The sequence below is a fragment of the Aphanothece sacrum FPU1 genome (assembly GCF_003864295.1).
GTDB lineage: Bacteria > Cyanobacteriota > Cyanobacteriia > Cyanobacteriales > Microcystaceae > Aphanothece_B > Aphanothece_B sacrum.
Map to the genome: position 1 here is coordinate 1 of NZ_BDQK01000014.1, position 57,671 is coordinate 57,671.

52 protein-coding genes, 1 tRNA gene and 1 pseudogene (1 of these 54 running past the window's edge) are annotated in these 57,671 nt (G+C 37.4%); 25 read left to right on the top strand and 29 right to left on the bottom strand.

What is annotated here, in order from left to right; translation table 11 throughout:
* Together AsFPU1_RS16545 and AsFPU1_RS16550 are read left to right on the top strand one after the other, a co-directional pair.
* Nucleotides 1-2,512 (top strand): helicase-related protein (locus AsFPU1_RS16545; protein ID WP_125061141.1); only part of this gene is annotated, 2,512 nt, incomplete at its 5' end.
* A gap of 224 nt (nt 2,513-2,736) precedes the next feature.
* Nucleotides 2,737-3,276 carry a cofactor assembly of complex C subunit B gene (locus AsFPU1_RS16550; protein ID WP_124975630.1) on the top strand — a complete coding sequence of 180 codons (540 nt, stop codon included), beginning with the start codon at nt 2,737-2,739 and terminating at the stop codon, nt 3,274-3,276.
* 56 nt (nt 3,277-3,332) lie between these two features.
* On the opposite strand, the gene AsFPU1_RS16555 is transcribed toward AsFPU1_RS16550, so the two are convergent.
* The 4 genes from AsFPU1_RS16555 to AsFPU1_RS16570 form a co-directional block, all read right to left on the bottom strand.
* Complete coding sequence (locus AsFPU1_RS16555; RefSeq protein WP_124975632.1) at nt 3,333-4,415, bottom strand: tetratricopeptide repeat protein; 1,083 nt, start codon at nt 4,413-4,415, stop codon at nt 3,333-3,335.
* Between the two features lie 12 nt (nt 4,416-4,427).
* Entirely contained in the window at nt 4,428-5,147 is a 720-nt protein-coding gene (locus tag AsFPU1_RS16560) for a 16S rRNA (uracil(1498)-N(3))-methyltransferase (RefSeq protein WP_124975634.1), read from the bottom strand.
* A 104-nt stretch (nt 5,148-5,251) separates the two neighbouring features.
* Complete coding sequence (locus AsFPU1_RS16565) at nt 5,252-5,551, bottom strand: hypothetical protein (RefSeq protein ID WP_124975636.1); 300 nt, start codon at nt 5,549-5,551, stop codon at nt 5,252-5,254.
* 111 nt (nt 5,552-5,662) lie between these two features.
* Complete coding sequence (locus tag AsFPU1_RS16570; protein ID WP_124975638.1) at nt 5,663-7,900, bottom strand: ComEC/Rec2 family competence protein; 2,238 nt, start codon at nt 7,898-7,900, stop codon at nt 5,663-5,665.
* Between the two features lie 745 nt (nt 7,901-8,645).
* Between AsFPU1_RS16570 and AsFPU1_RS16575 the strand changes: the two genes are divergently transcribed.
* The 15 genes from AsFPU1_RS16575 (at nt 8,646) to AsFPU1_RS16640 (ending at nt 27,522) form a co-directional block, all read left to right on the top strand.
* On the top strand, nt 8,646-9,251 hold the full coding sequence (locus AsFPU1_RS16575; RefSeq protein ID WP_124975640.1) for an exopolysaccharide biosynthesis protein: 606 nt from the start codon (nt 8,646-8,648) through the stop codon (nt 9,249-9,251).
* A 161-nt stretch (nt 9,252-9,412) separates the two neighbouring features.
* Nucleotides 9,413-12,214 (top strand): cation-translocating P-type ATPase, encoded by a 2,802-nt coding sequence (locus AsFPU1_RS16580; protein WP_124975642.1) that lies wholly within the window; start codon nt 9,413-9,415, stop codon nt 12,212-12,214.
* Nucleotides 12,215-12,329: 115 nt separating this feature from the next.
* A complete protein-coding gene (locus AsFPU1_RS16585; RefSeq protein WP_124975645.1) occupies nt 12,330-14,120 on the top strand; it encodes an SLC13 family permease in 1,791 nt (596 codons plus the stop codon).
* Nucleotides 14,121-14,430: 310 nt separating this feature from the next.
* Nucleotides 14,431-15,765, top strand: coding sequence for an ArsB/NhaD family transporter (locus AsFPU1_RS16590; protein ID WP_124975647.1), 1,335 nt, complete (start codon nt 14,431-14,433; stop codon nt 15,763-15,765).
* Between the two features lie 39 nt (nt 15,766-15,804).
* Nucleotides 15,805-17,949: a cation:proton antiporter gene (locus AsFPU1_RS16595; protein ID WP_124975649.1), complete on the top strand. Its 2,145-nt coding sequence runs from the start codon at nt 15,805-15,807 to the stop codon at nt 17,947-17,949.
* Between the two features lie 2 nt (nt 17,950-17,951).
* Complete coding sequence (locus AsFPU1_RS16600; RefSeq protein ID WP_124975651.1) at nt 17,952-18,440, top strand: hypothetical protein; 489 nt, start codon at nt 17,952-17,954, stop codon at nt 18,438-18,440.
* Between the two features lie 120 nt (nt 18,441-18,560).
* Nucleotides 18,561-19,973 (top strand): DICT sensory domain-containing protein, encoded by a 1,413-nt coding sequence (locus AsFPU1_RS16605; RefSeq protein WP_124975653.1) that lies wholly within the window; start codon nt 18,561-18,563, stop codon nt 19,971-19,973.
* Nucleotides 19,974-19,995: 22 nt separating this feature from the next.
* Nucleotides 19,996-20,802, top strand: coding sequence for a creatininase family protein (locus AsFPU1_RS16610; RefSeq protein WP_124975655.1), 807 nt, complete (start codon nt 19,996-19,998; stop codon nt 20,800-20,802).
* Between the two features lie 431 nt (nt 20,803-21,233).
* Nucleotides 21,234-22,685: a F0F1 ATP synthase subunit beta gene (gene atpD / locus AsFPU1_RS16615; protein WP_124975657.1), complete on the top strand. Its 1,452-nt coding sequence runs from the start codon at nt 21,234-21,236 to the stop codon at nt 22,683-22,685.
* A gap of 102 nt (nt 22,686-22,787) precedes the next feature.
* Nucleotides 22,788-23,198, top strand: coding sequence for an ATP synthase F1 subunit epsilon (gene atpC, locus AsFPU1_RS16620; RefSeq protein ID WP_124975659.1), 411 nt, complete (start codon nt 22,788-22,790; stop codon nt 23,196-23,198).
* Nucleotides 23,199-24,035: 837 nt separating this feature from the next.
* Nucleotides 24,036-24,287 (top strand): hypothetical protein, encoded by a 252-nt coding sequence (locus AsFPU1_RS16625; RefSeq protein WP_124975661.1) that lies wholly within the window; start codon nt 24,036-24,038, stop codon nt 24,285-24,287.
* Between the two features lie 443 nt (nt 24,288-24,730).
* Nucleotides 24,731-25,498 (top strand): serine O-acetyltransferase, encoded by a 768-nt coding sequence (cysE, locus tag AsFPU1_RS16630; RefSeq protein ID WP_124975663.1) that lies wholly within the window; start codon nt 24,731-24,733, stop codon nt 25,496-25,498.
* Nucleotides 25,499-25,517: 19 nt separating this feature from the next.
* On the top strand, nt 25,518-26,015 hold the full coding sequence (locus AsFPU1_RS23170) for a tetratricopeptide repeat protein (RefSeq protein WP_227873554.1): 498 nt from the start codon (nt 25,518-25,520) through the stop codon (nt 26,013-26,015).
* Nucleotides 26,016-26,019: 4 nt separating this feature from the next.
* Nucleotides 26,020-26,439: a tetratricopeptide repeat protein gene (locus AsFPU1_RS23175; protein ID WP_227873555.1), complete on the top strand. Its 420-nt coding sequence runs from the start codon at nt 26,020-26,022 to the stop codon at nt 26,437-26,439.
* 78 nt (nt 26,440-26,517) lie between these two features.
* Nucleotides 26,518-27,522, top strand: coding sequence for a Vgb family protein (locus AsFPU1_RS16640; RefSeq protein ID WP_124975665.1), 1,005 nt, complete (start codon nt 26,518-26,520; stop codon nt 27,520-27,522).
* Nucleotides 27,523-28,036: 514 nt separating this feature from the next.
* Here AsFPU1_RS16640 and rsgA read toward each other — a convergent pair.
* The 3 genes from rsgA to dnaJ are packed head-to-tail and all read right to left on the bottom strand — an operon-like array spanning nt 28,037 to nt 30,517.
* The gene (gene rsgA, locus AsFPU1_RS16645) at nt 28,037-29,137 is read right to left on the bottom strand and encodes a small ribosomal subunit biogenesis GTPase RsgA (RefSeq protein WP_124975667.1); all 1,101 of its coding nucleotides are present in this window, start codon (nt 29,135-29,137) and stop codon (nt 28,037-28,039) included.
* Between the two features lie 13 nt (nt 29,138-29,150).
* Nucleotides 29,151-29,396 carry a sulfurtransferase TusA family protein gene (locus AsFPU1_RS16650; protein ID WP_124975669.1) on the bottom strand — a complete coding sequence of 82 codons (246 nt, stop codon included), beginning with the start codon at nt 29,394-29,396 and terminating at the stop codon, nt 29,151-29,153.
* On the bottom strand, nt 29,393-30,517 hold the full coding sequence (dnaJ, locus tag AsFPU1_RS16655) for a molecular chaperone DnaJ (protein WP_124975671.1): 1,125 nt from the start codon (nt 30,515-30,517) through the stop codon (nt 29,393-29,395). The genes AsFPU1_RS16650 and dnaJ overlap by 4 nt, the downstream gene beginning before the upstream one ends.
* Nucleotides 30,518-30,629: 112 nt before the next feature.
* On the opposite strand from dnaJ, the gene AsFPU1_RS16660 reads away from it, so the two are divergent.
* Nucleotides 30,630-30,716 (top strand) — tRNA-Ser (locus AsFPU1_RS16660).
* 25 nt (nt 30,717-30,741) lie between these two features.
* Here the strand turns inward: AsFPU1_RS16660 and AsFPU1_RS16665 are convergent.
* On the bottom strand, nt 30,742-32,214 hold the full coding sequence (locus tag AsFPU1_RS16665; RefSeq protein ID WP_124975673.1) for a M16 family metallopeptidase: 1,473 nt from the start codon (nt 32,212-32,214) through the stop codon (nt 30,742-30,744).
* A gap of 479 nt (nt 32,215-32,693) precedes the next feature.
* On the opposite strand from AsFPU1_RS16665, the gene mnmE reads away from it, so the two are divergent.
* Both mnmE and dps read left to right on the top strand, forming a co-directional pair.
* Nucleotides 32,694-34,073 carry a tRNA uridine-5-carboxymethylaminomethyl(34) synthesis GTPase MnmE gene (gene mnmE / locus AsFPU1_RS16670; RefSeq protein WP_124975675.1) on the top strand — a complete coding sequence of 460 codons (1,380 nt, stop codon included), beginning with the start codon at nt 32,694-32,696 and terminating at the stop codon, nt 34,071-34,073.
* A gap of 222 nt (nt 34,074-34,295) precedes the next feature.
* Nucleotides 34,296-34,829 (top strand): DNA starvation/stationary phase protection protein Dps, encoded by a 534-nt coding sequence (dps, locus tag AsFPU1_RS16675; protein ID WP_124975677.1) that lies wholly within the window; start codon nt 34,296-34,298, stop codon nt 34,827-34,829.
* Nucleotides 34,830-34,898: 69 nt separating this feature from the next.
* Here dps and cutA read toward each other — a convergent pair whose 3' ends face one another.
* Entirely contained in the window at nt 34,899-35,237 is a 339-nt protein-coding gene (cutA, locus tag AsFPU1_RS16680) for a divalent-cation tolerance protein CutA (protein WP_227873556.1), read from the bottom strand.
* A gap of 385 nt (nt 35,238-35,622) precedes the next feature.
* On the opposite strand from cutA, the gene AsFPU1_RS16685 reads away from it, so the two are divergent.
* On the top strand, nt 35,623-36,438 hold the full coding sequence (locus AsFPU1_RS16685; protein WP_438357522.1) for an ABC transporter permease: 816 nt from the start codon (nt 35,623-35,625) through the stop codon (nt 36,436-36,438).
* A gap of 367 nt (nt 36,439-36,805) precedes the next feature.
* On the opposite strand, the gene AsFPU1_RS16695 is transcribed toward AsFPU1_RS16685, so the two are convergent.
* The 5 genes from AsFPU1_RS16695 to AsFPU1_RS16715 all read right to left on the bottom strand — a co-directional run bounded on the left by AsFPU1_RS16695 (nt 36,806) and on the right by AsFPU1_RS16715 (nt 41,029).
* Nucleotides 36,806-37,795, bottom strand: a complete 990-nt coding sequence (locus AsFPU1_RS16695; protein ID WP_124975682.1) for an adenosine kinase — start codon at nt 37,793-37,795, stop codon at nt 36,806-36,808.
* A gap of 72 nt (nt 37,796-37,867) precedes the next feature.
* Nucleotides 37,868-38,146 (bottom strand): YiaA/YiaB family inner membrane protein, encoded by a 279-nt coding sequence (locus AsFPU1_RS16700; protein WP_124975684.1) that lies wholly within the window; start codon nt 38,144-38,146, stop codon nt 37,868-37,870.
* A gap of 113 nt (nt 38,147-38,259) precedes the next feature.
* Complete coding sequence (locus AsFPU1_RS16705; protein WP_124975686.1) at nt 38,260-39,591, bottom strand: aromatic ring-hydroxylating dioxygenase subunit alpha; 1,332 nt, start codon at nt 39,589-39,591, stop codon at nt 38,260-38,262.
* A 143-nt stretch (nt 39,592-39,734) separates the two neighbouring features.
* Nucleotides 39,735-40,403 (bottom strand): DUF4335 domain-containing protein, encoded by a 669-nt coding sequence (locus AsFPU1_RS16710; RefSeq protein ID WP_124975688.1) that lies wholly within the window; start codon nt 40,401-40,403, stop codon nt 39,735-39,737.
* Entirely contained in the window at nt 40,400-41,029 is a 630-nt protein-coding gene (locus AsFPU1_RS16715; protein WP_124975690.1) for a DUF3038 domain-containing protein, read from the bottom strand. The genes AsFPU1_RS16710 and AsFPU1_RS16715 overlap by 4 nt, the downstream gene beginning before the upstream one ends.
* A gap of 296 nt (nt 41,030-41,325) precedes the next feature.
* Between AsFPU1_RS16715 and AsFPU1_RS16720 the strand changes: the two genes are divergently transcribed.
* The 3 genes from AsFPU1_RS16720 (at nt 41,326) to AsFPU1_RS16730 (ending at nt 43,292) form a co-directional block, all read left to right on the top strand.
* A complete protein-coding gene (locus AsFPU1_RS16720) occupies nt 41,326-41,844 on the top strand; it encodes an adenine phosphoribosyltransferase (RefSeq protein ID WP_124975692.1) in 519 nt (172 codons plus the stop codon).
* 99 nt (nt 41,845-41,943) lie between these two features.
* Nucleotides 41,944-42,993: an ABC transporter permease gene (locus tag AsFPU1_RS16725; protein WP_124975694.1), complete on the top strand. Its 1,050-nt coding sequence runs from the start codon at nt 41,944-41,946 to the stop codon at nt 42,991-42,993.
* An 8-nt stretch (nt 42,994-43,001) separates the two neighbouring features.
* Complete coding sequence (locus AsFPU1_RS16730) at nt 43,002-43,292, top strand: hypothetical protein (protein ID WP_124975697.1); 291 nt, start codon at nt 43,002-43,004, stop codon at nt 43,290-43,292.
* Nucleotides 43,293-43,481: 189 nt separating this feature from the next.
* On the opposite strand, the gene AsFPU1_RS16735 is transcribed toward AsFPU1_RS16730, so the two are convergent.
* The 15 genes and pseudogenes from AsFPU1_RS16735 to AsFPU1_RS16805 form a co-directional block, all read right to left on the bottom strand.
* Nucleotides 43,482-44,138: an IS630 family transposase gene (locus tag AsFPU1_RS16735; protein ID WP_124975699.1), complete on the bottom strand. Its 657-nt coding sequence runs from the start codon at nt 44,136-44,138 to the stop codon at nt 43,482-43,484.
* A gap of 30 nt (nt 44,139-44,168) precedes the next feature.
* Entirely contained in the window at nt 44,169-44,399 is a 231-nt protein-coding gene (locus AsFPU1_RS16740; RefSeq protein ID WP_124975701.1) for a type II toxin-antitoxin system HicB family antitoxin, read from the bottom strand.
* A gap of 7 nt (nt 44,400-44,406) precedes the next feature.
* Nucleotides 44,407-44,640: a type II toxin-antitoxin system HicA family toxin gene (locus tag AsFPU1_RS16745; RefSeq protein ID WP_124975703.1), complete on the bottom strand. Its 234-nt coding sequence runs from the start codon at nt 44,638-44,640 to the stop codon at nt 44,407-44,409.
* An 898-nt stretch (nt 44,641-45,538) separates the two neighbouring features.
* The gene (ftsY, locus tag AsFPU1_RS16750) at nt 45,539-46,891 is read right to left on the bottom strand and encodes a signal recognition particle-docking protein FtsY (RefSeq protein WP_125061142.1); all 1,353 of its coding nucleotides are present in this window, start codon (nt 46,889-46,891) and stop codon (nt 45,539-45,541) included.
* Between the two features lie 28 nt (nt 46,892-46,919).
* Complete coding sequence (locus AsFPU1_RS16755; protein ID WP_227875727.1) at nt 46,920-47,414, bottom strand: HAMP domain-containing protein; 495 nt, start codon at nt 47,412-47,414, stop codon at nt 46,920-46,922.
* An 11-nt stretch (nt 47,415-47,425) separates the two neighbouring features.
* Entirely contained in the window at nt 47,426-47,770 is a 345-nt protein-coding gene (locus AsFPU1_RS16760; protein WP_124971269.1) for a slr1659 superfamily regulator, read from the bottom strand.
* 63 nt (nt 47,771-47,833) lie between these two features.
* On the bottom strand, nt 47,834-48,433 hold the full coding sequence (locus tag AsFPU1_RS16765; RefSeq protein WP_227873356.1) for a slr1658 family protein: 600 nt from the start codon (nt 48,431-48,433) through the stop codon (nt 47,834-47,836).
* Between the two features lie 5 nt (nt 48,434-48,438).
* Nucleotides 48,439-49,491, bottom strand: a complete 1,053-nt coding sequence (locus tag AsFPU1_RS16770) for a chemotaxis response regulator protein-glutamate methylesterase (protein ID WP_124971272.1) — start codon at nt 49,489-49,491, stop codon at nt 48,439-48,441.
* Nucleotides 49,488-50,675, bottom strand: a complete 1,188-nt coding sequence (locus tag AsFPU1_RS16775) for a PP2C family protein-serine/threonine phosphatase (protein ID WP_124971275.1) — start codon at nt 50,673-50,675, stop codon at nt 49,488-49,490. Before AsFPU1_RS16775 ends, AsFPU1_RS16770 begins: the two co-directional genes overlap by 4 nt.
* Before the next feature lie 325 nt (nt 50,676-51,000).
* On the bottom strand, nt 51,001-52,359 hold the full coding sequence (locus AsFPU1_RS16780) for a mechanosensitive ion channel family protein (protein WP_124971278.1): 1,359 nt from the start codon (nt 52,357-52,359) through the stop codon (nt 51,001-51,003).
* Nucleotides 52,360-52,368: 9 nt separating this feature from the next.
* On the bottom strand, nt 52,369-53,631 hold the full coding sequence (locus tag AsFPU1_RS16785) for a sugar ABC transporter substrate-binding protein (protein ID WP_124971281.1): 1,263 nt from the start codon (nt 53,629-53,631) through the stop codon (nt 52,369-52,371).
* A gap of 194 nt (nt 53,632-53,825) precedes the next feature.
* Nucleotides 53,826-54,383 (bottom strand): annotated as a pseudogene (locus tag AsFPU1_RS16790) (YqeG family HAD IIIA-type phosphatase); the annotation flags it as partial.
* Between the two features lie 34 nt (nt 54,384-54,417).
* Nucleotides 54,418-55,041 carry a class I SAM-dependent methyltransferase gene (locus AsFPU1_RS16795; RefSeq protein ID WP_124971287.1) on the bottom strand — a complete coding sequence of 208 codons (624 nt, stop codon included), beginning with the start codon at nt 55,039-55,041 and terminating at the stop codon, nt 54,418-54,420.
* 34 nt (nt 55,042-55,075) lie between these two features.
* Nucleotides 55,076-55,990, bottom strand: coding sequence for a hypothetical protein (locus tag AsFPU1_RS16800; RefSeq protein WP_124971290.1), 915 nt, complete (start codon nt 55,988-55,990; stop codon nt 55,076-55,078).
* Between the two features lie 185 nt (nt 55,991-56,175).
* Nucleotides 56,176-57,441 carry a glycosyltransferase family protein gene (locus tag AsFPU1_RS16805; RefSeq protein WP_124971293.1) on the bottom strand — a complete coding sequence of 422 codons (1,266 nt, stop codon included), beginning with the start codon at nt 57,439-57,441 and terminating at the stop codon, nt 56,176-56,178.
* Between the two features lie 90 nt (nt 57,442-57,531).
* Between AsFPU1_RS16805 and radC the strand changes: the two genes are divergently transcribed.
* Nucleotides 57,532-57,671, top strand: the beginning of a protein-coding gene (radC, locus tag AsFPU1_RS16810) for a RadC family protein (RefSeq protein ID WP_124971297.1). It continues 592 nt past the right edge of the window; 140 of the gene's 732 nt are visible here — the first part of the coding sequence; it begins with the start codon at nt 57,532-57,534; the stop codon falls past the right edge of the window.

Genomic DNA, 57,671 nt, shown 5'->3' on the forward strand with positions numbered 1-57,671 from the left:
TAATTTAGATCTAAGGAATGCACATCAAGAACTGATTAAAAGAGAATTAGAATCTGAGAAAACCTATCTTTTTTTAACGGGAAATCCTGGAATTGGTAAAACAACTGCTATAACTGAATTTTTGAAACAAGAAAAAATTTTAAAGGAAGGATTTTTATTCATTTATGTGAGTCCAAGAATACAAGTTAATTTAGATATTCTGGAGAAATTTACCAATAAAACTACTAATCAACTTTGTGATGACCAAATTTTTACCATTACGACAAATTCTAATCTCATTAAACGTAACGGAGGGAAAATTACAGTTAATTATTGTTCCAATGAATATACAAAAGATAGATTTATTAATCAAAATGTTCATTTTATTAACCAAAGATCTGAAGAATTAGACTTTGAATATTCCAACTCTTCAAGAATATTCCGTCAAACTGAAGATACTGTAATAGATACAGGACAAAGAAATAAAGGGGTTTTACTTAGTCTTTCTCAAGCAATCAATACTATTATAAGTCAAGAAATTTCTAATAATATTGTTGCGACTGTAGCAATGCAATCCTATAAAAAGACGAAAAAATGTGATACTTTATCCCATTTAGAGAATATATTTTCTAGTGCGTATAATTCGAGTACGGAAAAGGTTATTGATAATGAGATGAAAAAGATATCCCAAAGAATTAAACATATATTTTTTATGCTGGATGAAATCACAGGAGATGAAAGTGGGGTTCATTTTCTTGATAGAATAAATAAGATTTTTAAAAAATTTAATTTAATCAATAACTCTTATGGATTTAACGCCAAAATAATTATTGCTGATGCTTCTATTGTTAATCCAGAAGTGATTAATCAGCATCTTTCTGATATTTCTCCTGAACCCAATAAAATATTTTTTAGAAAAGTAAATTCAAATGCTTTACCGTTATCATTACAGGAGTTTGAATTTAAAAATAAACAAGCAACTATCATTAATACTAATTCCTATCCTGCCACAAGTTTAAATATTACCTATAAAGTTCTTATTGAATCCATAAAATTTGATGAACAAGTTCATTTTCATAAGGAAAATAAACTAAAAGAAAAAGCCCAAAATCAAATTATAGATGATATTCAAAGACTGTTAAAAGAACATCCTGATGAACAGATCATTGTTTATATACAAGATAAAGCGCGATTACAAAAATTAATTAACAACATAAAAGAGTTGCAAAAATTTGATTATCAACACCATTATTTAGAAATTCATGCAAATCTTTCTGATACAGATAAAAAAGAAATTTATCAACATCTCAATAAACCCACACTTAAAGTAATATTTATGACTGCTTCTGCAAGTCGCGGTTTATCTTTTCCTAAAGTTAAACATATTTTAGTTGAAATTCCCAGATTTGAAGTTGAAAAAAACTTAATGGAAGTGATTCAAGTTATATATAGAGGAAGAGGAGATAATGATATTGATCAACAAGATAAACAATTAATTTTTTATCTTGCAGAACAAGCAATTTATGATGCAGAAGAAGATAAAAAAAATCGTCAATTAGCAATTCAAGAAAGTGTTCTATCATTAATTAATTTGTTGCTAATTTTGAAAACCTCAATTATGACTCGAATTATGGGGTCAGGTAAAATTGGTAAATATGATTTTATGATGATTCCTATTGGTGGTAAATCGGTTTCTGCTGCGGGTGAGACTTTTAGTAGTAAAATGAATAATTTAATTAAACAACTGAAGAAAGAATATAGAAAACAGTCTAATTATAAACAATTAGAAAAGGTTTATAATTATCTCGAATATCTTTTAAAAGAATGTGATATCACTTTAAACAATTTAATTAAATCTCAAGAGAAAGCAGGAGTATCTTATCTAGATATAAGATCAGACTCATCTGATACATTTTTAGAATTGATTGAAAGAAGTTTTGACAACTTATTGAATTACCTACCCCTTGAAAAAAGCCATATTAGTGGTAGTTTATTAGTTGTTCCTATTATCGGTAAAACTCTTGAAGAAAGATATAGAATACAACCAGACAAAAACTCATCAAAGTTAAGTTATGAACAATTAATCGAAAGTTTACAAAACCTTCTAGATGCGAAAACTCTACCAGAAAATATAAAATCAGGAATTGGAGATGCTATTGACTTTATTAATATTATTTTTGATAAAGCTGATAGAACTCAAAACTTTGAACAAGATAGTCAGGATGAAGATCAATATTATGCTATTCCCTTATTTGCTTTTATTAGTGCTGAAATTATGGAACAATATTTTGCTAATAATGAGGAAGAATCAGCAGAATATACATTTCGAGATATTCTCAATACTTATATACGTTCTCTTTACCCAGTTACTAATATGTTACCCATTGGTAATCAATATCAAGAATTTCCTTTCATTGTCTTTAGGAGTTATGGTTTAAATGAAATCAGAAGTAAATTATTTACTGATAAATATTTTTTGAATTCTAATGAAATTAATATTTTAACTTTAATTCTTTCAGCAAAAAATGACTAAAAAATGTGTTATTATTTAAAATTTAATTAATTAAAGATATCAATTTATTTTATTTTTCTACGCCTTTTCCTTGTCTAAGTTATTCTTAAAAACAACAAGAATAAATTAGTGGTTTTGGTTTAATAAAACTTATGTTAAAAGCCAGGTGAACCAAATTAAACTTATAATCAGAAGAAACAGAGTTTTTTTGTGATATAATGTTGCAGTTATTATCTAAAATTATTGTGAATAATCCAGTTCTAATCTCAACTTTTTTCCTGACCCTTCTACTCATGGTTGGCCTATTCTTTTTCCTTCGGGCCTCCGTTAAAGATAGGACTGAGCAAATGCAATTCAGCGCAGACATTGCCCCTATAAACTTATTAAGTCAATTACAAACTTATTTTACCCAAAAAGCCTATAAAATTACTGCAGTTGATCCCCAAAAACAACAGATAACCTTCGATGGTTTTGTGCGTCCTAGTTGGTTTTTGGCGATTTTTTTGAGTTTTTTAGCGGCTGTGGGTTTATTTTGCTTAGGGTTAGTTCTATCCTTTCTCTATCCTACTCTAACCCCTATATTCCTGGGTTTAAGCCTATTATCTCCCCTAACTGGAGTCTTTTACTGGAAACAAGCTGGACGAATTGAGCAATTGTATCTATCAGTTGCTCCCCAAGAGTCCGCTTCACAAACTTATACTGTAGTGACAGTAACTGCTCACCGAGATGAATTAATTCAACTACAAGAAACATTACCTATTTTACGAAAAATATCAGTTAATTAAGCATTGTAGTAGGGGCGGGTTTTAAATTAAAAAAGTAATTATCAATTATTGAAAGCCTATTTTTCTTTAACAAAAGCCAACCCACTATAAAGTTGAAAAGCTGCATCCCAAGGGGTATCTTCCCGACGCAATAAATTAATATGAGGGTTAATTAATTTGAGTAATTCCTGAAAATCAATGGCAGATTCTCCAAAAGGCGTAAACTCTGACCAAACTTTCCTATCTGGTAACTTCTGCCCCAAAAATTGCAGTAAATGACTCCAACTATTTTGAACTGTTCCTCGTCCATCGGTCGCTTTTTGGCTGTCACAAAAGCTAATACCGTCTAAAAAATGATAATTTTGATCGCATAGACGAATAATACTATTTTGTTGGGATAAATGGAGATCACATACTTTAGCATAGTCTAGGGTTTTGGTTTTCCGTTGTACTTTCCCTCGTAACCCAATATCCACACATTCCTCAAATAACGGGAGTAACCCTTCTACCCGTTGACTTATTTCTGACCACTCAAATGTCAAAATATCTCGCTGTCCCTTTTTGGGTTCATAAACAACGGTTACTTTATTCTCCACTGACTCAAAATACAAAACCTGATAAACCCTTAACAAGCTAATATCCCGCGTCAACGCCGTAAAACAAGGAATTTGCGACTGATTAAGTTTTTCAGAATAAAAACGGAGTTTACCAATAGCTCCTGTGCGATATAATCGCCAAGAACGGTTAGGTAATTGTAAGCGGGCAGTATAAGGGTCAATTTCCATGATTTCGCCGAATTTTTGCGCCGCTTTTTGTTTTAATTCGTTTGCTATCCCCTCTAATACCAGCATTCCCATTTCTAGACTACTCTTTTCCTCCATCGCTTGGGCTAACCCTTCTTTTCGTTTATTATCTTCAATTTCGGTGATTCTTTGAATTCCTTGACGAATTTGGGTAATTAACTTAGGATTTGAGATCTTAGGTAATAATTGTCCATAAATTGCCCTAGCGGGGCTTAAATTTCCTTGAACTTCCTCTAAACGCCCTTTATAAAAATCAATCCAAGGGTTATCTGGTTCTAGTTGGGTAAACTCCTCCAGTAGTTGATGTGCTATTGGATAGTTTTGGGTATTGATAGCGTCGATAATTTGCTCAAGCATGGAAGAAAGGAATTAAGTTGCACAATTATACTCAATAGCAGAAGATATTAGGGATAAAGCAACAATGGGCGCAGTTACCGCACGGAGAATACGGGGGCCAAGAGTGACGGGTTGAAATCCAACCGCGATCGCATCAGAGACTTCTTCATCTGTCCAACCTCCCTCACATCCTGTCGCTATAATAAGCGGAACAGTCTGGGGTGTAGACAAATAAGTCAATAAATGATTGGTTTTTTGCCGAGTAATACAAATATAGCAATTAATGTCATTGTCTGCTACATTTTTTAAAGATTGGGCCAAAGAAACTGGTTCAAGAATGATCGGCACAATTTGACGTTCTGACTGTTCTGCCGCTTCGATCGCAATTTTACGCCAGCGTTCTACTTTCTGAAGACTTGGTTTGAGTATTGTTCGCTGACTGATGACTGGAATCAGGGTATTTACACCTAATTCCGTACAACAACGTACAATGTCTTCAAAGCCATTGCCTTTAGGAAGGGCTACTATTAATGTTACAGGAATCGGTAATTCAGTCGATTCTTTTAACGGTTTGATAATCTGTGCGGATTCATTGATAAATTGTGCTAGATAAACTTTTCCTTGTCCGTCCATCCCGACAAAATTATCACCATCTTTTAGCCGTAATACTCGCTTTAGATAATGTTTTTGTTGGTCGGTTAAAACAATAAAATCGTCTGGATTTTGTAAAGTTTCAAGGACTAATCTATACACAAGGTGAACTGCTCCATTGTCAATTTTCGTGGCATATTAACTTCATGATTTTAAGAAAAAGTTAAGACAACCACTAAATTTTAGACCCTAATCTTTATCTATTTCTATTCTAATCGAGGGATAGCTTTCCAGCCAATTGATTTTTGTCCAATGCGAAAAATGATAGAATTTGCTAAGCCTAATTCTTGGATAGCATTAATTAATAAAGGTTCTTGTTCTTGGATAACATTGAGCAAATGAGGACATTGAGCAAAATCTAAACAAATCACCGTCGAACAATCCCACGGTTCCCGAAAAATTCGACACTGAGAAGGTAATAAGCTAACTAACGTGCGTAGTCGTTTAATAGCTTCTTTTTCTAACTCAACACTCGTACAATTAAAGGGTAAATGTGGATTGTTCATAAAATCACTGAGTAACTCTTTATACAAGGTAACACTATTGAGGGGATATCATTGTGATTGTTTTAACTAATTTTTCTATTTGTTAAGATTAAATAACTTGAGGGTTTCTGCTTAGAGAGTGAGTTCCTGATTGACTAACCGAGTCTGAAAGCCTTTTTTGGGTGTCCATTCTATAGCCCCTTCTTGTTGTATCGGATACATTTTAATTTTATTTCGCTGTAATTGTCGTTTCAGTTTGTTGGGAATAAAAGGGGTGTTAAGGATCACTGCTTTCACTTGTATTTGTCTTAACCAACTCATCGGAATACTTTTTTGAGATCCTAACAATATTTTGGGAGAATTGTCTAGATATTTTTGGGGTATTTTTCCGTTTGTGTCCTGACTGTTTATCCATAACCATGATTGATTCTCAATTTGCCACCATAAGATCAAGGGTTCATTTGCTAATAATTTTATTTGAGTTGACCCGATTCGGATATTTTCTCCGATTAACATTGATTGAGTATTCTTCTTTGGAGTTCCTGAAGGAGACAAAAATTTATCAACTGTGGGAATAGCATTAATATTTAGCCAGTCCTTAATATTTTCCTCATTGAAAGCGATCGCCAGAGGAATATTGTTAATTCCTTGTTGAGATAAAAAAGGTACAAGAGTATATTTAATTGTTTGTTGATCGCCTAAATTAATTATAGCAATTTTTCCTCGGTTTTGAATGACGACAATTGGATCGGGTTTAGCGGTTAAAATTGTTACTTTGACTAGGGTTAAATTTTGGAAAATAAGAGGAAATGTAATTAAAGAGATAATCAATAATCCCACTAATGGCCAACGCGATCGCCAATATTGATTTAACCAGACTAAACCTAACAATACATAAATAATTATTAGAACTATCAAAGAAATTTTACCAACTACTAAGATACTTAAAGATAAGTTAGCAAAGAAGTGAACTATATTTAATAATAAATCAAGGGGATAATAAAAAATTTGGGCTAAATAAGACCCCAATAAAGGAGATATCAAAGCCACAATAGCATTAATCATACCGCCTAAACTAATCAACATAATTAAGGGAGTGGTAATAATATTGCAAATAATAGTATAAAAACTCAAGGTATAAAAAAAATACATAATCAGAGGAGATGTCCCAATAGTTACTGCTACAGGGACAGCAATTATAGAAGCGATGTTAATGGGCAACCAATCTAATTTTTTTTCTATGGCAGGACTGAGAACAATTAAGCTAAAAGTAGCAATAAAACTTAATTGAAAACTTAAACTCCAGATCCATAAAGGGTTGTAAAGTAATAATAAAAATCCGGCTAATAACAAGGATCTTAAAGTATCAGTCTTTTGTTCAAATTTCATTCCTATTAAGACAAATACTCCCATTAAAGTTGCTCTAAAAATTGAAGGTTCTAACCCTGTTATACCAGTATATAATAATAAAATAATGCTGCCAAATATTAATTGTTTATTAGGCGAAAAAATTTTAGTTAACCAAAGGATTAAACCTAATAATAAAGCCACTTGAAATCCAGAAGCAGCCAAGACATGAGATAATCCTGCTCGCATAAATGAATCCCGAATATCCGGCGATAAATCAACAGCTTGTCTCCCTAATACTATAGAACTTAATAATGATCCTTTTTCCTCACCTAATCCCTTAATAAAAGTATTAGTAATACGGTTTCTTACTTTTGTCCATCCGAAAATAGGTAGTTGTCCTTTAAACTTAATTTCATTGCCTTTTAAACCGACAAATGCTCCTTCTTTAGCCAGATAATTTGAAAAATCAAATGCCCCTGGATTCTGAGGCGATCGCGGTTTATATAAAACTCCATTAATTGTTATTCTCTGTCCAGGTTCAAGATCATTATCTTGGTCAATAGGAATCGTAACATATATTTTTCCTGTGACATCTTTTTTATTAAGAATATCTTGATTTATTTGAACAGATTTAGCCTGTAACCAAAAGCGTTTCCGTTGATTTGAAGTAAGTCTTGGTTCAGATAAAACTTTACCTGAAATATTCACTAATTGAGGGGGGTATTTATCTTTAAAAAATAGACTAATATCATCATAATTAGGCTGAGGTATACGAAACTGAAAATAGACAGATCCCAAGATAGCAAATATACAAATAATTAGCCAAAATTTTCCTTGAGGACATCTACGCCATCGCCTTTTAAGAAAGAGAAAAGTGAAGAATGTGAATAAACTTAATCCAACAATAACCATAGCCCATTGTTGCCATGAAGGGTTAGGATTGGGAAAGCCAAAAATACCTGTTGATAATAATCCTATTCCATAGGCTAAACTAACAATTGTCCAACGTTCTCGGTTCATCCCAGGCCTGTCTCATAACCCTACATAGTTCAGACTAACTTAAAAATAAATACATATCCACTATTATTACAATATTTTAATAAATAATTACTATAATTAAGCGTAGGGTGGGCAGTGCATTGGCCTACTGGTTACAATAGCAAAATTTTGAGAAAACCCCCTTGACAAAGGTGATAGAATAGGATATCAAAAATAAAATACATAAAGTAAGTCAGCCTAATTGCTCAGTGTAATTATTAGACATCGACCGAACTTAACCTCAAACCCTTGTAGCATCGGGGTCAAATCTGGGATTTTGGAGATGTCTATTAAGTGATGAGAAAGCGGTCTTAAATTTGAGATAATCTCCCAGCATGTTGGGGTAAAATGTAAGCTATGTTACAAAATCTTGGAAAGTGGGTTACGGCGCGGACAGGAAAACTAGATTAGAATTCACAAATTATGACCCGCGCCTAACCCAGCCTACGATATATAAGATTTTGTTATCACCACAGGTACGGGAGACCAAAGTTAAAAAAGAGTCAATTTTAAGGATTTTAATGACTAGAGAGAGATTTGAGTATCTTTGGGAAGGAATAGACGAATCTCTATATTTTCTTAATAATATTGGTAATAAAGAGGATAAAACTGATAGAATTAGCTAGAAATGATCTAGATTAGAGTATCATAGTTGATTAGTTTTCCTATCTCAAGGATAACTGATTAATGATTTAAAATAACTTAGTTAATTTGGGTTTATTAACAGATGCACTTACGATTTTCTCAAGATATTGAAAGTTTACTTCATCGATTAATGGCTCATCCTCTAACCTTAAGAGAAATTTTAGCAGAAACCTCAGAACGGGGATTTTGCCTGACCATTACTTTATTAATTTTACCCTTTCTTTTTCCCCTGCCCCCTGGATTTTCAACCATTTTAGGAGGAGGATGTTTATTATTGTCCGTGCAAATGGCCCTGGGAAGACGAACCCCCTGGTTGCCCAAACAAGTCGCTCAATTTCAGTTTCCCAAGGCTTTTACGGAACAATTGCTCAAAAATGTGAAAAGAGTGACCAAATTGATCGAAAAATTTTGTCGTCCTCGTATGTTAAGGGTAGCTAAACATCCCTTTGTCTGGCAAGGAAATGGACTCTGTATGGCATGGTTAGCCATTTTACTCATGTTACCCATCCCCTTAACTAATCCCATTCCCACTGTTGCTATTTTAGTCTTAGCCGTGGCCACATTAGAAGCTGATGGACTGCTGATGTGTATTGGGTACTTATTTACTATTATAAATACCCTAATTTTTGGTTTAATTGGTTATTTATTGTGGCAAGCCCCCCAATATTTACCCCAAATTCTCAGATAATTTAACTATAACGATTGCTCAATTTCTGCCCCTATGACCAAAAAAATAGGTTTTAAGCCTCATATCAGCAAGGGGATAGAAATAAAAATATTCGTTGTTTCAAGCTACCGACTTGTTGGCGGTAGTAACTGATAACTGATAACTGATAACTGATAACTGAAATGACCTTTCCCACCACTTCTACTCAAGTTTCCACCTCTTTTCCTGACATTACCTCTCCTTGGCACTCCTTTTCTGCCGAAGAGTCCCTAGACAAATTTCAAAGTGACCCAGAACAAGGGTTAACCCAAGAACAGATCAACCAAAGACAGCAATATTTTGGTCCCAACGAACTCAAAGATACGGGGGGACGTTCCCCTTTGACCATTTTATGGGAACAATTTACCAATATCATGTTGGTAATGTTGATGGCTGTGGCGGTTATCTCTGGTATCTTAGATTTACGTCAAGGGACATTTCCCAAAGATGCAGTGGCCATTTCTGCGATTGTCATTTTGAACGGATTATTAGGCTATTTACAGGAAAGTAAGGCAGAAAAAGCCCTTGCTGCCCTAAAAAACCTTTCTTCCCCTAAAGTGCGGGTGATTCGTCAGGGAATCGTTCAAGAGATCTCTGCCAAGGAATTAGTACCAGGGGATATCATGCTACTCGAAGCAGGGGTACAACTGGCGGCCGATGGTCGCTTACTCGAAGCCCAAAACCTACAGATCCGAGAATCTGCCTTAACCGGAGAAGCAGAGACGGTTAATAAGCAAGCAGATATGATTTTAGGGGAAGATGCATCCTTGGGCGACCGCTTAAATTTAGTCTTTCAAGCGACAGAAGTAGTACAAGGACGAGGCAAAGTCTTAGTCACTAAAACGGCGATGGAGACAGAAATAGGCCATATTGCTGCCATGATTCAAGGGGTAGAAACGGAGGACACCCCCTTACAACAGAGAATGTCCCAACTAGGGAACGTTTTAGTAAGTAGTTCTTTGGCTTTAGTGGTATTAGTGGTCATTGTGGGGGTATTAAGGTCAGGATGGCAGCATTTTGAGGCATTATTAGAGGTTTCCCTCAGTATGGCGGTGGCGGTAGTTCCTGAAGGGTTGCCGGCCGTTGTGACTGTTACCTTGGCCATTGGCACACAGCGAATGGTACGTCGTCACGCCTTAATTCGTAAATTACCGGCCGTAGAAACCTTGGGGTCAGTGACTACCATTTGTTCCGATAAAACCGGAACCTTGACCCAAAATAAAATGGTCGTGCAGAAGGTTCAAACAGATAGTTATTGTTATGACGTGACTGGAGAAGGATACATACCAAAAGGAGATATAATCGCTCAAGATAGCGATGAATACGAGATTAGCGGCTCAATTAAACAACTTTTAACCGCTTGTATTTTGTGTAATGATGCCTTATTGCAGAAAAAAGATGATAATTGGGAAATTCTCGGAGATCCCACAGAAGGGGCCTTATTAACCCTAGCAGGTAAAGGAGGACTGTATCGGGAAGATTTTGTCTTAGAAATGCCCCGTGTTGCCGAAATTCCCTTTTCCTCCGACCGAAAACGAATGTCAGTCATCGTCAAAATAGGAGAAGTGGAGGATGTGAACCTTCACGCCTATGAGATGTTTACTAAAGGGTCGCCAGAGATTGTTTTAGAACGCTGTACAGCCTTACAAGAAGGAGAAGGATATATACCCCTCAACGATGCACAAAGAAAACGTATTTTAGCTCAAAATGACCAATGGGCGGCTCAAGGATTACGAGTATTAGGATTTGCCTATAACTCTATGGCTGAGATTCCCGATGAAGCACTAGAAGAAAATGCGGAAACAGGCTTAATTTGGCTAGGATTGGTAGGAATGCTCGATGCTCCCCGAAAAGAGGTCAAAGGCGCGGTATTACTCTGTCGACAAGCCGGAATTCGCCCCATTATGATTACAGGGGATCATCAATTAACTGCTAAGGCGATCGCCACAGATTTAGGCATTGCCCAAGCTAATGACACCATTCTCACTGGACGAGATTTACAGCAGATGACTCCGGCAGAATTAGAGCAAATTGTCGGTAGTGTGAGTGTTTATGCCCGTGTTTCCCCAGAACATAAGCTTCGCATTGTCCAAGCTTTACAAAACCGAGGAGAGTTTGTCGCTATGACGGGGGATGGGGTCAATGATGCGCCGGCCCTGAAACAAGCAGATATAGGTATTGCGATGGGTATCACCGGAACTGATGTTAGTAAAGAAGCGAGTGATGCCATTCTCTTAGATGATAATTTTGCCACTATTGTCGCAGCAACAGAAGAAGGACGGGTCGTTTATGACAATATTCGTCGCTTTATCAAATACATTTTAGGTAGTAATATTGGAGAAGTTCTGGTTATTGCGGCTGCCCCCCTGATTGGTTTAGGAGGCGTTCCCTTGTCCCCCTTACAAATTCTTTGGATGAACCTTGTTACTGATGGTTTACCTGCCTTAGCTTTGGCTATGGAACCGGCAGAACCCAATGTGATGCAACGTCCCCCCTATAGCCCCCGTGAGAGTATTTTCTCAAGAGGTTTGGGCTTATATATGGTAAGAATTGGCATTATTTTTGCTATTTTAACCATTATCTTAATGATATTCGCTTATGATTACGTCAAAACACCTGGTTTAACTGGTGATCCCGAACGTTGGAAAACGATGGTATTTACTACTCTTTGTTTAGCACAGATGGGTCATGCTTTAGCGGTGCGGTCTGATAGTCAATTAACTATAGAACTCAATCCTTTTTCTAATCCCTATGTTTTGGCCGCAGTAAGTTTTACCACTTTACTACAGTTTTTATTAATTTATGTTCCACCTTTACAGGTATTTTTTGGAACTCATCCTTTAAGTTTGAATGAACTTTTAATTTGTTTAGGGTTTAGTGCTTTGATGTTTGTTTGGATTGAATTAGAAAAGTTAGTGCATCGCTGGTTTCTATCCAAAAAATGATTGAATCATAACCGTTAATCATTGAGGTTTGTAGTTATTAAGGTTTATTAAAGAACCCGAAGCCCTTACTACAAACCGATTTTACTAAAAAAAAACTGTTCTCATCTGCAAATTTATGCCAACACCAATCCTGTTAACTCTAACTGTCATTATTGTTGCTTTAGTTGCCTTTATCTTTGAATGGTTGCCCGCCGATTTAACCTCAATTTCAGTAGCTGTTGTTCTGATTGTCTTAGGATTAGTAAAACCCGATGAAGGTATTTCAGGATTTGGTAATTCGGCCACTATCACTGTCATGGCCATGTTTATCCTAAGTGCTGGAATTACCCGAACAGGGGTAATTCAATTTGTACGGGATTTCTTAATAAGATGGGGAGGAAAAAACGCCAATCAGCAAATTTTAGTGATGGGATTAATTGTCGGACCTATTACTGCTTTTATTAATAATACTGCCGTTGTTGCGATATTTTTACCCATTGTAGAAGCTTGGTGTAAACAACAGAAAATCTCAGTTTCTAAAATGCTCATTCCTCTCTCTTATGCAACAGTTTTAGGGGGAATGATTACGGTGATTGGAACCTCAACAAACATTTTAGCTAGTGGTATTTCTAAACAATTAGGTTATGGGGAATTTGGTTTATTTCAGTTTACGGGTTTAGGGATTATTACCTTTATCTTAGGATTGATTTACCTAACTATTGCTGCCCCGAAATTATTACCCGAAAGGATTCCGGCTCAAGATAATTTAACAAGTAGAAACTATGACTTAAAAGATTATGTAACAGAAGTAATTATTTTACCTAGTTCCAGTTTAGTTAACCAAACACTTAGGCAGAGTGCTATTCAAAGAAAGTTTGATATTGATATTCTAGAATTAATTCGCAATGATACTCATTTTTCTCAACCCCTTGCAGATAAAGTTTTAGCCGTTGGCGATGTTCTTTTAGTACGAGGAAGTCGGGATAATTTACTACAAATTAAAGATGAAAGAGGCATAGAAATATTAGCTGATGTTAAATTTGGTAAATTAGAAGAAGAAATGACTCAAGATGAAGAAAAAATAGCTGAAGTCTTGGTATTATCTAACTCTCGGTTAATTGGTTCTACCCTCAAAGATTTGAGATTTAGACAACGTTATAATGCAACGGTTTTAGCCATTCGTCGAGGGGAAGAATTAGTCAGAGAAAGGCTGGGAAAAGTATCCATACGTTTTGGAGATTTATTATTAATACAAGCCCCCAAAGAAAGTTTTATTGGATTACAAACTACTAGAGAACTTTTAGTCTTAGAAGAGAAGGAATTAGAAGGCTTAAGAACGGATAAAGCTTGGATGGCTCTAGTCATTATTTTAGGGGTTATTATAACAGCAGCATTCGATATAATGCCGATTTTAGTCAGTAGCTTAATCGGGGTTATTTTGATGGTAATAACAGGTTGTTTGAAACCCGGTGAAGTGTATGGTTCAGTTCGTTGGGATATCATTTTTCTCTTAGCAGGTTTAATTCCTTTAGGAATAGCCATGGAAAATTCAGGAACAACTGTATGGTTGGCTAAATATTTAGTAGTCGTTGGAGAGAATTTATCGGGTTATTGGATATTAATGTTTTTCTATTTAATTACCTCTTTTCTAACAGAACTTCTGTCTAATAATGCCACAGTTGTGTTAATGATTCCGGTAGCTGTAGAAGTAGCAAAAACTCTACAATACAATCCTCTGGCTTTTATGTTTGTCGTCACTTTTGCTGCTTCTAATAGTTATTTAACTCCGATTGGATACCAAACAAATACGATGGTTTATGCACCCGGAGGTTATAAGTTTTGGGACTTTACCATCATCGGTTTGCCCTTGAACCTAATGTTAACAATTGTTACTCCAGCCCTCATTATCTGGCTGTATGGAATTTAATCTTAAGTATTTATCATCGTTTTTGTATAATAAGTATCCAAATTAACATAAATTTAGGATGCTCAATTCCAGGATTTTAGCTATACTTTAACTGATGACAAGTTATTGGAGATTAGTATAGCTAAAATTATCTTTGTTAAATAAAGCTTAAATCTTTGTAGAGTCGGTGAGATAAATCTTAAATTGAGAGACTCAAGCAAAAATCAAATATCAGCCATAACCAACTATTAATAATAGTTTTGTCTTTTTTAAGATTAATTTGATAAACTATTTCCAAGACTTTACCAAACAAAGGAGAATAATAACATTAATGAATTTACCCGCACTTATTTCTATATCAAGCTTTATCGGTGTCATGTTTTTTATTATGACCGAAAGGCTGCACTTAACGACAGCAGCTTTTTTAGGGGCATTAATTTTAGTATTTACCCATGTAATGACTTTGCAAGAGGCAGTTGATTATATCAGCAAAAGTCATGGAACTTTAGCCCTATTTTTTGGAGTAATGATCTTAGTTAGGGCTTTTGAACCTACAAAGGTTTTTGAATATTTAGCTACTCAAATGGTGTTACTTGCTAAAGGCAGTGGTAAGCTTTTAGTATTAGGAGTGATAGCCATTACAACCCCAATTTGTGCGGTTTTACCTAATGCTACGACGGTCATGCTTTTAGCACCGTTAATTCCTCCAATTGCGCAAGAAATAGGAGTAGATTTTGTTCCTTTACTCATTCTCATGGTATTTGTTGCTAACAGTGCAGGATTGTTAACTATAGTTGGTGATCCTGCTACTTTTATTGTAGGAGATTCTATTAATTTAAGTTTTATTGAATATTTATCCAGATTAAGTTTAGGAGGAGTTCTTGCTGTAGTTACAATTTTAGCCATGTCTCCCTTCCTATTTTCTAAAATATGGAACACAAAATTTACCCATTTAGATGAGTTACCTCGAACCAAAATTAATCATCCTAAAGTGTTAATGGTCGGAGGAGTAATCATTGCTTTTGTCTTGTTATTTTTTGTCATCGGTGAGTCTTTACCTGTTCCCATTTCTCCGGCATCTGTAGCTTTATTAGGAGCAGTACTAGCTTTAATATTAGCTAACCAAAGTAAAATTGACACGGTGAATAATATCCTTAAAGATTTAGACTGGAGTACCTTGGTATTTTTCATGTCCATCTTTGTCATAATTGGAGGTCTAGAAAAAACAGGAGTAACTAGCTATTTATCAGGTGTTCTCGCTGTAGTTATTGGCAAAAATATAATCTTAGGTTCCTTGATTTTATTATTTTCTGTTGGTATCCTATCCAGTGTTGTTCCTAATATTCCTCTAGTCGTAGCCATGGTTCCTTTATTAAAGGAATATATCGTTAATATTGGTATGGCAAGTCCTGATATCTTAAGTCCTGATTTTTCTGGAAGTTTTCCTCCCGAAGTTTTACCATTATTTTATGCCATGATGTTTGGGGCAACATTAGGAGGAAATGGAACCTTAATAGGGGCATCTTCTAATATTGTTGCTGCGGGAGTTTCTGAACAGCATGGTAGACCTATTTCTTTTCAAACATTTTTGAAATATGGACTTCCCGTGATGGCAATGCAATTGATAGTTTCTGCTTTATATGTTGTGATTTTCTTCCTCATATAGCAATCCTACTAAATCATTCAATTCAATCAGTTTACGCTTATGCACATTGTCGTTTTAGTATTAGTTCAAATCTTGGTAGTAATTATCCTTTCCCGTATTATGGGACTAGGATGCCGCGCTATTAAGCAACCTTTAGTTATCGGTGAAATTGTCGCTGGTATCATGTTAGGTCCTTCTTTATTAGGCTTAATTGCACCGGATTTGATGACAACTTTGTTTCCGGCTGAAACCTTACCAGTTTTAAACGTTTTATCTCAAATTGGTTTAATATTTTTCATGTTTTTGATAGGGTTAGAGCTAAACCCTTCCTATTTAAAAGGGCAACTTGATACTGCCATTTTAACCTCTCATGTCAGTATTTTAGTCCCGTTTTCTTTAGGTAGTTTACTCGCTCTTTTACTCTATCCATTAGTGTCTAATGATGGGGTTTCATTTACAGCTTTTGCCTTGTTTTTAGGCTCAGCAATGTCTATCACAGCCTTTCCTGTTTTAGCCAGAATTATCACTGAAAATAACCTGCAAAAAAGCCGTTTAGGAACCCTTGCTTTAACCTGTGCTGCGGTTGATGATGTTACAGCTTGGTGTTTATTAGCTGTAGCAATAACGGTTATCAGGACTAATAGTTTTATTGGTGCTATTCCCACAATTATCGAGTCAATTATTTACATCATTTTCATGTTAACGGCTGTGCGTTGGTTGTTAGAAAAACTGGCCATTCATTATCAACGCACCCGCAAGTTAACTCAATTAGTTTTAGCCTGTATTTACATTGGGGTTGTTATTTCCGCTTTAATCACTGAATTCATCGGTATTCACTTAATTTTTGGTGCTTTCTTATTAGGGGCAGCCATGCCAAAAGACCCTGATTTAGTGAGAGAAATAGCCGAAAAAACAGAAGATTTTATTTTAATTTTTTTGCTTCCTATCTTTTTTGCTTATAGTGGGTTACGCACTCAAATAGGTTTATTAAATCGTCCCGAATTATGGCTTTTATGTGCCGCAGTTGTAACAGTTGCTATTAGTGGAAAATATATCGGAACTTATTTTGCAGCCAGATTTTGTGGAGTCAACAAAAGAGAGGCTTCGGCCTTAGGTTGGTTGATGAATACTCGCGGACTGACTGAATTAATTGTCTTAAATATTGGGTTGAGTTTTGGTGTTATTTCTCCCCTATTATTTACCATGTTAGTTATCATGGCATTGGTAACAACATTTATGACTTCACCTCTGTTAGAATGGACATTCCCTAAAGAGAAGATTCGCTTAGATGCTTTAGCAGAAGAAACCCCTGAAATAGCTACCCCTAATTATCGAATTTTAGTGCCTGTTGCTAACCCCAATACTCAACAAGGTTTGTTACAAATAGCAATGATCATTGCCGGAAATTCTTTAGCAGTAGTTCATCCTTTAAGTTTAATTCAATTAGACGAAGACTATCTTTTTCAAAGTACACCAGAAGAAGCAAATCGTCTTATAAAACAACAAGAGGAAAAACTCAATGAGTTAATTCAAACTTTAGAACCCGTAGAATTAAAGCACATTATTCATCCTCTAGTTCGTATTTCTAATGATGTGCCGAGAGAAACAGCGAAAATTGCCTCAACTGAACAAATAAACTTAATTATTGTGGGTTGGCATCGTCCCGCTTTTAGTGATAATCGTTTAGGGGGACGAGTGGGACAAATTCTTAATACTTCTCACGTTGATGCGGCAGTATTAGTAGATAAAAATATGCCACAAATCAAATCAATTTTAGTCGCCTATGCAGAAAATATTCATGATGACTTAGCTTTATCTTTAGCCTTAAGAATGTTAGGAAATGATCCTTCAATTACCCTAAAAGTATTTCGTTTTGCTCCAGAATCAACGCAAGAAAATGCCCTCAGTTATGAGTTTATGAATATGCTTGATATCTGTCCACAAGAAGTAAGATCTCGTGTTGAGGTCATTTATTTAGAAGATTCAGATCCCATGAATACAGTGATTGAAGCTTCCAAAGAAGTAGATTTAACCATTGCCGGAACCAGTAGAACTTGGGGAATTGAACGTCAAACTTTAGGCCTTTATACAGATAAATTAGCTAAAGAATGTCATTCATCTTTATTGATCGCTCGTCGTTATTCTCCCATGATGAGTCATATCAGTTCTTTATTTAATTCTAGTAATTTACAAACCACAAAATAATTATGAGTCATTTCAGTCCCAAATCTTTAATGTTTTACGGAACCATGATCGGATCAGTTTTAATATTTTTTAACGTCGTCAGTAACTATGGAGAAAAGAATCTAAAAGCCCCCTCATTGTTAGGGGGCAGTTACCCAATTGAATCGAATAATTTACCTCAATGTTTTGCTAAAAATCAAGTTAAATTAACCATTGATCAATCAGGACTTTATTTATTTGGAAAATTAACTGGATACTCTCAAATAGGGGACAAAAAAAAAGAAATAGTCATTCCTTTAGATGGGATGCTAAATCAAGATCATTTTTCTTTAACCGGAAAATTTAAGGGTCAACAAGATTGTTCAGAATTAGCTAACAAAACCTTGAAGATAGAAGCAGAGAAAAAAGACAAGACAATTTTTGGTTCATTGAGTTGGGATAATTCTCAATCTAAATTAACGTTTATGGCCACATTAGAACCAAAGAAAACTGAGGCAGGGATTAATCATTAACCCAAATTCCTGTAATCAGGTTTTCAGAGAATTTTGACATATTGTTAACAAATTATTCAAAACCCACAATTACGTGAGAATCTAGGTTAGTCTAGAATAAAAAATGGCGATCGCAAGCGGATGAACATTTCCAGCACCCCAGAACTCTCGCTGTATCAACTGGCCCAATCCCCTGATACTTCCCTAGCAGCTTTAAGCGTCAGGGCAACCACTTTCAGGATGTTAGTGGAAACAATAACTCAACTCCTCCTTGAACAGCAAATTTCAGCAACCCTGTGGGTAAAATTGCCCCCTAACCCCCGATGGTGGACTACCCTAGAAGCTTATCAGCAAGAAGGACTAGCGCAACAGATTTATCGATGTAACATTAATCGCGACAATGGCACACCCTTAACCCGTTCAACATCCTCAACCAACGCTTACACTCCCAAAAATGGTATCACTCCCATTGTTCTCGAAGCCAGTTCCCAACTCAAACGAGAATACTTTTGTTTGATCCTATCCCCTCAATTATGCAGTCTTATTCTGGCCCAAGAACAAATCCCATCAGGAGAAGAACCCTCATCAGAACAAATAGAACCATCCTTATTAAAGCTGATTTACAGTTTTGAACCGTCCATCATCCAACGAGTTTTGACAGGTATTAGACGAGTCATTACCATTACGGATACTACCCCGCCAGAACTCCTAGCAGACTCGGTTGTAGCCTTTCCCCTACCTCAATCTATAGAGACAAAAGTATTAAACAAACTACTATATCAACATCTTAAAACCTTTGAGTCTCAAGCTGTATCTTCTCCCTCTGATAAGGACAATACCGCAGAATTATCTCTAAAAATTAACTCTTTTGGTCTAAAAGACGATTTTATCAATGCTTTGACCAGGGAATTGAGTATTCCTTTAACCAACATGAAAACCGCCTTAAGCTTGTTGGACTCCATGCAACACAAGCGAGAACCCCGTAAACGTTATCTAAACTTACTCCAAGAAGAATGCGATCGCCAAAATTCTCTAATTACGGGTTTACAAGAATTAGCCCAACTCAATCAACCTTTAGACGAAAGAGAACTATCCGTCAAACTTGAGGATGTAGTACCAGGAATTGTCAGTATTTATCAACCCATCGCCGAAGAAAAAGGCATCATCTTAGGGTATACCATTCCAGCAGGATTTCCCCCAGTCGCCTGTCCTCATATTTGGCTCAAGCAAATTTTACGGAATCTCTTAAACAATAGCCTAAAATTTACCCATTCTAGCGGTCGCGTTAATGTCCAAGCCATCCTCAAATCTGAAGCAGTAGAACTGGTGGTCAGTGATACAGGAATTGGCATTGAGAATAGTGATCTCCCCAAAGTTTTCGAGAGTTTTTACCGAGGACGTAACGCCAGCACAGAAGATACAACAGGGCCAGGACTAGGACTAGCCATTGTGCATCATCTGGTTGAACGCTGTGGGGGTACAATCAATGTTAACAGTTACATCGGCAAAGGCACAGTTTTTAAGATTACCTTACCTATCGCCATGTCTGCCTAAATTTTCCTGGTAAATTCCTCTGATGATGCATGGTTTTATTCCACCTCAACGATTTTTTCCTTATCTAACTTGGACGGAAATTGATACCATGTCTAACAAGGAAAATGTGGTCATTGTGCAACCTGTTGGGGCAATTGAACAACATGGCCCACACTTACCCCTAATTGTCGATTCTGCGATTGGTATGGGAGTGTTAGGGCAAGCTTTAACTAAACTTGAACAATCCATTCCCGCTTATGCTTTACCCTGTTTATACTACGGTAAATCTAACGAACACTGTCATTTTCCAGGCACAATTACCCTAAGTGCAACTACCCTATTATCGGTTTTGATGGAAGTTGCCGATAGTATCTATCAGGCCGGATTTCGTAAATTAGTTTTAATGAACTCCCATGGGGGACAACCCCAAATTATGGAAATTGCGGCCAGAGATATTCATCAAAAGTATCAAGATTTTTTAGTTTTCCCCCTTTTTACTTGGCGAGTTCCTCATATTGCCAAAGAATTATTGACTCCACAAGAATTAGAATACGGTATTCACGCAGGAGATGCAGAAACCAGTATTTTACTGTCTTTATTACCTGATCAAGTCAAAATGGAGCAAGCAGTTCAAGAGTATCCTCAAGGATTACCAGAAAATAGTTTACTTACTCTTGAAGGCAAATTACCCTTTGCTTGGTTAACAAATGAACTGACTCGCAGTGGTGTAATCGGCGATGCAACTACCGCCACCAAAGAAAAAGGCGATCGCCTATTAGAGTCAGTTTCTCAAGGTTGGGTACAAGTAATTCGAGATATTTATCAATTTTCTCAACCAACCCTTAGCTAAGCTGTCACGCATCTAAATTAGCTTATAATTCGTAGGGTGGTTTAGATGCGGCTATCATTTTGATGAAAAACTCATAACTTTGAAGGCGCGTCGTAACCCACCATTTTAAGTATTGTAGCTGACTTCATTAACCCTTATCTTAGGCCTTGGTTATCTCAGACAAAGAAAAAGTCTCCCTTAAACTCGAATAGCAGATTCCCTCTGTTCCCCATAAGTGGTAATGTATAGAGTGGCAAATTAACATGATACGTTCTTCTTTAGCCAAACTATTACCGCCAGGCAGACGGAATTTTAAGCCTGTGGAGAGGGAGTAAGACTCGCTGGTACTTGTATTAGAAAGTATCCCTCGTTGAATCAGGAATCTCTCGCTACACCGCCCAAGTGGTTAGCGGTGAGAGTGTCAAAAGCTAACCCCCAAACAGACAATAAACATGGTAGCTACATCAGAACAAACAAACGTTGGTAAAATTACCCAAGTCATTGGCCCAGTCGTTGATGCTGAATTTCCCAGTGGCAAATTACCTCGGATTTACAATGCACTCAGAGTTGAAGGCACAAATTCTGCGGGTGCAACAGTTTCCGTTACCTGTGAAGTACAGCAATTACTCGGTGATAACCAAGTGCGTGCCGTTTCTATGAGTACCACCGATGGCTTGGTACGGGGTATGAACGTGATAGACACGGGGGACTCCATCCGCGTTCCCGTCGGTAAAGCGACTCTTGGTCGGATTTTTAATGTTTTGGGAGACCCTGTGGATGAAAAAGGTCCCGTTGATCGTAGCCAAACTTCCTCCATTCACCGTCCGGCTCCTCTGTTCACTGATTTAGAAACCAAACCCAAAGTTTTTGAAACTGGCATCAAAGTTATTGATCTACTCACTCCCTATCGTCAAGGCGGTAAAATTGGCCTGTTTGGTGGGGCTGGTGTGGGTAAAACCGTCATCATGATGGAATTGATTAATAACATCGCTATTCAACACGGGGGCGTTTCCGTATTTGGTGGTGTAGGGGAACGTACCCGTGAGGGAAATGACCTCTACAACGAAATGATCGAATCTAAGGTTATTAATGCTGATAACCCCGAAGAATCGAAAATTGCTCTAGTTTACGGTCAGATGAATGAACCCCCTGGAGCTAGAATGCGGGTTGGTTTATCTGCTCTGACTATGGCTGAATATTTCCGTGATGTCAATAAACAAGACGTATTGTTGTTTATTGATAATATTTTCCGCTTCATTCAAGCAGGTTCTGAAGTATCCGCACTCTTAGGACGGATGCCTTCTGCAGTAGGATATCAGCCTACTTTAGGAACGGATGTGGGAGATTTACAAGAACGTATTACCTCCACCAAAGAAGGATCAATTACTTCTATTCAAGCAGTTTACGTTCCTGCGGATGACTTAACTGACCCCGCTCCTGCAGCTACCTTTGCTCACTTAGACGGAACCACTGTATTATCCCGTGGACTTGCTTCTAAAGGGATTTATCCTGCAGTAGATCCTCTAGATTCTACCAGCACCATGTTACAGCCTGGTATCGTGGGAGAAGAACACTACAATACGGCTCGTGCTGTTCAATCTACCCTACAGCGTTATAAAGAATTACAAGATATTATCGCTATTCTAGGGTTAGATGAACTCGGTGAAGAAGATCGTCGCACCGTTGATCGCGCCCGTAAGATTGAGCGTTTCTTATCTCAACCCTTCTTTGTGGCTGAGGTATTTACTGGTTCTCCTGGTAAATATGTCACTCTAGCAGATACTATTAAAGGCTTCCAGATGATTCTCAATGGGGAATTAGATGATCTGCCTGAACAATCTTTTTATCTGGTGGGTGACATCGAAGAAGCTAAGGCTAAAGGGCAAAAACTCAAACAAGGCTAATCTTGTTGGAAATCTCCTCAGTCAGCAGTTAAATTGCGTTATTTCACCGATTAGCTGTTGACTGATTGCCTCATTTTTCATAACTAATCTTTAATCAGTAATATGTCCTTAACAGTTCGTGTAATTACCCCAGACAAGGTGGTTTGGGATGGCAGTGTCGAAGAAGTGATCTTACCTAGCACTTCAGGACAACTGGGAATTCTCAAGGGACACGCTCCTCTTTTAACGGCCCTTGATATCGGTGTGATGCGGGTTCGTCTGGAAAAAGACTGGAAAAGTCTCGTGGTTATGGGCGGTTTTGCTGAAGTGGAAAATGACGAACTCAAAGTTTTAGTCAATACGGCAGAAATTGGTGACGCGATCGATAAAGAATCCGCTAAAACAGAGTTTTCTCAAGCTCAATCTCGTTTAGATGAAGCTACTAAAGGAGGAGAACGTCGAGATCAAATTCAAGCAACAACCGCCTATAAACGAGCTAGAGCGCGTTTTCAAGCTGCTGGTGGTTTAGTGTAATTTGAGGAAGTTATCCTCATTTTTTTGATGTTTCTAGACAATTCTTTCTTATTATAAGGGTAGGGAATTACCTCTCTACCCTTAATTTATGTTTGTTCTAGTAGGAGTCAACGGCCGTTGACCCCCACATCATCCCCATCTGTAGTCAGATTTTGAAGCATTGGATTAATTCATAAATAAGCTGTTACGCATCTAAATTAGTCCTATTCGAGTGGTGGGGTGATGGGGTGATGGGGTGGTGGGGTGATGGTTTGATAGTTTGTTTCCTAATCTGCCAATATACAGTTTAAATGCGTCTTAGCTTAATTCATAATTCATAATTCATAATTCATAATTCATAATTCATAATTCATAATTCATAATTCATAATTCATAATTTTACCATGCTTTCTTCTACATTAAAAAATAGACTATCTACTCCTTTAAATATTCGCAATTAACATTAAGAGTAAATTTGTCGGTGTCGAGTCATCAATTAAGTTAACTATTGTTAACTTGATCAAAACTTAAGCACCAGCAATAACAGTAGGGTCAATTCATGAATTGACCCTGCTAAAGCTCTCAATTAGAACGATAGGATCTTCGAGCGTGAGTAATTATAACTACCTATTCCTAAAAATACCCAGATTTTATTTTATTACTAAATTTAATTTTCCGTAATTTCCAGTAGGACTCTTGAAGTGAATAATGACCGTATTATTACTAGGGTGAAACCCCCAATGATTACTAAAGAACAGTTTTGGGCAATGGCGGATGAGACTCGGTTAGAAACGCAATATTCCGTCGACGAAAAAGTAAAATCTTTGTCAAATTTCTCTGACTGCTGTCTATGAAAACTTGCTGAAAAGTCCTTATATTCAAGCTAATAAAGAAAAGATTGATTGGGAATTCTGGGATATTCATGTCGGAGAAGCAGATATCCTTCATCGTCAATTGGTCAAACAAGCGATTAATGAAATAGTTGAAGCAGATCCAAGTACAGTACAAGAATTAGCAGAAGGCTATCAAAATGCCAAACATCTGTGGGAAACCTTCTGGGGTAATATGTATTCTGCTGCTCGTACCCCTGAATTAGTGGGAGTCGTTTAAACTCAGAGCTTGCACTAAGCTGTCACGCATTTAATTGACCTGTTGTGACTGCATGGGAGCAGGGAGCTTCGGAGCAGGGAGAGGGGGTTTTAACGTCTGTACCAAAGTTCAAAATAAGCGGTTTAAATGCACAACAGCTTATCACTAAAAAGTGCCAAAAACCCGATTTTTATTGACAACAAACCGATTGAATTCGTTCATCTAAATTAGTCCTATTCGACTGATGGGGCGATGGAATAAGGGTTTTACTGTTTGTTTCCTAATCTGCCAATATACATTTTAAATGGGTCTTAGCTTAACAATCGGGTTTTCAACATCAGGTGCAAGATCACCAGTTAAATATTAGCCTTCCTCTACTCTTGACTCCCCTAAGCAATCAGTAATTATCAACATAGTCCAATTCTTACTAACTCCACCCAAGCATAGGAATAGCTTGAAAAGCGATGAATACCTTTAAACAATTTACAAATGAAGAAACTAGCGTCTGGGATAAGCCTCAAGAGCCTAGCTTGTCGAGAAATCTACTAAATACTATTAAAGCAGATTTTGAGGCAATTTTTGCCAAAGATCCCTCTGCCCGTTCCTGGTTTGAAGTTCTCACCTGTTATCCTGGTTTTCAAGCCTTGCTTGTCTATCGTATTGCCCATATCTTCCATCAGTGCCAATTTTATTGGTTAGCCCGTTTTATCTCCTATCTAGCCAGATGGTTAACTTGTATTGAAATTCACCCAGGGGCGAAATTGGGACGGGGTATCTTTATTGATCATGGTATGGGAGTAGTTATTGGAGAAACGGCGATCATCGGGGATGATGTGCTGATTTATCAGGGAGTCACTCTAGGAGGAACTGGCAAACAACAAGGTAAACGTCATCCTACCCTGGGAAACAATGTAATTGTCGGAGCAGGGGCTAAGGTTCTTGGAGACATTTTCATTGGAGATAATACCCGTATTGGCGCAGGTTCTGTTACCCTTTGTTCAGTGGATAATGATTGTACAGTGGTGGGAATACCTGGCCGTATCGTGCGACGTAGTGGACAGAAAGTTGATCCTCTTGCTCATAGTCAAATTCCCGATCCGGTTGCCGATCAGATTGAGTCTTTAATACAACGTATTGAACAGCTAGAAAAACCCCAACAAATATCAGATTTACAGTGGACTCCTTTCTCTGTTAATTCATCACAACTAGCTCAATTTAGAGAAAAAGCCTGAAAACAATCACCGAAATCTTATGCTGATTCTTTACCGAAAAAAACTGATTACCCTTTGCTTTTGTCTTTCTTTGTGTTTTTGTCTACTGCTTAACCTCGTCATCTCAGGAGGAGTCAAAGCTTTAACTCCTAACCCTATCAGTCACAAAACCTCTCTATCTAAAGATTTGGGAAATTACCATCATCCTGTGACTACTAAATCTCCTGAAGCACAAGGTTATTTTGATCAAGGTTTAACTTTGATTTATGGATTTAATCATGGGGAAGCCGGAGACTCTTTTCAAGAAGCGACTAAACTTGATCCTAATTGTGCCATGTGTTATTGGGGAATAGCCCTGGCATTAGGCCCCCATATTAACTCCCCAATGAATGATAAGGATGTCTCTCAAGCCTATCAAGCTTTAGCAAAAGCTCAACAATTAGCAAACCAAGTAAGTCCATCTGAACAAGCTTATATTAAAGCTTTATCACACCGTTATGGACAAAAACCCCAAAAGGATCGTTCTTCCCTATGCTAATGCTATGCGTGATCTTTCGAAAAACTATCCCGATGATCTCGACGCGGCGACCCTATTTGCTGAATCTTTAATGGACTTGATACCTTGGAGTTATTGGACACCAGAGGGCCAACCAAAACCGGAGACAGTAGAGGTTATTGCTGCCTTAGAAGAAGATGGACTACCATATATGGAGCCTCCCTATTGGTATCAGCCCGTAAGAGAATTGTTAGGTACTAGTTTCTTAAAGCTTAACCAACCCGGTGAAGCTGAAGCTGTTTATAAAGAAGATTTACAAAAGTATCCGGGTAATGGCTGGTCTTTATACGGGTTAGCTGAAAGTCTACGGATGCAAGGCAAGACGGAAGCTGCACAAAAGGTACAACAACAGTTTGATCAAGCTTGGTCAAAGGCTGATATTAGCATGACCCCTTTTAAGTCCTAATTTTTGTGGAATCTTTTCGTAAATCTACCAAGAAAATTATACGAGCGATAATTTATACGCAATTGAAGGTTGATCATCATGAAATTGACATTTTCTAGCATTGGTTTAGCATTGACAACAGTTGCAGCGATCGCGTTGAATATCCCAAAAGCTGAGGCGGCTTTCTTAGTTTCGAGTTTTGCTAGTAACAGCGTTTTGGAATACGATGAAACCACAGGGGCTTTTATCAAGGAATTCATTACTGCTGGTAGTGGTGGGCTATCTGGACCTATTGTTCCAATCTTCGGCCCTGACAAGAACCTTTACATTACCAGTAATAATAACAATAGCGTTCTCAAGTATGACGGAAAGACAGGGGCTTTTTTGCAAGAATTTGTGTCTAATGGGTCAGGTGGTTTAATTTCACCCCTTGATCTTATTTTCGGTCCCGACAATAACCTCTATGTCAATAGCCAAGGCAACGATAGCGTTCTTAAATATGATGGAACCACCGGAGCCTTTCTCCAAATCTTCGTTAGTTCTGGCAGTGGTGGCTTGAGTAATCTTCAAAGCTTAAAATTCGGGGCTGATGGCAACCTTTATGTGAGTTCCAATGCCAACAATAGTGTTCTTAAATATGATGGAACTACCGGAGCATTCATCGAAGCATTCGTTCCTTCTGGTGGTGGCGGCTTAAATGATCCTCATTTCATAACTTTTGGTCCTGATGGTAATTTATACGTCGACAGTGCTGGGAACAATAGCATTCTCAGATACGATCCAACTACCGGAGCTTTCCTCGGAGAATTCATTTCTTCTGGTAGTGGCGGCTTAAATGATCCACGAGGTTTTGCTTTCGGTCCTGATGGCAATTTCTATATCAGTAACTTTGGCGAGAATAGTATTCTCCAATTTAACGGAACGACGGGAGCCTTTTTGAAAGAAATTGTTTCTCCAGGTCAGAATGGATTATCTGTACCCATAGGAATTGCTTTTACTCCGAGTGTCTCTGTCTCAGTTCCTGAATCTTCTTCTCTCTTACCAATATTAGCTTTGGGTATCTTCGGCTTAAGTTTTTTGGTAAAAAAAACCAATCAGTCATAGCGAAATACCCCGATCTCTCTATGGGGATTATTTTATTTTTGTCCTAGTAGGAGTCAACGGCCGTTGACTCCTACTTCATCCCCATCTGTAGTCAGATTTTGAAGCATTGGATTAATTCATAAATAAGCTGTTACGCATCTAACCTGCATTATTCATGAAGAAAAAAACAACACACAAAAAATCAGAAATTAACATTCAGAGGAATTTTCAAGGAAATGGATTTCTAAAAAGTCAGTGATTTGGCGGATTAATTCATCAAAAACTAGCCTAAAAAGCTTAAAAAAGACACAATTAAGGTTATTTAGATACACCTATTTTATCAAAATAGATGTTAGAAAAAAACTAATTGTTGGCAAGAAGATAATCGTTGCACCATTAAGACGTAAGTAATTAGTGTAATCAGTATTTTTGTATTTTGGTGCTATTTGATAGATTCTTTACTTTATTTCTTTATTTATTATAGAATAAAATAGATTTTTTGACCATATTTTTTTCTTATTTTAAAAGAACCTAATTAATCTTCTTCCTTCTCGAAATCTTCTAAAGTTTGATGAGGATATAATTCTCGTAAATTTTGATGTTTTCCTCGACGGGAAGGACGACGATACTTTTTACTTTCTAATTTTGGTTCATAAGATTCTTGACCAGATGCTTTAACTTTTAACTTCATAGTAGATTCTTGTTCCCCTATTTGTTGTTGGGTTTCTTGTTGAATTATTGCTTCTTCAAGTAAAGTTAAATAATGTTCGTAACGTTCCCAATTATCACCGACTAAACAATTAGGTTCTCCTCGATGTAAACAATCATTAAACTGACAATATCCCTTTTCTAATTGTTCTCTAGCTTCAGGAAAATAGTAAGCTAACTCATTAGGAGAACAAGAAAGATCCGGTTGATTAAACCCTGGAGTATCAGCAATAAATCCCCCTTGAGGCAATTCAAATAGTTCAACATGGCGTGTCGTATGACGACCTTTTTTTAGTTTACCCGACACTTTTGCTACTCGCTGCTGAACTTGAGGAATTAACATATTAATTAAACTTGATTTACCTACCCCTGACGGCCCCGCAAAGATGGTGATTTTGCCCCGTAGACAGTCGGTTAACCCCTCTAACCCCTCATTAGTCATTACACTAATAAACGAGGGGTTGTAGCCCCATTTTCCCAAGCGTTCTTGCCACTCTTGACGTTCTGTAGGGGAGATCAAATCTAACTTATTAAAACATAATCCAATTTCCAGGGTCGTTGATTCAGCTTTGACCAAAAAACGACTTAATTGCCAGGGTTCTAAGGGAGGAGAAGCTAAAGCAAAGACTAACAAAATTTGATCTGCATTCGCTACCGGAGGACGAGATAATTCAGTCTTGCGGGGCAAAACTTGAGCGATCGCCCCTCGTCCATCTTGATAGTCCGGTTCCTCAACAATTACGCGATCACCAACCATCACCTTTTGGCCAATTTTCTTGAGAAGAGCGCGTCGGGTACATAATAGATATGTATTTAGACTATGATCCAACCGCACCTGATAAAAATTAGCTTGTACTGCCACTACAGTCCCCAAAAGGTCGGAAAGACTCGACACAGTAGAGACATTAGGGTTACTTAAGTCGCTCACAAAACTAACATACCTAGTTTCCACGACGACAGACCTTCAGGGAGAAAAATTCCTGACGATCTTCGATAGTGTCTATGTGATAACCTTCCATTGTCAAACTGTCGGGAACTTGTTCAATAGGTTCTCCAGGATCTAGCCAAACTTCCAACCAGGAACCGGGGGACATTTGCTCTAATTTTAGTTTAGTGCGAACAAAATTAATAGGACAAGGAGTCCCCCGTAAATCTAATAAAATTACATCAGGGGTTGGAGAGATCATTTATGAAATAATCCTCCTAAAAAGCCCTCAATACCTCCTTTTCCGTGACTTTGCCCCTTAATATGAGCTAATTTTTCTAACAGTTCTTTCTCCTCATTATTGAGTTTTGTGGGAATAGACACATGAACGGTAATCAAATGATCGCCCCGCATAGCAGTATTTCCTAACTTGGGAACCCCTCTATCTTCGAGAGTTAGAACTGTATCTGGTTGAGTTCCGGCCGGAATGGGTAATACTTGAGGGCCATCCACCGTATTGACTTCCAAATGACAGCCTAAAATTGCTTGTAGATAGCTAATGGTAATTTCCGAGAGGACATTCATCCCTTCACGGGTAAATTCTTTGTCAACTTCTACAAACAAGTAAACATAGAGATCTCCGGGGGCCCCTCCTCGTACGCCTGCATCCCCTTCTCTGGATACTCTTAAACGGGTTCCATTGTCTACCCCGGCCGGAATCGTAATTTTAAGTTTTTTCGTTTCTTGTCTACGGCCGGCCCCTCCACAGACTTCACATTTTTCTTCAATGACTTCTCCGGCCCCGTTACAAGTAGGACAGGTAGAAACTTGAGCAAAACTGCCAAAGGGAGTGCGAGTAGCGCGACGAACTTGGCCTGCACCACTGCAAGTAGAACAAGTACGGGCCCCACTTCCTGGTTTAGCCCCGCTTCCACTACAGGTCTGACAACTTTCGAGATGAGGGATACGAATTTCTTTTTCACCCCCAAAAACGGCTTCCCGAAAGTCTAATTTTAGGTCAAGTCGCAGATCATCACCCCTAGAAGGGCCACTGCGTCGTCTTGTGGTTCCGGTTGCACCACCCCCGAAACCACTAAAAATGGTTTCAAAGATGTCAGCAAAACCTGCCCCCATATCCCCATACTCAAAGCCACCGGCCCCACCACTAACTCCAGCTTCCCCAAATTGGTCGTAACGGGCGCGGGTTTCTGGTTCTGAAAGGACTTCGTAAGCGCGGTTAATTTCTTTAAATGTGTCTTCGGCTCCTGGTTCTTTGTTAACATCAGGATGATATTTACGAGCTAAACGACGATAGGCGCGTTTTAGGTCGTCTTTACTGGCATTACGGGCAACACCGAGGGTTTCGTAGTAGTCACCAGGCATAGGGCATCGATTCGGTTAGTTGTGTTAGTAGTCGAGTGATCAGCTTAGTTGTTACTGTAGCAAACTATCGCCCATAAAGCACTATAATTAGCAGAGATACCCTAAACCTTTTGGAGAGGTGGCAGAGTGGTTGAATGCGGCAGTCTCGAAAACTGCTAAAGATTTACGTCTTTCGTGGGTTCAAATCCCACCCTCTCCGTTGAAATCAACAATTAAAATTAATGTTAACTTTTGTTGGGTTTAGGAATAGTAACATCAACGGTTGTGACATTTTTTCCTAAGTCACTTAAGGGAGGTTTAATTTCTTCCCCATTCCCCACAACTAAAGTGACAACACCCTCAAGATTAAGATATTTTTTGGCTACTCTTTGAATATCTTCAACCGTAGTATTTTTTACCCCTTGCTGATATTTAAAGATAAAATCTTGAGGGTAATCATAATATTCATACGTCATTAAACGAGATAAGGTTTGACTAGGATTCTCAAACTTGAAAACAAAAGAATTGAGAATGGTTTCTTTAGCATCATCGAGTTCTTTTGAGGTGATAGGTGTGCTGCGTAAACGATCAATTTCTTTCATTAAAGATTCAACAAAAGCAACAGTAGTTTCCGTACGAGTTTGTCCCCCCGCAACAAACATTCCTGGGTAGTCATAACCCGCATTCCAAGACCCATAAACCGAATAAGCTAACCCTTGACGCGATCGCAACTCATTAAATAAACGACCACCAAACCCATTTAAAACACCATTTAAAACAGTTAAAGCAGGATAGTCAGGACTATTTAATTCTCCTCCTAAATGGCCCATTAAAACGTTACTTTGGGTTAATTGAGATTGATTGACTAAAAATAGCCCTTTATCATATTTTTGTTCCGCCGTAGGAATCTTAATATCCGGGTTAGGAGTGGTAGGTTTCCAGTCGCCAAAAGTCTTATTAATCAGTGCTTTCATCGTTTTGAGTTCAAAATCCCCCACAATGCCTAAAATCATCCGATCTGGACGTACATATTTTTGATGAAACCTGATGACATCCTCACGGGAAATATTATTAAGGGTACTATACTCTTGTGTGCGAGCATAGGGACTGTTATCCCCATAAATGAGTTTACGTAATTCTCGACCAGCAATATCACCTGGATCATCGTTACGACGGGCAATTTCTCCTTTATTCTGACTTTTCGCTAATTCAAATTGCTGGGGATCAAAAGCAGGATCACGAATGACTTGACCAAATAAGTCAAATACAGTGTCAATATCTTCGCTGAGGGCGTTAAAACCCGCACTTGCTGTCCCAGTTCCTATACTGGTTTCTACTTCTGCGGCCCTTTGTTCTAATAGTTCGTTTAATTGTGCAGGAGGGTATTTTTTCGTTCCTCCGCTTCGCATTACCGTTCCTGTAATATCGGCTAAACCAACTTTATCGGCTGGTTCTAGACGGGAACCTGTACGGATCATCGCACTTCCTTTGATTAGAGGTAATTGGCGATCTTCCATCAAATAGACAATCATTCCATTGTCTAAAGTGTATCGTTCATATTTGGGAATCTGAATTTCTGGTAAGGTGGGAAACTGTAAGTCTGTGTAATGCCGTGGGGTTTGAGCGATCGCTGGTGCGCGGAATGTACATATTAACAGAATAGTCAGTACAATTAAGCTGAGCCAGCGAAAGCGTTTTAAATGTTTATCTTGGGTCATGGACAGTTTGGATAACTATTTGCATTAATCACTTTCATTGTGATATATCCCGCCCCCTATTGGCCGCCATGAACATCATCACAAACCCAATTCATACTTTATCCATTTTGTCAAGACTTTGAGGTTAACCCCAATTTAACCTCTTAAGGGTAGATTAAAAGGCAAAAGAAAGGGTCAGGAACAATGAGAAAATGGACGTTACTATAGTAATCCAAGCAATTTCAATATCAATCGGTTTCATGATAATTTTAATTAAACACTTCAAACAACACCTTAACCGTGATCATAACTCATACTGATTTAAAGTACATGGGGGAAAATACGACTTTTGAGTAGGAACTTCTTGTCCGTATTTTTTCTAATCATGATTGAGTTCTATTCAGCACATTTAAGCTAACATTTTTAGGAGCAAAAGTCAACCCTTAGACAATAATTTATCATAAGTATTTAGTTTAATCAATTCTTAATTTATTCAATTTATGTTTAAAGTTACGCCTGGAGATACCATTGCTGCCATCGCTACTGCCATTGTTCCCCAAGAGGGCAGTATCGGCATTGTGCGTCTGTCGGGTAACAATTCTTTATCTATTGCTCGTACTATATTTAATACACCTGGTCAACAAATTTGGGAAAGTCATCGCATTCTTTACGGTTATATTCGTCATCCTCTGACACAACAAATCATCGATGAAGCCCTATTACTTTTAATGTTAGCTCCTCGTTCTTATACCCGTGAAGATGTGATTGAATTTCATTGTCATGGGGGCATTATTCCTGTCCAACAGGTATTACAATTATGTCTTGAACAAGGGGCCAGATTAGCTCAACCTGGGGAATTTACTTTAAGGGCGTTTCTCAATGGTAGAATCGATTTAACTCAGGCAGAAAGCATTGCTGACTTGGTGGGAGCGCGATCGCCTCAAGCGTCTCAATTAGCTTTAGGGGGATTACAAGGTAAACTTGCTGCTCCTATTCGTCAATTACGTCATGATTGCTTAGATATATTAGCTGAAATTGAGGCTAGAATCGATTTTGAGGAAGACTTACCTCCTTTAGATGAAAGTCTTGTTTCTCAGGGATTACAGGACGTTTTAAGGCAAGTTGAGGGCATTTTACAGACGGCCGATCAAGGGGAATTACTCCGTAGTGGGTTAAAAGTGGCTATTGTCGGTCGTCCTAATGTGGGAAAATCGAGTTTATTAAATGCCTGGAGTCGTAGCGATCGCGCGATTGTGACGGATTTACCGGGAACGACAAGGGATGTGGTAGAATCTCATTTAGTTGTGGGCGGAATTCCCATTCAAGTGTTAGATACTGCTGGAATTCGAGACACTTTAGATCAGGTAGAAAAAATTGGGGTTGAGCGATCGCGTCAAGCTGCCCGTTATGCTGATTTAATATTATTAACTATTGATGCTCAAACGGGATGGACTAACCAAGATGAAGTGATCTATCAAGAAGTTAAGCACCGTCCCTTAATTTTAGTTATTAATAAGACAGATTTAGCTGAGGCAGATTTAATTAAATTTCCTGCACAAATTCAACAAATTGTCAAGACAGTAGCCGCTAAAAATCAAGGAATTGACCAATTAGAAAACGCTATTTTAACTTCAGTTTATGGAGAGAATATTAAGGCTAGTAATTTGGACTTAGCTATTAATCAAAGACAAGCGGCAGCCTTAACCCGTGCTAAAATAGCCTTAGAACAGGTACAAGAAACAATTATAAATCAACTGCCTTTAGATTTTTGGACAATTGATTTACGGGCCACCATTCAAGCATTAGGAGAAATTACAGGAGAAGAAATAACAGAATCTGTATTAGATAGAATTTTTAGTCGGTTTTGTATTGGCAAATAAAGTGTTTTCTCTGTGGGATAAATACATGACAACAGCGAAAAGTCAAGAGATAACGTCTATGAAACCCTAAATGAACAGTTTTTACCTTAAATCTTGATCAGTATTAATAACTAACCTGACTAGGTGAATCTAGTTTTTTGCTTGACAACTCATAATCATTACGAATACACTTTATTAATAAACTCATAATGAGTTTAAGATAGATTTAAAGTAAAGATAACTATGGCAAGCGCACAAGTCACACAAGTGAAACCCAAAGCTGTTTTCTATCCCACCCGTATTGATATCCCTGTGGATGTTCGTCAAAAAATTGTTCCCATTCTCAGCCAAACTTTAGCCACCAGTTTAGATCTCAAAACCCAAGTTAAACAAGCGCATTGGAATGTGAAAGGACTGAATTTTTATCAGTTGCATGAACTATTTGATGCGATGGCAAAAGAATTAGAAGGATATGTAGACATGGTAGCCGAAAGAATTACCACCCTTGGGGGAACCGCCCTGGGAACCGCCAGAATAGCTGCTTCTGATTCTTTAATTTCTGAATATCCTTATGATATTGCAGATGGTGTTGAACATATTACCGCATTAGCTCAACGGTATGCTATTTATGCTGCTCATCTACGTTCAGGAATTGAGAAAACGAACACATTAGGAGATGCGGATACAGCAGATTTATACACAGAAATTTCTCGTGACATTGATAAGAGTTTATGGTTCTTAGAAGCCCATCTTACCCAGAAAATGAATCTCAGCTAATCAATGCAGTATTATCCTAACCATAGCCCGCAGATGCGGGCTTTTTCCCTTTGGGGATGTACAAAAAATTTAAAATAAAGATGGATTAACAAGTTGATTTCCTAACCATTTTAAATAATTATTACTCTCGGAAACAATGGGTAAAGCAATAATTTCAGGAACTTCATAAGGATGTATTTCTATTATAGTTTTTTCTAGTAAATCATAAACACTTTGATGACTTTTAATCAAACATAACCATTCTTGATCACAATTAATTTTATCTTGCCACCAATAATAACTAGAAATTGAATCAATAATTTGTATACAAGCAGCTAATCTTTTTTCTAATAAATGTCTTGTTATTTTTTCAGCATCTTCTTTGTTGGAAGTTGTTGTTATAACCATAATATATTGATCTGACATCATTATGATCTCCTTTGTAAATTTTTATATTTAGGTTTGATTAAGGTAAAAAAACGGTTCTACCGGACTTACTATGTTAAACTAATAATTAATAAAAGGCCAAAGCCTTATCCTATAGAAACAAAGTCCGACGAGCGCGGACAGCCATTCTAGGTTGGGTAGGCAACCTTTGTTTGGTAGGAGTCAACGGCCGTTTACCCCTACGATGAACGAGTTAAAACCTATTATTTGTGATAATTTAGGCTTGCTATAAGACAAATTATAATTTATAATTCATAATTCATAATTCATAATTTATAATTTATAATTCATAATTCATAATTCAGCTATGGCCCATTCTAAACTAACTTTACCTAGTGTTTCCCGTCTAAATTTATCACAACGACTGATGATCATAGGCATAGGAATCACAATTTTTTGGATTTTAATCGCATTTTTGGCCCCCATTCTACAAACCATAGGATTAATTCAAGATCCCACAGAATTATTAAGTAATAATCCCATAGAACCCCCTAGTATTTCCCATTGGTTCGGCACAAATTTAAGAGGTTATGATGTTTTTTCCCGGACTCTTTTGGGTTCCCAAGCAGCCTTAAAAGTTGTCTTTTTATCCACCATATTATCAATGATTATCGGGGTTCCTTTAGGGTTAATTAGTGGTTATTTAGGAGGTAAAGTAGACCGAATTTTATTATTTTTAATGGATACAATATATACCATACCAGGATTATTACTGTCAATCACTTTAGCATTTGTCTTAGGTCGTGGTATTTTAAATGTAGCCATTGCTGTTAGTATTTCTTATATTCCCCAATATTATCGAATTGTTCGCAATCATACTACCAGTGTTAAAAATGAATTATTTATTGAAGCAGCTAAAGCAATGGGAGCAACTTCTACCCATGTTTTATCTCGATATTTATTCTTTAATGTGATTCAAAGTGTCCCCGTTTTATTTACATTAAATGCGGCTGATGCTATCTTGGTATTAGGCGGATTAGGCTTTTTAGGATTAGGATTACCCGAAGAAGTACCCGAATGGGGACATGATCTCAAAGAAGCTTTAAGCGATTTATCCACAGGGGTTTGGTGGACAACCCTTTTTCCGGGACTAGGAATGACTTTGATGGTAGTTGGGTTATCATTTATTGGAGAAGGCATTAGTGAGATGTTTAACCCCACATTACGTAATCAAAGAAAATAGTAGAAGTTAATGATTATGGTTCTATCGGACAAACTATGCTAAATTAATAATTAATGACATACTCAAGTCTGATCCTATAAAGACTAAGTCCGCCTGCGCGGACAGCCATTCTAGGTTGCGTAGGCAAACTTTGTTTGTATAGCTTAACTATGAACGAGCTAAGGTCTATCTATTATTATCGACTAAAAACTTCACATTAATTAACCACTAAAGGACGAACTTCTTCATTAGTTAAAAAAGCAGCATATTGGAGAGATTGACAAATATCCTCTGGTTCTAAATCGGGAGTAACTCCGACATATATTTTCTAGCAATATCTTGGGAGAGCATCTCTAAAAATCCCCTTTTTAAGGGGGATTTAGGGGTATCAATTAGTTAATAAATCCCTGAGGGTTTGTGTCTCTAAACGAGGGCCATAAGTGGTTACAATACGAGAAGAAGCACGGGAGGCTAAATCACCTGCTTGTCCATAGGTCATGCCGTGGGTGATACCATATAAAAAGGCTCCAGCATACATATCTCCTGCACCTACTGTATCAATCGCTTGCACCGGATAGGGCCTAATTTCGAGCATTTCCTGACCATCAAAGATCACTGAACCCTTGGCCCCACGAGTAATCGCAAACCCTTTAGTTAAGGCTTTAAAATAGGCGATCGCTTGCGAAAAATCCTCTGTTTGGCTAATTTTCAAGGCTTCTGATTCATTGGCAAAGATAAAATCTAAACCAGATCCAATCATTTGTAATAACCCATCGTGAAAAAATTGGGCCATATTGGGATCAGATAAAGATAAAGTGGTTTTAACCCCTGAATTTTCGGCAATTTCCCTAGCTTTAATAGCAGCAGTTTTAGCGGTGTCAGATGTTACCAAATAACCTTCAAGATAAAGATATTCCGAGTCTGCGATCGCGTCTGAAACTAATTCATTTTCGGAGAGACTTGCTGAAATACCTAAAAAGGTATTCATGGTACGATCAGCATCAGGAGTGACCATTACGAGGCATTTTCCTGTAGTTCCTACTGTTTCTTCATCATTATGGACATTGGTGTCTAAACCACAACTGTTTAAGTCTTGTAAATAAAAGATTCCTGCTTCATCTTTAGCTACTTTACAGGAATAAAAACCATTTCCCCCTAATTGACTAATTGCTACCATTGTATTAGCAGCAGAACCTCCACCACTTTTTTTACAGAGGTTTCCGTTTAATTTTTCAACAATTTCTCCTTGACGCATTTCATCAACTAAGGTCATTACTCCTTTGTCAATATTAAGTTCTTGGAGTAGAGAAGATGTGACGGAAAATTCCATATCAACCAACGCATTACCCACACCATAAACATGATACTTTTTACCCATAAATACTCCTTAAGGTTATAGGAGAATTAATATCATGTTTGGGGTATATTTGGCAACAACATAGAAAGGTTTTCAGTGGAGATCATGTCCGCTTAGTAATTTTTCGACTTTTGCTTCTTCGACACGGGAAATAAGTTTTTTGCTTTCATGTAAATCTCGTTGAGTTTTTACTAAACTAATAGTTGAACCTACGGTAAATGTTAATCCCATTCCCATATAACCCTTGACCCAGTTATCAACGGGTAAAAATAAAATTCCGATAGAGGTTGCGCAGATCGATAAAATAAAAGATAACCAAGTCTGAATCACCCATGCAGAACTATGATCTTGGGATAAATTTGGCTTATTCATCTCTTTTTCTCTTGTGATACTAAGGAGTAAATGTCTCTAAATTTTCTTCCAGTATAATTAATTAATTTAGAAACAATTAAACATTGTGACACTTATTTAACTGGATAAGTTATCTATTTTTTATCTGCATGAACATAATCAATAAAATAAAACTGGGGTTCTAACCACCATTTGAGCCAACTATAAACCCCTAATCCTAAGATAGCAAACCCAACCAAAAATAAGCCCAAATTTTTACGAAGTTCATCGGGCATAACTACAACAATAAGCACAGTTAAAACAAAATAAGTTAATAAGAAAAATTGTAATCTCTGAATCTGTTTTAAAGTATTACGACAACTGATACAATGTTGTGTATGTTGTTGATAACGATCTAAAACTTCTCGACGGTTATTATTAAGAGTTAATGAGGTATTATTAATGCCAACTTTATCCCAAGGTAATTTTCCTTGACAATACATATCGAACCAACGACGAAACTCAATAACCATTCTATCTGCATCTGTGGGCATTTTATAAGCTGTTTTCCAACTTTCATGAGCTTGTCTTTGTTGTAATACATATTCTTGTTGATTTAAGAGAATCATATCTCCTTCTAAAACGGGATTACGAATCATTAAATGAGTCCACCAACGAGGAGTTAAACTATGAATTATCTTGGCAAAGTTACGGGGAAATTGAGCCACAATTCTTGATTTTCCGGGGGATACAGGAAGACAATAAACTACTAATCCTATTTGTTTATCTTGCTCAATATTACTAATAGAATATTCTAAACGACATGGTGGTTCAAAGGTAATGATTGTACTGCGATCGCCGTCAATTTCAACTTTAATTATTGTCGAGCTTGATTCTACAATTTTAAGAGGAATAGGTTTCCCTAGATTGCGGTTTCCTTGAATGCCATGATGAGCAAAAGGAACATGACTGGGATCAGCTACATTTTCAACTAAAGTTTGCGAATCATAAGCCATATCTCGTACATAAGAAGACCAAACAAAGCCTTTACTTTTATCAATATTAGGAGACAAAGAAAGAGGAGTTTTTTCGGCTAATTCTTGACTATTGGCATCAGGCCAAACCCATAATAAATCATTTTGTTCCCGACAAGGAAATACAGTACAAGCAAAATTGGCTTGATTTTTTGTTACTAAATCGGGATTTTCTGCTTGGGGAATTCGTTGGCAAATTCCTGTTTTATCAAATTCCCATCCATGATAACTACACATTAAATAACCGCTTTTTTCATCAATTCTGCCCTCACTTAAAGGGGCTAAACGATGAGGACATTGATCTAAAAATACTTGATAAGTTGGGGATGATTTAGGTTTCCAGATTACTAAATTTAACCCTAATAACATTATCTTCGTTGGTCGTTGTGGATCAAGATCTTCGACGGGAGAAAGAGGATACCATTGTTGAAAAAAATTGAATTGAGAGATCATATCAAATACAGTTTAGTTAGGCTATTTATGTAGAGACAATTTATCAATTGCCTCTACGGGGTTTCATTAACTATATCACTAGGATTTTAGTTTTTTGTACTGATAAAAGGTGACTTCTGCTATACTCTTGAAAAGCTTATAGACTAGGGATTTGAGGGAGTTGAACCCGTATTAGGGGAGGGAGAAGGAGTGGTATTAGGGAGTGGTTGAGTGGGAGTTGGTTGGGTTTTAGGTTCAGGTTCCCTAACTTGAGGAATAGGAAGCAAGAACAGAACAAAAGCTGCCACCACTAAACTAGCCATACCTAAACTAGCAGGAATAACCCGTTGAGCTAAAGGTTCATCAGGGGGACGATAGCGACGGGAAACAGGCTGTAATTTTAGGGTTAAATCAGGTAAAGTGCGACTATCGGCAAAAAACTGGTCAATTCCTTCCACAAGATCAAATAATTGTACCGTAGTTAAAATCAGTTCAACAGGTGAATTATTGACTGAAATTGAAGGATACCAAGTTAACCGATGAAGATGATCACCCGGAATTGTTTCTAAATCAATCTTATCTTCTGATGATTGATGATTTTGAGGATGAGGAATACCACTGAGGTATTCTTGAGCGTAAGCACTGACAGATTTAACCAAATTTTCCAGAAAAGTTCGGCCTCCTTGTAGTTTTTGGGGAATGCCGACAAAATAACATTCCGCATTAACTAAAATCGTCAGCAGTTCATCTTGAGCATTGCTACTACTAATATCACTGAAGCCTTCGAGAATCAACGTACAATTAGGTAAAATGTATTGACGACGGACGTTCATGCCACCTCTCCATCAAATAAACTAATCCAAAACCGTTGCATTCCGGTAGTTCCCGTACAAAATAAGAGTTGTTTGAGCAGGGACAAAGCCAGTTCATTTAATTCTGCCTCAGAAGCTAGATAAATGGAGACTTTCGCGCGACGGGGGTTCATTCGACTAGAGAAATGAGAGCGAAATTGATCGAGATATTCAGCCAGCAGAAAGTGACAATTAACAGGTAATCCCTTTTCTCTCATTTGTTGTTCAGCGAGTAATAATTGTCGAATCTGAACTGTTAAAGTTTTGGCCCGGTAACTAGCAATAATCACCAAAGCTTTAGCTTGCTCAAGATTTAGGGTATCACGAGCATAGGAACGTCGCCAAGGGTTAGTAGAACGTAGTCGCCACAGAACAATGCGATTTTTGACAATTTCTTGTAGATTTAACTGTTGAATTGTCTGTAACATATATTCAGAAGCCCCTAATTCTAGGGCTTCAATAGCCAGCAACCATAAATCAATTTGTTGCTGAATTCGCATAGCACATCCTGGGCCAGAAATAGGAAAATCAGGCAGGATATCTAGAATAACTGGTTTAGATTCAGTAGCCAAACTCGAATCAGACATTATACTTATAAAAGGACTCATTCTAGAATAGCTTAGTAGCAAAGTGGTCTAGTAGTAGCATAAATTATGAATTATAAATTATAAATTGGGATTTTTGAAATCTAGACCTCACAGCTTCTCGCCCCGGAAAGCTAAGTTCAATTCTTATTAATTCATAATTCAATGTACGACGCGGATAAAAACTTATGCCTCTCCCGTACCTGTTGTGATAAGTAAAGCTTATAATTCGTAGGGTGGGTTAGACGCGGTTTTAAGGTTCACAAATAATTTAGGATAAGGATATAACTAACTATAATGGTTAATTTAAACAGAAATTTATGGATCTTAAAGCTCTAATTCGTGATATCCCTGACTTTCCCAAACCGGGCATTATGTTTCGGGATATTACCACCTTACTTAATCATGCTGAGGGACTTCGTTATACGATTGATACCCTCACTCAAAAGTGCCAAGCGGCTAATTTATTGCCTGATTATGTGGTCGGTATTGAGTCCCGTGGCTTTTTGTTCGGTGTACCTTTAGCATATCAACTTCAGGCCGGTTTTGTTCCCGTGCGTAAACCGGGTAAACTTCCGGCGGCAGTACATCAGATAGAATATGAGTTGGAATATGGTACAGATCGTCTAGAAATTCATCAAGATGCGTTAGAAAATCATCATCGTGTTTTAATTGTTGATGATTTGATGGCTACTGGTGGAACGGCTAAAGCAACGGCAGATTTGTTAGGAAAAATTGGTTGTGAGGTGTTAGCCTTCGCTTTTATTATTGAATTACAAGCTTTAGGTGGTCGTCAAAAATTGCCTAATGTTCCTATTATTTCTTTGGTTGAATATTAAAGGAGACAAGAGGAAAAAACTTTTTCTAAAGTAAGTCTTTTTGCTTCACTCGAAGATATAATCATGGCTGATAATTCATATATATAGGGTTAATAAATTATGACTTCGACTCGTTCTACTCAAGTAAATAAACAATTAACCCGACTGCAAAATCTGTTAACCAATGACACTGTATTTTATGTTTTCAAACGAACTCTACAGGGTTTTTTAACCTTACTTTTAGCTTCTTTTTTGAGTTTTGTTATCATTCAACTTGCTCCAGGAAACTTTCTTGATACTTTACGCCAAAATCCGGCAATTTCTCCTGAAACTTTAGAACAATATAATATAATATTGGGGTTAGATCAACCTTGGTATATTCAATATTGGAAGTGGTTAGTTCAAGTAGTGACTCAATTTAATTTTGGCTATAGTTTTGTTTATAAACGTTCGGTGAGTTCTTTATTAGTAGAACGAGTAAATGCTACTTTATTATTAGCCATTTCTTCAATTATTTTAACTTGGTTAATTGCCTTACCGTTAGGAATTTTAAGTGCGGTTAAACAAAGTAGTTTAATTGACAAGGTGTTACGAGTGGTTAGTTATTTAGGGCAAGGGTTTCCTAGTTTTATTACCGCTTTATTCTTATTAATTGTTGCTCAAAATGTTTCCCCTATTTTACCTGTTGGGGATATGACCAGTCTGAATTTTTCTGAGTTATCACCCCTGGGTCAAATCTTAGACATTGGTTGGCATATGATTTTACCAACTATTGCTTTAAGTATTACCAGTTTTGCCGGTTTAATGCGGTTAATGAGGGGACAAATGCTCGATGTTATGCGACAAGATTATATTCAAACAGCCAGAGCAAAAGGATTACCTGAAGATAAAGTTATCTATGTTCACGCATTAAGAAATGCCATTAACCCCTTAATTACCTTATTAGGATTTGAATTTGCTAGTTTATTAAGTGGGGCATTTATTGCCGAATTTTTCTTTAATTGGCCAGGGTTAGGACGGTTAATTTTACAAGCAGTAATAGCTCAAGATTTATACTTAGTAATGGGAAGTTTAATGATGGGGGCAGCTATGTTAATTATAGGGAATTTATTAGCTGATTTATTACTTAAATTTGTTGATCCTCGTATTAAATTAGAAGACCTCAAGTAATTAGAATTATGTTATCACAAACCCACTATTTAGTTCGTTCTAGAAGCGATGGCAAATATTTAGTTGCTCGTATAAATCAAGAAGGAAATGAAACTCCTTTGAGTTATTTATTATTGTTTCAAGAACATTTTGATGCCTTAAGTTATCTGAATACTCACGGTTCTAATGTTAGCGATCGCTTTTCAGTAGAATCAATTCCCGGAACTCAATTAAAAGGCATTTTACAACGATGGGGATTTGATGGAGTAGGATTAGTTAGAGATCCTTTAATTCCTCGTGTTGAATTTTTATCACTTTAGAAAACTTATAATTATTGTTTTACACAGACAAGTTATGCTAAATTGTTATAAATAATAGGCTTTAACTCTAAAGAGTTAAGCTATAGAAACAAAGGTTGCCTACGCAACCTAGCATTTAGTCCGCGCTCGTCGGACTTAGTTTTTATAGAATCAGACTTTAGTCTGTTATTATAGCAACCGCCAAGGCGGTTAGGACACTGTGCGAAGCACATCTTCCATGGCATCCCGGAGACAGTCAAACTGACTAATTTTTTTACGAATTCGACTCTTTAACCATGACCAGCATCGCTCAATTTTATTAAGGTCAGGTGAATAAGGTGGCAAGTATTTTAACTGGCAACCAGCAGCTTCAATTAATTCTTTAATACCTCCACCTTTATGAAAGGTAGCATTATCGGCAATCACTATTTGACCCGGTTTTAGTGATGGGATCAAACAAGTTTCTAGCCACGTTTCAAAAACGATTCTATTACAAGCTCCTTCAACAGTAAACGGAGCGAACAGCTCTCGATTACACAAGGCAGCAATCATATTAACTCGTCCTTCCCTCCTCCCACTTTTGAGTGCATAAAAACGTTTTCCTCTTTCATTATAACCATAGCCATAATCTTCTCTATTATCCATGCCCGCCTCATCTATATAAACTCTTTGCTCAGGTTTATATCTAGCTATTTCTTCAGAGAATTTCTGTCTAGCGAAGTCTCCTGTTTCTTTAAGACGCTTCAGCCATAAATCTATGGTATTACGACTAATGTTGAATAGTTCGCTTGCTTCACTCTTTTTGAGTCCATCAAGCTCGGTGCTTTCGCACTCGCGCAGCGAGAAGGTTTTTAAAAACCCCTGCAAGGTCTTAAACTCAGAATAAAGTATTAAAGATTAAGCAGGCAGAGGAATAGAATCTTGATATTGAATAGCAGTTTTTAGCCATTGTTGCTTTGCGTCTAGAATATTATCCATTGCTTCTTGGAGAGTTTCTCCTGTAGAAATACAACCGGGTAAATCTTGAATGATAACTGTATAACCTCCTTCTTCTTCAGGATAAAAAGTAATTGGATAGTTAACATTTAGATAATCTTCTAAGGTTTTGAGAGTAGGAATAGTCTTCATGGTTCTATTACTCTAATTCTAGGAGTTTTACGATTTGTTTTAGGTAAGTTCTTTTTACGGTTTGACCTCCTTTTTTGGGTATAGTAATTTTTAGCTTGTTTTCAGAACGAAAAGTGTGATGACTCCCTTGGTTAGAAATCTCTTGAAAGCCAAAGTTCGTAAGAATATAATACACTTCATCATAGCTTAATTCCGGTGGATCTCTCAAGAGTTTTTGAATCAGTTTTTCTAGTTTACTCATTAAGAATTAGTAGAGGGATTTATCTTAAATCAGAATAAAAATAGAGGTCAACCACGCCGCAAGATGCCTGTGCCACATTGACCCCTGCTCAATTAAGGGTCTATATGCAGACATAAATAGCCCATTATACCTTTACTATTACAAAAAAATATACAATAAGTAGTATGCTTCTGTCAAGCCCATTCCCTCGTTCCTTATTAAGAATATTTCTTAGATTTTTTGTTCACAATGAACATTTTTGCCAGTATTTTGTATTTAATCTTACAGTTTTTGGAGAGAAAAATAATATTAAAGATACAAATATGTTACAGGGTTATTAATTACCAAAGCTTTTCAATAGTATAGATTTCGGTTTTTCGGTATACATTATGCCAAATTATCACAAATAATAGTCTTAACTCTTTAGAGTTAAGCTATATAAACAAAGGTTGCCTACGCAACCTAAATATAGTCCGCGCTCGTCGGACTTAGTTCTTGTAGAATCAGGCTTTAGCCTGTTATTTATTATTCGTTTTTCTGGTTTTTCTTGTCTTATTGAGTTGAGTTAGAAGGATTAAAATTGCGATCGCTGTTCTGTACCCCATATAACTTGATTCTAAAAGCAATAAATAATTTTCTAAAATAGATATAAGGTTTTTAAAAACCCATGCGAGGTCTTAAATCCTAATCAAGACCTACCTTTTCAGCCAAGTCGGGAATTTTGTCGATCGCTGGTTTCCAATCCTGTAGACGGGTTTCGATGACAGCTAATCATTCTTTAATCTCCGTTTGACCCTTCTCAATACCAGTCAATCGAGTATCTAAAGCTTTTTGACTGCCGATGATTAAGTCTTCTAATCGTTTCAGGTCATTTTCTGTTACCGTTGACATCCTGTTATTCTCCAATTAGATATCGATATTAACCATTCAATAAAGCTTCCACAAACTCATAACTAGAAAACGGCCGCAAATCCTCAATACCTTCTCCGGCCCCAATAAAACGAATCGGTAAATTTAATTGTTGCGCCACAGCTAAAGCGACACCCCCTTTAGCCGTCCCATCCAACTTAGTTAAAACCACTCCACTCAATTTAGCAGACTCGGCAAAAACTTCCGCTTGACGTAGACCATTTTGTCCCAAAGTCGCATCTAATACCAGCAAAGATTCTACATGAGCATTAGGAGCTTTTTTATCAATAATACGGCGAATTTTACTTAATTCTTCCATCAAATTCTTTTTATTTTGTAACCGTCCTGCCGTATCCACCAACAATAAATCAATCTGACGCGCTTGAGCAGCCGCGATCGCATCAAAAACAACCGCAGCAGGATCAGTATTTTGACCAGGATTAGCAATTACTGGAGTATTACTTCTTTGTCCCCAAACCTTTACTTGTTCAACCGCCGCAGCGCGAAAAGTATCAGCAGCAGCAATAACACAACTGTAACCCGACTTTTGTGATAAATGGGCTAATTTGCCGATAGTTGTGGTTTTTCCGGCCCCATTAACCCCCGTGATTAACCAAATATTGAGAGTATCCTTTTCAGGAGCAAACCCAGGATTTTTGACCTGTTGTAAGGGACGGTCTAAAATATCCCGTAAAATCGCTTTTAAAGACTCTATGGCTTGTTCTGGGGGTAAAGCTTCCTCTCTCAATTGAGTTTGTAGGGTATTGATAATATAATCCGTCGCTTCCACCCCCACATCCGCTTGCAACAGTAACGCTTCTATTTCCGTCACAGCGTCTTGATTAAGAGGCCCTTGACCAACAATAGCCTTAAGTTGGTTAACGAGGTTACGGCGCGTTTTTCCCAGGCCTTGACGTAACCGTTTCAACCAGCTAATTTCTTCAGCAGAAATATCGTCAGGGGTGCGACCTTGGGCGGCTAATACTTTAGCAGACCAGACAAACTCCTCGTCAAAAGCTAATTCTGGTGTTTCTGGAACTGTTTCTGTTTCCAGGGCCGTTTCTTTGAGGATGTCCAAACGTTCAGATTTTTGCATCCAAGCAGGTAATGCTTCGGTGACTTCTTGCGGTTGAACTTCAGGGGTTTGAGGTTTTTCTGTAGGATTGTCTAAAGTTTCGGGTTCAGGTGCGGTTTCTTGACGTTGTTGAATATTTTTGTAAGCAGTTTTAGCCCAAGTCAGATAGTCATCTTGACTGGTTTGGGGAGTTGGGGTTTCAACTGGGGTAGGTTCAACTTCTGGGGTTGAGGTTGGTTCTTCGGGTTGACTAGATTTTTGAGTTTGACGACGAAACCAGTTAAACATAAGACTTAAGTATAATTTTTATTGTTTATTAGGTATTCTTTTTGGTTCGGCTATCTTTAATTTTTTGAATTTTTTGCTTTAAATTTTTAAAAGAATCTGTTTGTACAATTTCAGCAACTTGTTTTTGTTGTCTCCCTTTATCAATTTCAATGCGTAATTCTTCAACTTGTTGTTGTAATTTACTTTCTCTTATTTTAACTTGTTCTGCCATATTCTGAAACACCCGGGCCAGTTGACCTAATTCGTCTTCTCTGGCCGACACATCATTAAGACTAGCGATCGCAAAAGTTCCTCCTTCTACTTCGGCCGCCGCCTCTGTAATTAATTTAACTTGCTGTAAATATTTCAGCATTATTTGATTTTTTTGATAGATTTCATTTTCGAGATCAGTAGAGTGTTCCGTAATGGTATCCAGAAGAATTTCTAAATCTTCTTTATCATTTTCTAACTCTCCGATGCGTTGTTTTAGTAACTCTATTTCTGTGTTTAACTGTTCTTGAGATGATATATCTTTAGACATCATTTAATTAAAATTTATTCAAATTCTAGAGTCAAAGTAGGCATTAACCGTTGTAGATTTTTCAAGGATTTATCTTGCCAAGCGATAGCTTTTGAACCTTTCACGCAAATAACCATGCTACCTTTTTTACGGACATTAATGACAAATTTAGAGAGCATACTAATACCAGAACTGTTTAAAAATTCTAGCCCTTTTAAATCGAGTGTAATGACAGGCTTATCTTCCTGGACTACATTATTAAGTAAGTCAACAATTGGCTGATATTCTTCCATTCCACTTAATCTTAAAGAACCTTTAAAACTAACGGTTACAGTTTCAGAATCATAATCAATTGTACAACCCTCTGTTGTGATGTTCATAGTTAATAACTCCTTAAATTTGATCTCGTTTAAATCACCCTGATTCTAGCCATTTCCCTGAGATTATACTTGTAATTTTACCATAGTCTTTACCGTTAATATAGTTTCATTATCTTGGTTATGAATAATTTTCCAGCCTAGGGTTGCGCCATAATCACATCTAATAGTAATTAATCCTAACCCTGATGCTTGACCATCATCTTGTTCTGCGAGTTTCTCCATATGATTAACATATAACTCGTCTGGGTCAGAACCGGTCAAGTTTTCAATAACCTGATGTAACTTGGGCCAGCCCTCTATATTAATACAATTGGTAGAAAATAAAACGACTGTATCTTTGAGCAAATGAATACCAAATTGAATAGTATCATGTAAAGTTTCATCATGAAACTTCATGGCATTTTCCAATAGTTCATTAGCAATATAACTGACAGCCCCTTTCAATTCCTTTTGCCGATTCATGGAGGCAGGGTCATCTTCTTGGGCAGGAAAAAAGGTAGTTAAATAATCTGCCACAAAATCCGCAGATAAACCATTATTACGCCATCGTTGTTTCAGGGGAATAGAAGAAGGAGAAAAGCTAATCACCAAAAATTGATCACTAGCGGGTAACTCGTCTTCAAAATCTCCATAAATCTCAGAATCTTTCATCGGTTTTTTCATATAAATTAGGAAGTATGGATCACTTTTTTAATCAAGGTTGGGGCAATTTCTAAAAGAGGTAAAACTTCCATAGCTGAGTCCATTTCCACGGCCGCTTTAGGCATTCCGTAAACGACACAACTACTACGATCTTGAGCAATGGTGTGCCATCCTCGTGAACGTAATACTCCCAATCCAGTCGCCCCATCTCGTCCCATTCCTGTTAATAATACCGCAATACCCTTTCGACTCCAATATTGAGCCACACTCTCACAAAAAACATCCACAGAGGGACGATAAGGATTATCCTGGGGCTTCTTAGTGTATGTTAACGTTAAATTGGGACGTAATACTAGATGATCGTTCGTTCCTGCTAACAAAACCGTTCCAGGGACTAACTGATCTCCTTCAACTGCCAAACGAACTGTCAAAGACCCTTGTTGATTTAACCATTTGGCTAACCCTGGTGCAAACTGACTATCCACGTGCTGAATAATGACAATAGCGGCCGTAAAATTAGCAGGCAGTTCCGATAAAATAGTTCCTAATGCTTTTGGCCCCCCAGTGGATGCCCCCAGAATAATCAAAAAGGGTATGTTTCGGGGAGGATGAGAGACTTTACTTAAGGTTGTCCCTCCTCCTGGAGAAGAAACATCGGAGGTGTGGGTATGTTTTGAACGACGCTTACCAATTAAAACCCCAATAGTAGCAATTTTATTGAGTAAAGTTTGAGACACTTCTCCTAGTCCAGAAGTCCCTAATGGGGGTGTATTCACCGCATCTAAGGCCCCATATCCCATTGCTTCAAAGACTTTGGCCGAGTTTTGTTGAACATTGGCTGTGACAATGAGGATAGCACAGGGAGATTGTTTCATAATCATGCGCGTTGCTTCTACCCCATCGACATCTGGCATAATCATATCCATTAAAATCAAATCAGGGGGATCAACAGCACATTTGGCGATCGCTTGAGAGCCATTATGAGCGATCCAGGCTATTTTATAGTAAGACGCTGAAGTAACTATCCGTCGTAGCACTTCCACTGCCATCACCGTATCATTAACAATTGCGATCCTCATTTTTGTTTAATCACCAGTAAGGTGATGTCATCAAAGACGGTATGATTGCTGATGTGTTGCCTAACATCAGCGATCGCGGCCGTTTTAATATTTTCGGCGGATTGTTCCCAGTTTTGACTAATAACTTGACATAAACGATCAAGGCCGTAGAGTTCTCCGGTTACATTTTCTGCCTCTGTAATACCATCAGTATACAAAACCACTACATCTCCAGAATTTAAGTGAATCTCGGTTTCTCCTAAAAAATCGGTAATATCTGCTTCTAATCCCACTGGAAAGCCTAAATCTATTGTATCAACAATTTCTACTTCTCCTGCCTGACGCACCACAATAACCGATTCATGTTGTCCACTCAGTCGTAGACAATTATTTTCATAGTCTAACAAAGCCAGGGTCAAATTTTTATCAGAATTAATTCGTTCTACATTGTCATAAATAGTGCGATTAAGGGCAGCCCAAAATTTAACCATATCTGTTTCATTATGGGTCATTAAAGTGCGAATAGCCGTTTGCACCATAATCATTACTACACCACTTTCTAACCCGTGACCAGTCACATCGCCAATACCAATTTTCACCCGACCATTGTAATGTAAAACATCGTAATAATCACCTCCAACATCACTAGCAGGTTCCATGAAACCAGCTATTTCTAATCCTTCAATTTGTTCTAACTCGGTTTGTTTTGGTAAAATCATCTGCTGTAGACGACGGGTAATTTCTATTTCTGCACTCAAGCGTAAATTTTCTTCTTTGAGTCTTTCTTCTGCTTTTTTGCGTTTTAATAAGTTAATATAAGCTGCCGAATGATAACGAATGCGAGCAATTAATTCCATTTTATCAGGTAATTTTACCAAATAGTCATTAGCCCCTAATTTAAAAGCTTCAGCTTTAATTAAAGGTTCTTCTTTACTTGACAAAACAATTAAAGGAGTTTCGTGAGTAGGTGCATCTTTGGCCCGCAAAAATCTGACCAACATCAAACCTTCGATGTCGGGCATAACTAAGTCTTGTAAAATCACGGTAGGACGCACTTCTCGCGCTTGTTTAATGGCTTGAGTAGGATCACGACAATAATAAAAAATAATGTCAGTTTCGCTGGCTAACATACGACGAATGGCTTCACCAATGGTAGGTTGATCGTCAATAAGAAGAACTTTAATAGAGGAGTCAGAGTCAGTCATCAGTCAGGTTAAAGTCAATAAGTTCGCGCCGCGAGCAAATCCTTTCTCTAGAATAACCTAGTGCAGTGACAGAAGAAGAATATTTGGTTCTACCGAACTTGTCATGTAAAATTAATAAATCAATACAGGCTAAAGCCTTATTCTATAAGAACAAAGGCTGTCTACACAGCCTAATTTTAAGCCTGGGTAGCCAGGCTTTTTACATAAATCAATGATTTTCACAAAAAAACTAAATAAACCCACCCCTACTACCTTTGTTACTCAAGCATTACGACTATATCAAAATCTGCCCCGACTGTGCAATTAATTTTGCTTCGATACTTATTTAAGTCCTCTCCAGAAACTCAGAATTATTTTCTTGAGTTCCATTACGAATATGTAAGTCGCGTTGAGGATAAGGAATTTCAATATTATTTTCCTTAAATGTTTGCCAAATTTCGCAAATCAAATTACTGGTAACAATCTTCTTACTCAAAGGATTATCAATCCAAAATCTTAATTCAAAATCAATACTAGACTCTCCAAAATTAATAGCGAATGCTATCGGATTAGGTGATTTTAATATCTTTTCATTACTATCAGCTACTTTTAACAAAATTCCTAATACTCTGTCTGGATTACATTGATAACTTGCTCCAACAATTAAAGAACAGCAAATCAAAGAATTACTTCCAGTAAAAGTTGTAATATCTTGAATAAAAAATACTTGATTAGGTATAATTTTTTCAGAATTATCTCGTATAACTTGAACTGTTGTCGCCCTGATTCCCAACTTTTTTACTTGACTCATTTCATTATCTATGCTAATAATATCTTCTGGTTTTAAAGCTCCTTCAAATAAAAGCCAGATACCACTAACAAAGTTACTAATTACTTCTTTTAAACCAAAACCAATACCTACAGATAAACCCCCTGTAATTGCAGCGATCGCCGTAGAACTAACACCAACGTAGCCAAAAATCAAAACAATGCCTAATCCGATTAAAAAATAACGAAGAATTAGAGAAATTGCTTGAATAATTTTGGGATTATTGTTAATTTTAAAAGAAAAAATACAAAATAATAATTCTTCTAAAAGAAGACAACCAACAATCCAAAAATATAAACCTCCTAAGGTAATAAAAACTGTCGCTAAAGTAACAGAATCTCCAAATAATTTAATTAAAGAAATTTGAGATAAAGTTTCCAAATTAGTGAAAATATTAATAATTTTAGTTAAAATGAAAATAAAAAATAAAGGAGCAAAAAAACGATGATGATAGTATTTAACTTTCACTCTATCAAATAAAGTATACAGAAAAATTAAGAATATACGATAAAAGCAATAAATCCCTAAAAGTTTAATGCTGTCTGTTAAATATCCCAAAAACAAGCCTTGATGGAAAAAAACAATTTTTAGTAAATTAACGATTAATAAACAAAGTAATGGAGGGATAAGATAATGAAATAAAGCTGCTCCACATTGTTGCCAATAGAGTTGTGAATTTTGTTGACAAAATTGACTACTTTTAGGAAATCGCTGACAAAACTGATACCATAACCAGCGAGAAATAAACCAAACAAGAATAATTGACAAAGCAATAGCTAATAGTTGTACTTGAACGGCAGGACGTTGTAAAACAATCGTAATTTTCAGCCATTCTTCCCAAAAATAACTAACATCAAGTATCAAATTGGTTTCCATAAATTATCCTCATTGCGATTGCTCAAATTGAGTATTAATTACTTGATTAATTTGCCAACCAGCCTCCTCAGCAGTCAGTTCTCCTTCTAAGATTTTGTGATAAAGAATATCGGCGTATTTCCAAATTGCTTGATTTTGATCTCCTTGATCGAGAGAAACCACAACCCCAGTTTTAGATTGTTCAACTAATACTGCTTGCATAGGAAACAAACGAAAATCAACTGTAGCATTTTTATTAACAGGAATGAGAAAAGGAACTTCTACTTGAATCTTTTTTTGAGATTGACGATTACTCAAAAACTGAGATAATTTTAGAGCAAGTTGATGTTGATTAATATTAGAAGCCCTATTAAAAATAAAGCCCACTGTCCATAATGGAGGAGTTGCTGGTTGATTTTCTCGACCAGGTAATAAAGTTACCCCTAGATTATTATTACCCAAAGCTTCTGTGAGGCTAGGAAGCCAAGTTGATGAACAAGTAATATAACTTAATTTCCCTTCAATAAAAGTTTTTTGCAGGATATTAGCCTCTTCAATCATAAAAAAATTAGGTTCATTTTCTGCATCCTTAAGCCATTGCATCCACTTTGCCCAACCTTTATTTTCCCCCAAAACAAGACGATCTGATTTATCAAATAGTTCACCACCAAAAGCCCCTGTTCCCCAAAAAGCTTCTCGGAAACCTGAGTGTAAACCAACAGAATATCCTTGACGTGCTTGAGTAATTAAATCATCTAAAGTTTTTGGTATTTCTTGTACCTTGTTTTTGTTATAACAAAGAACTTGAGTAGCTAAATTAACCGGTAAGGCATAAAGTTTACCGTGATAGCGTACTTGTTTAAGAGTTTCAGCGCGAAATTCAGATAAATCTAGCTGTTTTTCATCGAGACTTTTGATATATCCTAAGCGAATGAGTAAGGGCAGTTTATCCGTTAATAAAGCAACAGAAAAAAGATCTGGTCCTGCCCCCCTTTCAATTTGTTGACTAAATTTAGATAAATTTTCATCGGCTGGCACAAATTCTGTAACGATTTTTACCCCAGGATTGAGTTTCATAAATTGCTCAATTCTTTCGGTGACAATTGCTTTAAATTGTCTGCTTTGCTTTTGTGTTAATCCTAAGGGAATTTCTGCCCATCGTAAAATCTCTCCCCTAAGAGGTGTTTGGGATGATTGACTTATTGTCCCTGGGTTACTCGTACAACTGTTGAGTAACACAAAGGTGAGCAGTAAAATAGTCAGGAGTAAACTTTTAAGAGAATGTTTGATCATAGAAGGGCATTAAGAGCATCTGCTGGTTCTACCGGACAAACTATGCTAAATTAATAATGAATAAAAGGCTAAAGCCTTATCCTATAGAAACGAAGTCCGACGAGCGCGGACAGCCATTCTAGGTTGCGTAGGCAACCTTTGTTTGTATAGCTTAACTCTAAGCGAGTTAAAGTCCATTATTGCTGTTTTCAAGCTTAAAATTTACTATCTGAATGATCTCGATGCAGCAGATGCTTAGCCGCACTGAAAGACACCCCTAACTTTTGCGACACCCACACCTCAAAATTATGGATCGGATAGGAAGGAGTTGTCATCGGGTCAACCATCGGTTCCACTAGAATAGTAAACATTCCCAGACGATTTCCTGCCAAGACATCCGTAAACAAACGATCGCCCACCATGGCCACATGAGACACCGGTAAATTCATAGCCGCGATCGCTTTTCTGAGTTTACGTCGAGAGGGTTTGATCGCACCTAAAAGGTAAGGTAACTGTAAACTATTAGCAATGCGGCTAATGCGATTTTCGCTAACATTATTACTAACTAACCAGATGGGGGTATTATGACGAATGGTATCAATCCAAGCCATCAGGTCATCAGAGACATGGCTTTTTTTGAGGGGGACTAAGGTTTCATCCACATCTAAGATTAATCCTTCAATATGATAACGTTTGAGGATATTGGGGGTTAATCCTAGAATGGTATTGCCTAAAATTAAATCGGGCTGTAACAACTTGGCCTTAGTCATGGGTTGAGTTAAATTAAATACGGGCTAATCTTTAATTTTATTTGGTTCCTTGAACCACTTGCAAACTTCCTCCAGCATAAAGACGTTGGTGACATTCACGCCACCCTAAAGTCTTCAGGTCAGCCACTAAATCAGTTTTTAAAAGTGACCAAGCGGTTTCAGTTTCAAACAGCCAGATAAAAATAGCTAAAGAGGGCCAAAATAAAGGATTAGTCGGTTGATGTAAATCTATTAAAGTAAAAATTCCCCCAGGTTTCAAGACCCGATACACTTCTTTGAGAATTTTTTGTAGTTGTTCGGGTTCCATTTCATGTAAAGCAACACTGGTATGAACTACATCAAACTGTTCATCAGCAAAGGGCATTTGTTCGGCTAATCCCTCCACATAGGAACCTCTCGGAACTGCTTGTTTAGCCCGTTTAAGGGCATTAGGAGAGGCATCAAGACCTGTTACCTCAGAAGAACGTTCTACTAGAAAACGGGTGGCTTGACCCCCGCCACAACAAAGATCTAAAATTTTTGTGTTGGTATCAATGGAGATATCTTGCAGAGGGAGTTGATGAAATCGGGTTTCACCTCCAACTGCGATCGCCGCCAAACGAGAAACGGTATTATATAACCAAGGATACTGATAACTCCAGGTTCTTAAAATGGTTGCCAACGCTTAATATCTCCCTCAATAAAACCCCTTACCATTAAAGACGATCATGCCAATTATTATTTAACTTCCGTTCAGGGTTAGCAAAAACTTCGGTAGGCATGGTACGAAACTGAGTTTTTACTTCTAATTGTAAACTACTTTTAAGTCTTTTGAGGATTTCCGAGGGACTTGTCCGATAGGCTGTTCTTAAAAACGTATCAATATCTCCAACTTCGTCTTTGGGAAGAGAAGCAAAGAAAATATCGACTTGTGAGTCTCCCCAATTTGTCGCTTGAGTTCTTCTAGCTGAAGGCAGATTTGCTTGACGTAAGGCAGTAGGTCCACTAGCTTGGGTACCTGCAATGACTGGTAATGCGCCACCAAAACGGGGTAATGATAAAGACTCAATGGTTTCAGGAGAGGGACTAGCTACCCCGATTGTTCTAGTTCCGACAGTTCTCGGTTGAGATACCCTATAGGAAACAGGGGGAGGTGCTATAATGCCTGAATCGAGGGGTTGACTGAGATCTTCAGACGTAGTATTACCAAAATCATAAATCCCTTGATATACATTAGATAATTCTGTTTGCGGCAAAACCGGAACAGCCTTGACTTCCTTGTTATTAGCCCTTGCATCTAATTTTAACCGGCCAAAAGACGATATCACAGATTGTATAGATATAGAACTGTTATTTGCAGAAGGTTGAGTCACTTGTGCAACCTCAAAATAAGTCTCATTAAGAGCAGTAAATTGTTGTTCTGTCACAATTAATTGACTTACTAGATTAGATGTGCTTAAATCATCAGATCTGAAAAAATCATTGGCTAAAATTGGCTCAAATCCTGTAACATCACTTCCCCCCGCCTGAAAAGTACCAGCAAGGGTTATGATGGGGAATAGGTTAAGAAAGCCTAAAAAAATAGCACTTCCGATAGTAATATTTCCCAGTTGAAAATTGTAATGAGACATCAGACATTTCCTGATATATTTTAAGTGATCAATTTTAGAAGTTGTAGGCCGATGCATTACCCACAATAACTTCTTAATAAGAGTTTTATCCTTTAAATTAGCAATGCTCATTCTAGGTTTATTTATAATTACCAAATTAGGCTAAAAAACGGAAAATTGTTAGGGTAATTTTCAAGAACAATCAGTTAAGAATTAAGAAAACTTAATTGTCGCTCAACTATTTTAGCTATTTTTAGGGCTGCACCGGGCTGTCCCCTAACTTGTGATAAGCGATCGCGGATATTATCCAGCTTAACGGGATTGTTTAACCAGTCTAACACTAATTGAGCTACCTCGTCCGCTTGGAGTTCTCCGAGTAATTCAGGTACGATTTCTTCTTTGGCCCAAATGTTAGGCCAAGCATATAACCGTCCTTGTTTAATGATAATGGTATTAATCACTTTTGACAAACTTGTCCCTATTAGGGGTAAATTAGACAAAATTCCGGGAATTCCGTCCCAAGTTCGCATGGCATCCAGTTGTTGAATGGGCAATAATATAATCATGGGTAGTCCTAATGCTGCTAATTCTGCAGTATTTGCTCCTGCAGAAGTCAAAGCTAAACAACAGTGACGCAGACGCTCATAAGCGGGAAATTCCGTAATCAGTTCTACTTGTAACCCATCAGGAGTCTCTAGATAGGAAGATTTTCCTGTATTTGGGGTCGTAATGACTAATTTTCCCCTAATTCCTCCCAATTTCCTCACAAAAGGATTTTTTTGAGGATCAGCAAAATTGGCTAAAGTAGTTAAATCTAGGGTAGGGGCCACAGCAAGGATAAAACGAGTTTGGGGTTTTTGTTGATGAACTGCTTGCGCGATCGCCAAACATAAAGGAACCCCCTGGGTCAACTTTCCGGGTTTAGACCCTGGTAAAAGAGCAATAATCGGAGAATTGACTAAATCCTGGGATGAAGTAGCAATAGGAGCCACATTAGCCATTAAATCCCCTACTACGGTAAATTTATCTTGATAGGATGGGGGGATAGAGTCAATGACTGAAGCATTCATGACAGCAAAGTGATCAATAGCACGATACCAACGAGCTTCCCATTCTGCATAGATAATAGTACGATATCCTAAGCGTTTGCCTAAAATTAGGGGAAAAAATTGATCCCCTCCTAAAAATAGAACAATCCCTTGTTTTCTCCAGTCCCAATTTTCGGCAGTTTTTCCCCACAATAAAAAGGTAAAAAAATGTTCACTTGATTGTACCCGATCTACTTCTGAATAACGACTAGCGATCGCTGCTTCTTGTCCGGTAGCATGGGGACAAATGGACAATATTACAGAAATTCTAACTTGAGAACGATCATGTCCCAGGATATCCCGTAAAGCTTTCACTACGGGACGAACCCAAGTTGTGACTTCTCCTGGGCCATTAGAAAGAATTAGGATATCAATGGGTTTCATTTATATTGTGTGTTTATATTTGTTTACAATCACTGACACTCCTATAAAAATAGACTATAAGCGAAATATTCGTACTTAACTGTTGAATCGATGACTTATAGCCTAAGAATTGCGGATATTCCCTCTAGTGAACGTCCTCGTGAACGTTTAATTGCCCTTGGTGCCAATAGTTTGGCCACTGCCGAACTGTTAGCCATTCTTTTAGGTACGGGACAGGGTAAAGGTAAATT

Bases quoted from the DNA above. Each gene is read 5' to 3' on its own strand.
- AsFPU1_RS16640 (WP_124975665.1), top strand. From the start codon at position 26,518: ATGAAATTGACATTTTCTAGCATTGGTTTAGCATTGACAACAGTTGCA.
- AsFPU1_RS16580 (WP_124975642.1), top strand. From the start codon at position 9,413: ATGACCTTTCCCACCACTTCTACTCAAGTTTCCACCTCTTTTCCTGAC.
- AsFPU1_RS16720 (WP_124975692.1), top strand. From the start codon at position 41,326: ATGGATCTTAAAGCTCTAATTCGTGATATCCCTGACTTTCCCAAACCG.
- AsFPU1_RS16605 (WP_124975653.1), top strand. From the start codon at position 18,561: ATGAACATTTCCAGCACCCCAGAACTCTCGCTGTATCAACTGGCCCAA.
- AsFPU1_RS23175 (WP_227873555.1), top strand. From the start codon at position 26,020: ATGCGTGATCTTTCGAAAAACTATCCCGATGATCTCGACGCGGCGACC.
- AsFPU1_RS23170 (WP_227873554.1), top strand. From the start codon at position 25,518: ATGCTGATTCTTTACCGAAAAAAACTGATTACCCTTTGCTTTTGTCTT.
- cutA (WP_227873556.1), bottom strand. From the start codon at position 35,237: ATGATGTCAGATCAATATATTATGGTTATAACAACAACTTCCAACAAA.
- AsFPU1_RS16685 (WP_438357522.1), top strand. From the start codon at position 35,623: ATGATCATAGGCATAGGAATCACAATTTTTTGGATTTTAATCGCATTT.
- AsFPU1_RS16585 (WP_124975645.1), top strand. From the start codon at position 12,330: ATGCCAACACCAATCCTGTTAACTCTAACTGTCATTATTGTTGCTTTA.
- AsFPU1_RS16610 (WP_124975655.1), top strand. From the start codon at position 19,996: ATGATGCATGGTTTTATTCCACCTCAACGATTTTTTCCTTATCTAACT.
- AsFPU1_RS16665 (WP_124975673.1), bottom strand. From the start codon at position 32,214: ATGACCCAAGATAAACATTTAAAACGCTTTCGCTGGCTCAGCTTAATT.
- dps (WP_124975677.1), top strand. From the start codon at position 34,296: ATGGCAAGCGCACAAGTCACACAAGTGAAACCCAAAGCTGTTTTCTAT.
- AsFPU1_RS16765 (WP_227873356.1), bottom strand. From the start codon at position 48,433: ATGAAAAAACCGATGAAAGATTCTGAGATTTATGGAGATTTTGAAGAC.
- AsFPU1_RS16600 (WP_124975651.1), top strand. From the start codon at position 17,952: ATGAGTCATTTCAGTCCCAAATCTTTAATGTTTTACGGAACCATGATC.
- AsFPU1_RS16595 (WP_124975649.1), top strand. From the start codon at position 15,805: ATGCACATTGTCGTTTTAGTATTAGTTCAAATCTTGGTAGTAATTATC.
- AsFPU1_RS16590 (WP_124975647.1), top strand. From the start codon at position 14,431: ATGAATTTACCCGCACTTATTTCTATATCAAGCTTTATCGGTGTCATG.
- AsFPU1_RS16770 (WP_124971272.1), bottom strand. From the start codon at position 49,491: ATGAGGATCGCAATTGTTAATGATACGGTGATGGCAGTGGAAGTGCTA.
- atpD (WP_124975657.1), top strand. From the start codon at position 21,234: ATGGTAGCTACATCAGAACAAACAAACGTTGGTAAAATTACCCAAGTC.
- AsFPU1_RS16555 (WP_124975632.1), bottom strand. From the start codon at position 4,415: ATGCTTGAGCAAATTATCGACGCTATCAATACCCAAAACTATCCAATA.
- AsFPU1_RS16575 (WP_124975640.1), top strand. From the start codon at position 8,646: ATGCACTTACGATTTTCTCAAGATATTGAAAGTTTACTTCATCGATTA.
- AsFPU1_RS16700 (WP_124975684.1), bottom strand. From the start codon at position 38,146: ATGAATAAGCCAAATTTATCCCAAGATCATAGTTCTGCATGGGTGATT.
- mnmE (WP_124975675.1), top strand. From the start codon at position 32,694: ATGTTTAAAGTTACGCCTGGAGATACCATTGCTGCCATCGCTACTGCC.
- AsFPU1_RS16780 (WP_124971278.1), bottom strand. From the start codon at position 52,359: ATGGAAACCAATTTGATACTTGATGTTAGTTATTTTTGGGAAGAATGG.
- AsFPU1_RS16785 (WP_124971281.1), bottom strand. From the start codon at position 53,631: ATGATCAAACATTCTCTTAAAAGTTTACTCCTGACTATTTTACTGCTC.
- AsFPU1_RS16695 (WP_124975682.1), bottom strand. From the start codon at position 37,795: ATGGGTAAAAAGTATCATGTTTATGGTGTGGGTAATGCGTTGGTTGAT.
- AsFPU1_RS16775 (WP_124971275.1), bottom strand. From the start codon at position 50,675: ATGACTGACTCTGACTCCTCTATTAAAGTTCTTCTTATTGACGATCAA.
- AsFPU1_RS16725 (WP_124975694.1), top strand. From the start codon at position 41,944: ATGACTTCGACTCGTTCTACTCAAGTAAATAAACAATTAACCCGACTG.
- atpC (WP_124975659.1), top strand. From the start codon at position 22,788: ATGTCCTTAACAGTTCGTGTAATTACCCCAGACAAGGTGGTTTGGGAT.
- AsFPU1_RS16805 (WP_124971293.1), bottom strand. From the start codon at position 57,441: ATGAAACCCATTGATATCCTAATTCTTTCTAATGGCCCAGGAGAAGTC.
- AsFPU1_RS16740 (WP_124975701.1), bottom strand. From the start codon at position 44,399: ATGAAGACTATTCCTACTCTCAAAACCTTAGAAGATTATCTAAATGTT.
- cysE (WP_124975663.1), top strand. From the start codon at position 24,731: ATGAATACCTTTAAACAATTTACAAATGAAGAAACTAGCGTCTGGGAT.
- AsFPU1_RS16745 (WP_124975703.1), bottom strand. From the start codon at position 44,640: ATGAGTAAACTAGAAAAACTGATTCAAAAACTCTTGAGAGATCCACCG.
- AsFPU1_RS16730 (WP_124975697.1), top strand. From the start codon at position 43,002: ATGTTATCACAAACCCACTATTTAGTTCGTTCTAGAAGCGATGGCAAA.
- AsFPU1_RS16565 (WP_124975636.1), bottom strand. From the start codon at position 5,551: ATGAACAATCCACATTTACCCTTTAATTGTACGAGTGTTGAGTTAGAA.
- AsFPU1_RS16760 (WP_124971269.1), bottom strand. From the start codon at position 47,770: ATGAACATCACAACAGAGGGTTGTACAATTGATTATGATTCTGAAACT.
- AsFPU1_RS16650 (WP_124975669.1), bottom strand. From the start codon at position 29,396: ATGATCTCTCCAACCCCTGATGTAATTTTATTAGATTTACGGGGGACT.
- AsFPU1_RS16800 (WP_124971290.1), bottom strand. From the start codon at position 55,990: ATGTCTCATTACAATTTTCAACTGGGAAATATTACTATCGGAAGTGCT.
- AsFPU1_RS16705 (WP_124975686.1), bottom strand. From the start codon at position 39,591: ATGATCTCTCAATTCAATTTTTTTCAACAATGGTATCCTCTTTCTCCC.
- dnaJ (WP_124975671.1), bottom strand. From the start codon at position 30,517: ATGCCTGGTGACTACTACGAAACCCTCGGTGTTGCCCGTAATGCCAGT.
- AsFPU1_RS16715 (WP_124975690.1), bottom strand. From the start codon at position 41,029: ATGAGTCCTTTTATAAGTATAATGTCTGATTCGAGTTTGGCTACTGAA.
- AsFPU1_RS16570 (WP_124975638.1), bottom strand. From the start codon at position 7,900: ATGAACCGAGAACGTTGGACAATTGTTAGTTTAGCCTATGGAATAGGA.
- ftsY (WP_125061142.1), bottom strand. From the start codon at position 46,891: ATGTTTAACTGGTTTCGTCGTCAAACTCAAAAATCTAGTCAACCCGAA.
- AsFPU1_RS16710 (WP_124975688.1), bottom strand. From the start codon at position 40,403: ATGAACGTCCGTCGTCAATACATTTTACCTAATTGTACGTTGATTCTC.
- AsFPU1_RS16755 (WP_227875727.1), bottom strand. From the start codon at position 47,414: ATGATGTCTAAAGATATATCATCTCAAGAACAGTTAAACACAGAAATA.